This is a genomic window from Rhizobium sp. 0TCS1.26 (assembly GCF_050455525.1).
Classification (GTDB): Bacteria; Pseudomonadota; Alphaproteobacteria; order Rhizobiales; family Rhizobiaceae; genus Neorhizobium.
Genome location: NZ_JBCIYV010000003.1, coordinates 113,690 through 171,360, shown reverse-complemented (window position 1 = coordinate 171,360; position 57,671 = coordinate 113,690). Strand labels below are relative to the sequence as shown.

General features: G+C 63.8%; 51 protein-coding genes (2 of these 51 running past the window's edge). 35 read left to right on the top strand and 16 right to left on the bottom strand.

Annotation, left to right across the window (positions count from 1 at the left end; genetic code table 11):
• The 6 genes from AAIH46_RS14955 to AAIH46_RS14930 all read right to left on the bottom strand — a co-directional run.
• On the bottom strand, positions 1-114 hold the start of the coding sequence (locus tag AAIH46_RS14955; RefSeq protein WP_430306759.1) for an NAD(P)/FAD-dependent oxidoreductase. It extends 1,131 nt beyond the left edge of the window; the window shows 114 of its 1,245 coding nt (coding positions 1-114); it begins with the start codon at positions 112-114; the stop codon falls past the left edge of the window.
• An 89-nt stretch (positions 115-203) separates the two neighbouring features.
• The gene (locus AAIH46_RS14950) at positions 204-1,166 is read right to left on the bottom strand and encodes a dihydrodipicolinate synthase family protein (protein ID WP_430306758.1); all 963 of its coding nucleotides are present in this window, start codon (positions 1,164-1,166) and stop codon (positions 204-206) included.
• Positions 1,167-1,270: 104 nt separating this feature from the next.
• Complete coding sequence (locus AAIH46_RS14945; RefSeq protein WP_430306757.1) at positions 1,271-1,975, bottom strand: GntR family transcriptional regulator; 705 nt, start codon at positions 1,973-1,975, stop codon at positions 1,271-1,273.
• Positions 1,976-2,067: 92 nt separating this feature from the next.
• A complete protein-coding gene (locus tag AAIH46_RS14940) occupies positions 2,068-2,895 on the bottom strand; it encodes a DMT family transporter (protein ID WP_430307328.1) in 828 nt (275 codons plus the stop codon).
• A 77-nt stretch (positions 2,896-2,972) separates the two neighbouring features.
• Positions 2,973-5,375, bottom strand: a complete 2,403-nt coding sequence (locus AAIH46_RS14935) for a PIG-L family deacetylase (RefSeq protein ID WP_430306756.1) — start codon at positions 5,373-5,375, stop codon at positions 2,973-2,975.
• Between the two features lie 19 nt (positions 5,376-5,394).
• On the bottom strand, positions 5,395-6,621 hold the full coding sequence (locus AAIH46_RS14930) for an ROK family protein (RefSeq protein ID WP_430306755.1): 1,227 nt from the start codon (positions 6,619-6,621) through the stop codon (positions 5,395-5,397).
• Positions 6,622-6,862: 241 nt separating this feature from the next.
• On the opposite strand from AAIH46_RS14930, the gene AAIH46_RS14925 reads away from it, so the two are divergent.
• The 6 genes from AAIH46_RS14925 to AAIH46_RS14900 are packed head-to-tail and all read left to right on the top strand — an operon-like array spanning position 6,863 to position 13,387.
• Complete coding sequence (locus AAIH46_RS14925; protein WP_430306754.1) at positions 6,863-8,116, top strand: extracellular solute-binding protein; 1,254 nt, start codon at positions 6,863-6,865, stop codon at positions 8,114-8,116.
• Positions 8,117-8,132: 16 nt separating this feature from the next.
• Positions 8,133-9,098, top strand: a complete 966-nt coding sequence (locus AAIH46_RS14920; protein WP_430306751.1) for a carbohydrate ABC transporter permease — start codon at positions 8,133-8,135, stop codon at positions 9,096-9,098.
• Positions 9,095-9,937: a carbohydrate ABC transporter permease gene (locus tag AAIH46_RS14915; protein WP_430306749.1), complete on the top strand. Its 843-nt coding sequence runs from the start codon at positions 9,095-9,097 to the stop codon at positions 9,935-9,937. The genes AAIH46_RS14920 and AAIH46_RS14915 overlap by 4 nt, the downstream gene beginning before the upstream one ends.
• 5 nt (positions 9,938-9,942) lie before the next feature.
• The gene (gene argH / locus AAIH46_RS14910; RefSeq protein WP_430306747.1) at positions 9,943-11,457 is read left to right on the top strand and encodes an argininosuccinate lyase; all 1,515 of its coding nucleotides are present in this window, start codon (positions 9,943-9,945) and stop codon (positions 11,455-11,457) included.
• Complete coding sequence (locus tag AAIH46_RS14905; RefSeq protein WP_430306745.1) at positions 11,457-12,494, top strand: ABC transporter ATP-binding protein; 1,038 nt, start codon at positions 11,457-11,459, stop codon at positions 12,492-12,494. Before argH ends, AAIH46_RS14905 begins: the two co-directional genes overlap by 1 nt.
• Positions 12,491-13,387, top strand: coding sequence for a carbohydrate kinase family protein (locus tag AAIH46_RS14900; protein ID WP_430306743.1), 897 nt, complete (start codon positions 12,491-12,493; stop codon positions 13,385-13,387). Before AAIH46_RS14905 ends, AAIH46_RS14900 begins: the two co-directional genes overlap by 4 nt.
• A gap of 37 nt (positions 13,388-13,424) precedes the next feature.
• On the opposite strand, the gene AAIH46_RS14895 is transcribed toward AAIH46_RS14900, so the two are convergent.
• The 3 genes from AAIH46_RS14895 to AAIH46_RS14885 are packed head-to-tail and all read right to left on the bottom strand — an operon-like array spanning position 13,425 to position 17,574.
• The gene (locus AAIH46_RS14895; RefSeq protein WP_430306742.1) at positions 13,425-15,695 is read right to left on the bottom strand and encodes a molybdopterin cofactor-binding domain-containing protein; all 2,271 of its coding nucleotides are present in this window, start codon (positions 15,693-15,695) and stop codon (positions 13,425-13,427) included.
• Complete coding sequence (locus AAIH46_RS14890; protein WP_430306740.1) at positions 15,695-16,186, bottom strand: (2Fe-2S)-binding protein; 492 nt, start codon at positions 16,184-16,186, stop codon at positions 15,695-15,697. The genes AAIH46_RS14895 and AAIH46_RS14890 overlap by 1 nt, the downstream gene beginning before the upstream one ends.
• Positions 16,180-17,574 carry a c-type cytochrome gene (locus AAIH46_RS14885; protein ID WP_430307326.1) on the bottom strand — a complete coding sequence of 465 codons (1,395 nt, stop codon included), beginning with the start codon at positions 17,572-17,574 and terminating at the stop codon, positions 16,180-16,182. Before AAIH46_RS14885 ends, AAIH46_RS14890 begins: the two co-directional genes overlap by 7 nt.
• A gap of 228 nt (positions 17,575-17,802) precedes the next feature.
• On the opposite strand from AAIH46_RS14885, the gene AAIH46_RS14880 reads away from it, so the two are divergent.
• The 8 genes from AAIH46_RS14880 (at position 17,803) to AAIH46_RS14845 (ending at position 26,990) form a co-directional block, all read left to right on the top strand.
• Complete coding sequence (locus AAIH46_RS14880) at positions 17,803-17,973, top strand: hypothetical protein (RefSeq protein ID WP_430306738.1); 171 nt, start codon at positions 17,803-17,805, stop codon at positions 17,971-17,973.
• Between the two features lie 220 nt (positions 17,974-18,193).
• Positions 18,194-19,741 carry a UbiA family prenyltransferase gene (locus AAIH46_RS14875; protein WP_430306736.1) on the top strand — a complete coding sequence of 516 codons (1,548 nt, stop codon included), beginning with the start codon at positions 18,194-18,196 and terminating at the stop codon, positions 19,739-19,741.
• Between the two features lie 55 nt (positions 19,742-19,796).
• The gene (locus tag AAIH46_RS14870) at positions 19,797-20,195 is read left to right on the top strand and encodes a GtrA family protein (RefSeq protein WP_430306734.1); all 399 of its coding nucleotides are present in this window, start codon (positions 19,797-19,799) and stop codon (positions 20,193-20,195) included.
• A gap of 7 nt (positions 20,196-20,202) precedes the next feature.
• The gene (locus AAIH46_RS14865) at positions 20,203-21,528 is read left to right on the top strand and encodes an FAD-binding protein (RefSeq protein ID WP_430307325.1); all 1,326 of its coding nucleotides are present in this window, start codon (positions 20,203-20,205) and stop codon (positions 21,526-21,528) included.
• The gene (locus AAIH46_RS14860; protein ID WP_430306732.1) at positions 21,525-22,274 is read left to right on the top strand and encodes an SDR family oxidoreductase; all 750 of its coding nucleotides are present in this window, start codon (positions 21,525-21,527) and stop codon (positions 22,272-22,274) included. The genes AAIH46_RS14865 and AAIH46_RS14860 overlap by 4 nt, the downstream gene beginning before the upstream one ends.
• Positions 22,271-23,890, top strand: a complete 1,620-nt coding sequence (locus tag AAIH46_RS14855; RefSeq protein ID WP_430306730.1) for a hypothetical protein — start codon at positions 22,271-22,273, stop codon at positions 23,888-23,890. The genes AAIH46_RS14860 and AAIH46_RS14855 overlap by 4 nt, the downstream gene beginning before the upstream one ends.
• Positions 23,887-25,431 carry a hypothetical protein gene (locus AAIH46_RS14850; protein ID WP_430306728.1) on the top strand — a complete coding sequence of 515 codons (1,545 nt, stop codon included), beginning with the start codon at positions 23,887-23,889 and terminating at the stop codon, positions 25,429-25,431. The genes AAIH46_RS14855 and AAIH46_RS14850 overlap by 4 nt, the downstream gene beginning before the upstream one ends.
• 23 nt (positions 25,432-25,454) lie before the next feature.
• A complete protein-coding gene (locus AAIH46_RS14845; protein WP_430306726.1) occupies positions 25,455-26,990 on the top strand; it encodes a hypothetical protein in 1,536 nt (511 codons plus the stop codon).
• On the opposite strand, the gene AAIH46_RS14840 is transcribed toward AAIH46_RS14845, so the two are convergent.
• Entirely contained in the window at positions 26,972-28,132 is a 1,161-nt protein-coding gene (locus AAIH46_RS14840; protein ID WP_430306724.1) for a glycosyltransferase family 87 protein, read from the bottom strand. The two genes, AAIH46_RS14845 and AAIH46_RS14840, sit on opposite strands and share 19 nt — an antisense overlap.
• Positions 28,133-28,581: 449 nt before the next feature.
• Entirely contained in the window at positions 28,582-29,376 is a 795-nt protein-coding gene (locus AAIH46_RS14835) for an alpha/beta fold hydrolase (RefSeq protein WP_430306722.1), read from the bottom strand.
• Positions 29,377-29,518: 142 nt separating this feature from the next.
• Between AAIH46_RS14835 and AAIH46_RS14830 the strand changes: the two genes are divergently transcribed.
• On the top strand, positions 29,519-29,989 hold the full coding sequence (locus AAIH46_RS14830; protein ID WP_430306720.1) for a MarR family winged helix-turn-helix transcriptional regulator: 471 nt from the start codon (positions 29,519-29,521) through the stop codon (positions 29,987-29,989).
• A 36-nt stretch (positions 29,990-30,025) separates the two neighbouring features.
• On the opposite strand, the gene AAIH46_RS14825 is transcribed toward AAIH46_RS14830, so the two are convergent.
• Positions 30,026-31,087 carry a LacI family DNA-binding transcriptional regulator gene (locus AAIH46_RS14825; RefSeq protein WP_430306718.1) on the bottom strand — a complete coding sequence of 354 codons (1,062 nt, stop codon included), beginning with the start codon at positions 31,085-31,087 and terminating at the stop codon, positions 30,026-30,028.
• A 100-nt stretch (positions 31,088-31,187) separates the two neighbouring features.
• Between AAIH46_RS14825 and AAIH46_RS14820 the strand changes: the two genes are divergently transcribed.
• The gene (locus AAIH46_RS14820; RefSeq protein ID WP_430306716.1) at positions 31,188-32,024 is read left to right on the top strand and encodes a phytanoyl-CoA dioxygenase family protein; all 837 of its coding nucleotides are present in this window, start codon (positions 31,188-31,190) and stop codon (positions 32,022-32,024) included.
• A gap of 59 nt (positions 32,025-32,083) precedes the next feature.
• Here AAIH46_RS14820 and AAIH46_RS14815 read toward each other — a convergent pair whose 3' ends face one another.
• On the bottom strand, positions 32,084-33,103 hold the full coding sequence (locus AAIH46_RS14815) for a LacI family DNA-binding transcriptional regulator (protein ID WP_430306714.1): 1,020 nt from the start codon (positions 33,101-33,103) through the stop codon (positions 32,084-32,086).
• Between the two features lie 213 nt (positions 33,104-33,316).
• Between AAIH46_RS14815 and AAIH46_RS14810 the strand changes: the two genes are divergently transcribed.
• The 4 genes from AAIH46_RS14810 (at position 33,317) to AAIH46_RS14795 (ending at position 37,855) form a co-directional block, all read left to right on the top strand.
• Positions 33,317-34,300 carry an ABC transporter substrate-binding protein gene (locus tag AAIH46_RS14810; RefSeq protein ID WP_430306712.1) on the top strand — a complete coding sequence of 328 codons (984 nt, stop codon included), beginning with the start codon at positions 33,317-33,319 and terminating at the stop codon, positions 34,298-34,300.
• A gap of 70 nt (positions 34,301-34,370) precedes the next feature.
• Positions 34,371-35,864, top strand: coding sequence for a sugar ABC transporter ATP-binding protein (locus tag AAIH46_RS14805; RefSeq protein WP_430306710.1), 1,494 nt, complete (start codon positions 34,371-34,373; stop codon positions 35,862-35,864).
• Between the two features lie 7 nt (positions 35,865-35,871).
• Positions 35,872-36,867 carry an ABC transporter permease gene (locus AAIH46_RS14800; RefSeq protein ID WP_430306708.1) on the top strand — a complete coding sequence of 332 codons (996 nt, stop codon included), beginning with the start codon at positions 35,872-35,874 and terminating at the stop codon, positions 36,865-36,867.
• Between the two features lie 10 nt (positions 36,868-36,877).
• Positions 36,878-37,855, top strand: a complete 978-nt coding sequence (locus tag AAIH46_RS14795; protein ID WP_430306706.1) for an ABC transporter permease — start codon at positions 36,878-36,880, stop codon at positions 37,853-37,855.
• Between the two features lie 31 nt (positions 37,856-37,886).
• On the opposite strand, the gene AAIH46_RS14790 is transcribed toward AAIH46_RS14795, so the two are convergent.
• Complete coding sequence (locus tag AAIH46_RS14790; protein WP_430306704.1) at positions 37,887-38,702, bottom strand: alpha/beta fold hydrolase; 816 nt, start codon at positions 38,700-38,702, stop codon at positions 37,887-37,889.
• A 313-nt stretch (positions 38,703-39,015) separates the two neighbouring features.
• Between AAIH46_RS14790 and AAIH46_RS14785 the strand changes: the two genes are divergently transcribed.
• From AAIH46_RS14785 to AAIH46_RS14725, 13 genes are all read left to right on the top strand, one after another.
• A complete protein-coding gene (locus tag AAIH46_RS14785; protein WP_430306703.1) occupies positions 39,016-39,942 on the top strand; it encodes a DMT family transporter in 927 nt (308 codons plus the stop codon).
• Positions 39,943-40,002: 60 nt separating this feature from the next.
• Complete coding sequence (otnK, locus tag AAIH46_RS14780) at positions 40,003-41,310, top strand: 3-oxo-tetronate kinase (protein ID WP_430306701.1); 1,308 nt, start codon at positions 40,003-40,005, stop codon at positions 41,308-41,310.
• Positions 41,307-41,954, top strand: a complete 648-nt coding sequence (locus tag AAIH46_RS14775; protein ID WP_430306699.1) for a class II aldolase/adducin family protein — start codon at positions 41,307-41,309, stop codon at positions 41,952-41,954. The genes otnK and AAIH46_RS14775 overlap by 4 nt, the downstream gene beginning before the upstream one ends.
• A 19-nt stretch (positions 41,955-41,973) precedes the next feature.
• Entirely contained in the window at positions 41,974-42,762 is a 789-nt protein-coding gene (locus tag AAIH46_RS14770) for a shikimate dehydrogenase family protein (RefSeq protein ID WP_430306698.1), read from the top strand.
• A 129-nt stretch (positions 42,763-42,891) separates the two neighbouring features.
• Complete coding sequence (locus tag AAIH46_RS14765; protein ID WP_430306697.1) at positions 42,892-43,995, top strand: ABC transporter ATP-binding protein; 1,104 nt, start codon at positions 42,892-42,894, stop codon at positions 43,993-43,995.
• A gap of 44 nt (positions 43,996-44,039) precedes the next feature.
• Positions 44,040-44,870: an ABC transporter permease gene (locus AAIH46_RS14760; RefSeq protein WP_430307323.1), complete on the top strand. Its 831-nt coding sequence runs from the start codon at positions 44,040-44,042 to the stop codon at positions 44,868-44,870.
• The gene (locus AAIH46_RS14755) at positions 44,867-45,658 is read left to right on the top strand and encodes an ABC transporter permease (protein WP_430306695.1); all 792 of its coding nucleotides are present in this window, start codon (positions 44,867-44,869) and stop codon (positions 45,656-45,658) included. Before AAIH46_RS14760 ends, AAIH46_RS14755 begins: the two co-directional genes overlap by 4 nt.
• A 44-nt stretch (positions 45,659-45,702) precedes the next feature.
• Positions 45,703-46,770 (top strand): extracellular solute-binding protein, encoded by a 1,068-nt coding sequence (locus AAIH46_RS14750; protein ID WP_430306693.1) that lies wholly within the window; start codon positions 45,703-45,705, stop codon positions 46,768-46,770.
• 116 nt (positions 46,771-46,886) lie between these two features.
• Positions 46,887-47,237 carry a hypothetical protein gene (locus AAIH46_RS14745; protein ID WP_430306691.1) on the top strand — a complete coding sequence of 117 codons (351 nt, stop codon included), beginning with the start codon at positions 46,887-46,889 and terminating at the stop codon, positions 47,235-47,237.
• Positions 47,227-49,473, top strand: coding sequence for a N,N-dimethylformamidase beta subunit family domain-containing protein (locus tag AAIH46_RS14740; protein ID WP_430306690.1), 2,247 nt, complete (start codon positions 47,227-47,229; stop codon positions 49,471-49,473). The genes AAIH46_RS14745 and AAIH46_RS14740 overlap by 11 nt, the downstream gene beginning before the upstream one ends.
• A 77-nt stretch (positions 49,474-49,550) precedes the next feature.
• On the top strand, positions 49,551-51,218 hold the full coding sequence (locus AAIH46_RS14735; RefSeq protein ID WP_430306688.1) for a N,N-dimethylformamidase beta subunit family domain-containing protein: 1,668 nt from the start codon (positions 49,551-49,553) through the stop codon (positions 51,216-51,218).
• Between the two features lie 63 nt (positions 51,219-51,281).
• Positions 51,282-52,148 (top strand): transketolase, encoded by an 867-nt coding sequence (locus AAIH46_RS14730; protein WP_430306687.1) that lies wholly within the window; start codon positions 51,282-51,284, stop codon positions 52,146-52,148.
• Positions 52,145-53,143 (top strand): transketolase family protein, encoded by a 999-nt coding sequence (locus tag AAIH46_RS14725; protein WP_430306685.1) that lies wholly within the window; start codon positions 52,145-52,147, stop codon positions 53,141-53,143. Before AAIH46_RS14730 ends, AAIH46_RS14725 begins: the two co-directional genes overlap by 4 nt.
• Before the next feature lie 23 nt (positions 53,144-53,166).
• Here AAIH46_RS14725 and AAIH46_RS14720 read toward each other — a convergent pair whose 3' ends face one another.
• Positions 53,167-53,889, bottom strand: coding sequence for a GntR family transcriptional regulator (locus AAIH46_RS14720; protein WP_430306683.1), 723 nt, complete (start codon positions 53,887-53,889; stop codon positions 53,167-53,169).
• A 335-nt stretch (positions 53,890-54,224) separates the two neighbouring features.
• On the opposite strand from AAIH46_RS14720, the gene AAIH46_RS14715 reads away from it, so the two are divergent.
• Positions 54,225-55,457, top strand: a complete 1,233-nt coding sequence (locus AAIH46_RS14715) for an aminotransferase class III-fold pyridoxal phosphate-dependent enzyme (protein WP_430306681.1) — start codon at positions 54,225-54,227, stop codon at positions 55,455-55,457.
• 94 nt (positions 55,458-55,551) lie between these two features.
• On the opposite strand, the gene AAIH46_RS14710 is transcribed toward AAIH46_RS14715, so the two are convergent.
• Positions 55,552-56,757, bottom strand: coding sequence for an MFS transporter (locus tag AAIH46_RS14710; RefSeq protein WP_430306679.1), 1,206 nt, complete (start codon positions 56,755-56,757; stop codon positions 55,552-55,554).
• A 101-nt stretch (positions 56,758-56,858) separates the two neighbouring features.
• Between AAIH46_RS14710 and AAIH46_RS14705 the strand changes: the two genes are divergently transcribed.
• On the top strand, positions 56,859-57,671 hold the 5' portion of the coding sequence (locus AAIH46_RS14705; RefSeq protein WP_430306677.1) for a LysR family transcriptional regulator. 87 nt of this gene lie beyond the right edge of the window; the window shows 813 of its 900 coding nt (coding positions 1-813); the start codon lies at positions 56,859-56,861; the stop codon falls past the right edge of the window.

Genomic DNA, 57,671 nt, shown 5'->3' with positions numbered 1-57,671 from the left:
CGCCGGACCTTCACGATCAACTACGGTAACGCTGAACCCGCGCATTTGCGCCGCGATGGCCGCCGAAAGGCCAACCACCCCTGCCCCGATGACGACGACATCCGACCGTGCCATTTTCTCAGTGCCTTCCTATCTCGTCACACACGCGCAGCGTCGTTCTGATGCGGCAAAGCCCTCCGTCGGAGGGCTCTGCTTGTGGGATATCAGGCTTTGCAATCCTGCACGGCACCCGGCAGTTGGCTCCACTCGGCGTACCAGCTGTTGAACAGCTTGAACTGCGCCTCGACATAACCGCGCTGGCTTTCGCTGAGCTCGTCGGTCTCGTAGAAATTCAGCGCGTATTCCCGGTCGCCCTTCAGCACCATCATGTGCTTGAAATAGAGGACCAGATCCGGGCCTTCGTCGAAGGAAGACAGCACGCCGAGCGCTTCTTCCAGTTCCTTTGCACGCATGCGGGCATCGGCATTGCCGGTGGCGGCCGCCTGCGCAAGATTGCAGAGGTGCAGGACTTCCTTCGGCAGGACGTTTCCGATGCCGGTGATCGCGCCGGTGGCGCCGCAGTTGACGAAACCGTGGAAGACGGCGGTATCGACGCCGATCATCAGCGAAACGTCGTCATCGCGGCTGGTGATGGTTTCCGCCGCGTAGCGCATGTCTGCCGGACCGCCGAATTCCTTGAAGCCGACAAGGTTCGGATGCTCGGCGCGCAGCGCAAAGAACAGGTCGGCGCGCGTGGCGAAACCGTAATAGGGGCTGTTGTAGATGACCGCCGGCAGGTCGGGCGCTGCCGACAGGATCGCCTTGAAGTGGGCCTTCTGGGCGGCGATGACCGAGCCGCGCGACAACACGCGCGGGATGACCATCAGCCCCTGCGCACCAACCTTCTGGGCATGCGCGGCAAGGGCCACGGCCGAGGCCGAATTAATGGCGCCGGTGCCGACGATGAGCGGCACGCCGGCTTCGACAAGCCGCTCGACGCCTTCCATCCGCTGCGCGTCGGTGAGCAGCGGCCAGTCCCCCATCGAGCCGCAATAGACAACGGCCGACATGCCGTTTGCGATCAACTGCCGGGCCTTCAACACCAGTGCATCGAAATCCGGTGTGCGATCCGGCTTGCACGGGGTCATCAGGGCCGGCACGACGCCGGAAAAGATCGCTGCTTTCATGTCGAGATCCTCGGGTACGGAATGGCGGGCGGCGGTCGCCTCGGCCTCTTGACCGGAAGACTACTCGATCTTCCGGTTTTGTCGACAAGAAAAATACAACGACTTCAGAGATCGATGTCGCTTGGGTCATTGCGTGTCAGCAGACGGCCGATCTGCTCGACGATCTGTTCGCCATGCGCCTTGCCGAGACGGTCGGCAAGGGTGACATCGCGCGCCTCGACAGCCGCGATGATCTCCTCGTGCTCCTCGACAAAACGCGGCGGAAGACGGTCCTCATAAGATTGGTAATAGAGGCGCAGCATGCGGCGCCCCTCGCCCAGCAATCGCTCGAAGAAGCCGGCATAGTAAGCGTTGCGGCCGGCAGCGGCGATGGCGGAATGGAATTCGACATTGGTGGCGATCATCGCCAGCGCGTCCTGCGCCTCTACGGCGGCGGTAAACGCCGCCTGACGCGAGCGGATGACCTGCAGATCCTGCGCGATGTGATGCTGGGCCGCCAGCCTTGTGGTGACGCGGTACATGAGCACTAGCGCATCAAAATAGGCCGGCATTCCGAGAAAATCGATGTTCGACACCATCGTCGAGCGATTGGGCAGCGTCTCGATCAGCCCCTCGCCCGCCAGACGCACAAGGGCCTCGCGGATCGGCGTCCGCGACATGCCGAACCGCGCCGCGAGCTGCACCTCGTCGACGGCGCTGCCAGGAGCGAGCTTGAGGTCGAGGATTTCATCCCGCAGGAGGTCATAGACCAGCTTCACGCCGGATCCACGCTTGCGCTCCAGCATCTGGCCCGGATCACTCTGTGTCATCCCGCCACAATCCTCCTGTCGACATGATGTCTCCTGCCATAGCCGATCACGGCGGGATTGTCAGGCGCAGGATCGGTGTGGCTCCGGCAGTCTTATCTGTACCGCGCCCGACGCGCGCGACGGCGTTCGACAAGCGCCGCGCCCTGGAGGGAGGCAATGATCACCACGACGCCAAACACGACGCGCAGTTCGGGCACCTCGCCGAAGAAAACGTAGCCGACGGCGGTCACGAAGACGATCGACAGATAGCCGATCGGCGCAAGCACGCTTGCATCGGCAATGCGATAGGCGCGCAGGAAGCAGTACTGGCCGATCTGCGCCAAAAAGCCGATGCCGAGCAACGGCAACCAGTCGAATGGCATCACCGGCTGCCAGGTGAAGGCAGCCGGGACTGCGGTGATGACCGCAAGGCCCACCGTGTAGAAAACCATCATGACGGTCGTGTTCTCGTCCCTCAGCGCCCGCGTCTGGATGATCGCCAGCGACCCGAAGACGACCGAGACGAGCACGACGAGGATCTTGACGTCAAAGCTCGAGGTGCCCGGTGCCATGACGATCAGCACTCCAACGAAGGCGATGGCGGCGCCTGCCCAACGAATGCGGCTGACCTTCTCGCCCAGCATGGCGACGGCCAGTCCCATGGTCACCAGCGGTCGGGAAAAGCCGACCGCGTTGACCATGGCCAGCGGCAGGAGAGTGATCGCGAGGAAATTGCTGGTCAGCGCGATCGCATTGCAGGAAATGCGCAAGATGTTGCGCCAGGGATGGCGGACGCGGCGCATCTCGGATCGATGGTGCCAGATCAGCGGCAGGATGAACACGAGGCCGATCATCGCCCGGATGAAGACGAGCTGAAAGGCGGGATAGGTCGCCCCTTGCGCCTTCACGAGAGCGGTCATACCGCCGGAGACGAGCGTCATGTCGAGCAGCAGCCAGCCGATGGCGATCCGCGCGTCTGCGGGCCGTTGCTCTCCATCGTCGGGTGCCGCTGCCGCGCTCACGCCGGTTGCACGAGATTTGCCATCAGCCTGAAGGCACCGGGCACCAGCTTGTCCATCTGGTGATGCAGCACGAGGCTGGTGTGGGTATGGCGACCCTTGCCGACGGCAGCCGAGATCAGCGCTCCGTTGAGCGGCTGCTCATTCACGTCGTGCATGGCGAGCAATGGCTCGTAAGCCTCATCGAAGCGGGCGGCAAAGTAGAGGCCGCGCTCCTTGTCCCAGCCATGCCAGTCGTCCGGCCCGATCCGGTTGGGTCCGGCCAGCAGAACATGTTCGGGAGCAAGAACGGTCACTTCCGCCTTCGGATCCGTCACGCGCCAGCGCAGCGAAGGGCTGCCGATCTCGATGCGGCGGACCGGCGTCTCATTCGGGTCCCATCCGTCGCTTGGACGATGATAGAGCGTCACGAGGTGCCCGCCATCCTCGACGAACCGATGCAGTCGCGCCGTGGCCGCTGCGAGATCCTTGCGGATGCCGAAGGCGAAAATGCCGACGACGATCGTGGTGAAGCGAGACAGATCGCTGGCAAGCGCCGCGGCATCCATTTCGGTAACATCGAGACCCATGCGCGACAGCCATGTCCCGACCCGGTCGGCACCTCCTCCGACGTAACCGATCTTGGCACCCAGCGGTAGCTTCATGTCGAGGCTCAGGATTTTCAGCGACACCGGCTGGCGGAAGGCGGTGCGCCCGATGTGCCGGAAGGCGATCGGCGTCACCTGAAAAGCGCCATGCCCGTCGAGCTGCGGCTCCACCTCCACGAGTCCTGGCACCAGTGGTCCGGTCGCCTCAAGCGTCCAACCCTGATCGCCCGGCTTCATGGACCAACCCGGCACCCGCTTGAAGGAGAGCGGAGCCTGTGCACCGTCGATGCTGGCCTGAATTGGCCACTCTGTCCGCTCGGCATCCAGCGCCACCAGCACGGCTTCAGGCATCAGCGCGAGCGACTGGGCGGGCGACACCAAAAACGGCTCCTCCAGATCGAACGATCCGACGACGGTCCGCCCTCCGATTTCGGCCGACAGCCTGATGTGGCCATGGCCGTTGCCGCCGAGTGCCGACCACGCGGGACGAAACAGATCGGAGAGCGGCGCATCGGAAGCGGCGGCAAGCGCGAACTCAAGATCCGGACGACGTGAAAGAACCGTCGATGTCACCCGCGGCGGAAGGATCGGCTCGACCTCGACGTTCTCCGCGGGAGACCCTTCCGCGAGCTCGACTGTCAGAAGACCGCTGCCTCCTGGAGCAATCGTCTCCGAATCGGCAAAAGCCCGTTCGATGATGGCGGCGGCTTCCAGGATGGCCGCATCCAGTTCCAGCCGTTTGCGCTCGATCCGATGCCCATGCAGTGCTTGAAAAGCTGCCGGGGCATCGGCCGCGACCCGGTCGAGAGCGCCGGCCGCAGCGACCAGTTGCTCGATGATCGCGTCGCGATCCGGAAACGCTGCCAAAGCAACGGCGATCGCGGCATCGGCCGCTTTCAAACCATCCGCGACATCTGCCGGCAGTTGCGAAAAGTCGGCCAGCGCGGCAAGCGAGGCGGGCAGACCTTCGAAGACTGTCAGTTCGGCCTCAATCTCGCTCCCGGATAGCTTCAGATGCAAAGGCCAGGATCGGCGCGCCTGCTTCGGCCAGCGTCCCATCCCTTGCGACGCGTGATAGTAGCGCGACCATTCGCCGATCCGGTCGTATTCGGCACCGGTGGCCGGATCCCGGCCTTCGGCCTGGATGACCAGGGTAGCATCCGGCGGCGGAACCTCGTCGTCATAGGTGTCGCCGCCACCGGACCAGGCCGGCAGATAATACTTCGAGACGGACCAAGGCTTCAGACCTTCGGCAAAGTGCTCGGGAAATGCCGTGTCGTCGGCTGCCAGTGCGATCGCGGCTTCCGCGGCCCGCGTCATGGCCCGGTGGTGGCCGTGCTGGCCCGGCACGTCGAGGAAGGTCGGAACGACGATATCCGGCCGTTCCATCCGGTAGGCGCGCACCAACCGCTCGACGATGCGCATTTCGCCCCAGCGACCGAATGTTGCGTCGCCGTCCTTCGAGAAACCAAAATCGTGGACGGGGTCCGCGGGTCCGTGGCCCAGCCAGAACACGTCCGCATCCAGAACCCGCGCGGCTTCTTCCATCTCTCGAGATCGAACGACGCCAAGCGCTCCGAGCCGTTCGGGACCAAGTGCATTCTGCCCGCCCTCACCGCGGGTGGAGCAGGCGATGATGACGCGCATGCCAAGCCCCAGGCGCAGCCAGGCGAGAAGACCGTTCTGCTCGTCATCCGGATGGGCGCCGGTGTTCATCATCGTCACAGTCGACCGAAGCCGGCTGAGCTTCCGGTGCAGCCGCACCAGCGAGGGGTCGTTCATCTGGCGTTCGATGCGTTCGCGGGCTGTCAGCATGCGGGGCCTCCTCAGACTATCATGCAAGAGCGGCCGCCGAGGCCGGGAGCGAGATCTCCAGCTTCGGGGTCACCATGTCGAAAAGCGGAAGCGCTGCGGCACCAAGGGCGGCCGTAAGCTGCCCGGTCTTGCCGCGCATGACCCGTGGCAGATCGCGTTGCCGGCGGCTGGCGACGGATGTCGGCAGCTGGTTCATATGGCCGATGACATCGTCGATGATGGCGTCGGGCAAGGCACCGCCGAAGATCAGCGTCTGCGGGTCGAGAATGTTTTCGAGCATCGCCACCATCGGCCCGAGATAGGTAGCGGCATCCTCTACCCATTCGATGATCACCGGATGGTTTGCCGCATGCAGCCGCTCAAGATCGGCAAAGTCCGTCTCGACGATCCCAGCGCAGGCAAGCTTCTCCTTCAGCGCATAGGTCGAGACATAGCCTTCGAGACAGCCGAGCTGTCCGCACGACGGACACTGCTTGCCCTTCGGAACGACCGTCACGTGGCCGATTTCGCCGGCATTGCCGAAGGCACCGCGATAGGGCGAGCCGTCCTGGATGATGCCGAGACCGAGACCGACGCCGAAATAAACCATGCAGAAGTTGGAGATCGAAAGCCCCGCGCCAAAAAGTCTTTCGCCGACGGCCGCTGCGGTCGCGTCGTTCTCGACGATGACGGAATGGCCACAGGCTTCGCCCAGCACCTTTGCGGCATCGCGCCCGCTCCAGCCGGGAAGCGTTGTGGGGCCGACAGACGTCATGCCGTCGATCTCGAAAGGGCCGGGCATGACGACACCGATGCCGAGGAGCCTGGAGCCCGCCTCGGCAGCGATCGTCGCGACCTCGGCGGCGAATGTCGAAAGAACATGATCCGGGCCGGGATCCTTCAGCGCCAGGATACGACTTGCGCGCAACCTGCCGGCAAGATCGAGCGCCACGGTGACGATGTGGTCGGCGGCGATCTCGACACCGATCGTGAAGCCGCCTTCCGGATTGACCGCGAACTGGATGGGCGGCTGGCCGCGGCCCGTTCGCCTGCGGCCCATCTCCATCAGCAAGCCCTCGCCCACCAGTTCGTCGACAATATTGGCAACCGCCTGCGGCGTCAGCTGAGTGAGCTTCGCGATATGGGCGCGTCCGAGGGTTTCGTGCTGGCGCACGATATCGAGCACGACCCGTCGGTTGTGGTCTCGGCTACGCTCGGGGTTCTTACCGATCGCTATCGGATGGTTGCCGGTCGGATGGATCGTCATGTCGATCTCCTCGTCATGAATTCATACCGTCCAACTGCGAAGAACGGCAATAGATTAATTCAAGTAAATTATCTTATTGACTCCTGACGGATCTCGGGAGACCGTAAGAGCCAGGCGGCAGGAGAAGACCTGCCGATGCCGGGTGTGCCTGGCGACTGCAAATGCCGGAGCGTTTGAGCGCGTCGGCCAAGGGAACGATCACCCCACGACCGGAATGCCGGCTGGGAAACTGGAGGCTTACATGCGCAAGGCAACTTTGTTCGCCGGTCTCGTCGCCGGATTCAGCACGCTGGCATTCAATGCCGCTCAGGCGGTCGAGATCGAATACTGGCAGTACGTCTTCGACACGCGTGTCAAGGCGATGGACCAGTTGATCGCCGAATTCCAGAAGGCCAACCCCGACATCACTGTCAAGCAGGTGACCTTCCCCTACGCCGATTACCAGACCCGCGTGGTGGCCGCCAACATGTCGGGCAACGGACCGGATGTGATGCAGCTCTTCTACGGCTGGCTGGACAAGTTCGCGGTCGGCGGCATCCTTCAGCCACTCCCTAAGGACACGTTCCCGCACGACAAGATCGAAAGCGAGTTCTTCCCCATCGTTTCGGCGATGAAGCGTGGCGATGACTATTACGGCCTGCCGACGGCCGTCCGCTCGCTCGCGCTGTTCTACAACAAGAAGCTCTTCACCGAAGCCGGTCTCGATCCCAACAGCCCGCCGAAGACGCTCGACGAGTATGTCGCCGCGGCCCAGAAGATCGCCAAGCACGACGCTTCCGGCAATCTGACGGTCGCCGGTTCGACGCTCGACATGGGTGGCCAGGATCACCAGTGGTGGCGTGAAGTGCTGATCCGCCAGTTCGGCGGCGAACCGTATACCGACGGCGACAGGAAGGTTGCCTATGACAGCGAGGCAGGCCTCAAGGCGCTGCAGTTCTACACCAGCCTCCAGCTTGAGAAGAAGATCGGCCAGGCCGGGTTCATGGACGAAGGACAGGCTGCCTTCCGCGGCGGCAAGGCCGGCATGACGATCGACGGCACGTTCCGCCTCGGCTCGTTCAAGTCCATCAAGGATTTCGAGTGGGGCGTGACCGAACTGCCGGCCAATGCCGAAGGTGTGCGCTCCAACTATGCCAGCTACTTCGCCAACGGCATCAGCGCCAAGACAAGCGGCGAGGAACTCGAAGCCTCGAAGAAATTCCTCGCCTACATCTCCTCGCCCGAGGCGATGGACATCTGGCTGAAGACCGTCGGCGAACTGCCGGCGCGTCGTTCGGCGGCGATGACCGAAGCCAATCTCAAGGATCCGGTCTTCGGGCCGTTCCTCAAGGGTCTCGAATACGCGCATACGACGATGTTCATGGATGAGGCCGCCCAACGGCAGAACGCCATCGACATGGTCAACCGGGTGCTTCTGGAAAAACAGCCGGTCCAGGAATCGCTGAAGCAGGCGGCGGAAGCCGAGCAGGAAATCATCGACGCGGCGAAGCCTTAAAGCGACGGAGCCGGTCATGGCAGCGATTGAACAGCAGGGGGCGGCGCCTGGCCGTCCCACCAGTCACCTCGGGGGCAACCCGGGGGGCGGCTTCAGCGACCGCCTCTCGATGCGCACCCGACGGCTCCTCTGGGTCTGGGGCTTCCTGGCGCTGCCGATCCTGTTCTACACGGTGATCCGCTTCTACCCGACGCTGCAGGCATTCTACCTGTCGTTCACCAACTGGGACCTGCTGCGGCCGGCAAAGCTCGTCGGCTTTGCCAACTACATCAAGCTGTTCAAGGACCCTCAGTTCTGGAAGGTGTTCAAGAACACCTTCACCTACCTGATCGTCGGTACGCCGATCAGCCTCGTGCTTGCATTCGCCATCGCCTACTTCCTCGACCGCGTCCGCTTCATGCACAACTTCATCCGGGCGCTGTATTTCCTGCCGTTCCTGACAACAGCCGCGGCCATGGCCTGGGTGTGGCGCTGGTTCTACCAGCCGCCGCCGATCGGCATCATCAACGACCTGCTCGGCGTTGTCGGCATTCCGCAGCAGCCGTTCATCCGCTCGACCGACCAGGCGCTGTTTTCGATCATGGTGACGGCGATCTGGGCGGGCCTCGGGTTCCAGATCATCATCTTCATGGCGGGCCTGCGCGCCATCCCGTCGACATTCTATGAAGCTGCCCGCATCGATGGTCTCGGCGAATGGGCGATCCTGCGCAAGATCACGCTGCCGCTGCTGAAACCGACCACGGTCTTCCTCGTCGTCTTCTCGTCGATCGGTTTCCTGCGCATCTTCGACCAGGTCTACAACATGACGACCAACGATCCCGGCGGGCCGCTCGGATCAACCAAGCCGCTCGTGCTGATGATCTACCAGACGGCCTTCAACTCCTATGCCATGGGCTATGCCGCAGCCCAGACGGTGGTGCTGTTTGTCATCCTGATGATCGTCTCGCTGCTGCAGCTCTTCATCCTGAGGGAAAAGAAATGAGCGAAGCCCCGACGCTCCACCGCGCCAACATCCGCCCCGGCCGGATTATCGCCTGGACGCTGCTGTTCATCGGCGGGGTGATCATGATCTCGCCGCTGGCCTTCATGTTCTCCACCTCGCTGAAGACCGCTGACCAGGTCTACGACCTGCGCCTCATTCCGGCAGCGCCGACGCTTGCCAACTACGTGGCGGTGCTGGCAGACGGCCGCTTCATGCGCTGGTTCTTCAATTCGACGCTGGTGGCGGTGGCCGTCACCGTCTCCAACTGCTTCTTCGACAGCCTCGTCGGCTATACGCTTGCCAAGTTCCAGTTCCGTGGCCGGCAGTTCGTATTCATCGCCATCCTCTCGACGCTGATGATCCCGACTGAGATGCTGGTCATTCCCTGGTACCTGATGTCGAGCCAGCTCGGCTGGCTGGACAGCTACTGGGGCATCATGTTCCCCGGCATGATGACCGCCTTCGGGACGTTTCTCATGAAGCAGTTCTTTGAGACCGTGCCGAACGACTTCATCGAGGCAGCCCGTGTCGATGGCCTCAACGAATTCCAGATATGGTGGAAGGTGGCGATGCCGCTCGTCACCCCGGCGCTCTCGGCGCTCGCCATCTTCACCTTCCTCGGCAACTGGACGGCGTTCTTCTGGCCGCTGATCGTCACCACCAGCAAGGAACTCTACACGCTGCCCGTCGGGCTTTCGAGCTTTGCCGTCGAGCAGTCCATCCAGTGGGAGATGATCATGACCGGTGCGGCAATCGCCACCCTGCCCACGCTTCTCGTGTTCCTCGTCCTGCAGCGCTACATCGTGCGCGGCGTGATGCTCGCAGGCCTGAAAGGATAATCACTATGGCGGATATGAACCCGCGCCTTTCCGACACCAGCCGGTTCCCGGATCCGGTCTACAAGGACACCGTTCTGCGGCCGCTCTTCGATGGCGCCAAGGGCCATCATGTCGAGGCCTTCCGCCGGATCGACCGCGCGCATCTGGTGATGCTGGTGGAAACCGGCATTCTCGACCGCGACGCTGCGGCCAAGATCGCCGGCGCGCTCGTTGCCATCGACAGCGAGATCGATCCGTCGACGCTGGTCTACACCGGCGAGGTGGAAGATTTCTTCTTCCTGATCGAGAAGGAGCTGAAGGCCCGCATCGGCGTCGACAGGGCAGGCCGCCTGCACACGGCACGCTCGCGCAACGATATCGACCACACGCTGTTCAAGCTCGGCCTCAAGGAGCGGATCGACGCGCTGATGGTCAAGGCGCGGGCGCTTCTCGCCGCCATGATCGACGCCGCCGAGCGCAACAGGGCGACGCTGATCGTTGCCTATACACACGGCCAGCCGGCCCAGCCGAGCACCTTCGGCCACTATCTGTCGGCGGCGATCGAAGTGCTGATCCGCGATATCGAACGGTTTGCCGAAGCTCGCAGGATCGTCGATCTGTCGTCCATGGGTGCGGCCGCGATCACCACGTCCGGCTTCCCGATCGACCGCGCCCGCGTGGCGCACCTGCTCGGCTTCTCGGCCGCCCAGCGCAATTCCTATTCCTGCATCGCAGCGGTCGACTACACGACCTCGACTTATTCGGCCATCGAATTGATGTTCCTGCATCTCGGGCGCCTCATCCAGGATTTCCAGTTCTGGACGAGCTTTGAGGTCGGCCAGATCTACGTGCCGAACGCACTGGTGCAGATCTCCTCGATCATGCCGCAGAAGCGCAATCCCGTGCCGATCGAGCACCTGCGGCATCTGGCCAGCCAGACATTCGGACGCGCCCGCACGGTGATCGACGTGATGCACAATACGCCGTTCACCGACATGAACGACAGCGAAGGCGAGACGCAAGGGATGGGCTATGAAGCCTTCGCCTCTGCCTCACGCGTGCTCGACCTGCTGGCGGCACTGATTTCCCAGATCAGCATCGACCCGGAGCGGGTCGACCAGAACATCCGCCGCTCTTGCATCACCATCACCGAACTTGCCGATTCGCTGGTGCGCATCGAGGGCCTGTCCTTCCGCGAGGCGCATGAAATCGCCGCAGCGACCGCCAGGAGCGTGGTTGCCGCCAAGGGCGACCTGCCGAACGATGGATATCAGCCGTTTCTCGATGCCTTCCAGCATTCGACAGGCCGCAAGCCTTCCGTCGATCTCGAGAAGTTCAGGGAGATCGTCTCGCCGGAGCACTTCGTTGCGGTTCGCAGCCGCTTCGGCGGACCGGCCCCGGAGCCGATGCAGGAGGCGCTTGTCGCCTACCGCGAAAAGCTTTCGGCCTTCGAAACTGATGCGGCTGAGGCCGCAGCGAAACAGGCGGCAGCGGACGCAGAACTCCAGCAGAAATTCAACGCGCTGACGGGAGCCGCTTGATGGCGACGATAGAACTCGAGAAACTGGTCAAGCGCTACGGCAAGGTCGAGGCGGTCAAGGGCATCGACCTGTCGATCGCCGATGGCGAATTCGTTGTCTTCGTAGGGCCCTCCGGCTGTGGCAAGTCGACAACGCTGCGCATGATTGCAGGACTGGAAGAGATTTCCGCCGGGACCCTCAAGATCGGCCCTGATGTCGTCAACGAGCGCGACCCGAAGCAGCGCAACATCGCCATGGTGTTCCAGAACTATGCGATCTACCCGCACATGACTGTGCGGCAGAACATCGGCTTCGGCCTCTACACCTCCAAGCTCAGCAAGCAGGAGAAGGACAAGCGGATCGAGGAGGCCGGCAAGATCCTCGGGCTTGAAACCTTCCTTGACCGCCGGCCGGCGGCGCTTTCGGGTGGCCAGCGCCAGCGCGTCGCCATCGGCCGCGCGATGGTGCGCGATCCATCCGCCTTCCTGTTCGACGAGCCGCTGTCCAACCTCGACGCCCAGCTCCGGGCGCAGATGCGCATCGAGATCAAGCGCCTGCACCAGCGCCTGAAGACGACGACGGTCTACGTCACGCACGACCAGGTGGAAGCCATGACCATGGCCGACCGGATCGTCGTCATGAAGGACGGGCACATCCTCCAGGTCGGCACGCCATCCGAACTCTACGAGAGCCCGGTCGACGTGTTCACCGCCCGCTTCATCGGCAGCCCGTCGATGAACCTGATCGGCGGCCGGCGCATCGGCACTGGAGTTGAGGCTGCAAGCGGCGGCGAGATCCTGATCGGCATCCGACCGCATGATCTAATCGCCAACCCGCAGGCGCCCTCCGACGGGATCCAGCTCACCGGGACGGTCACGGCGGTGGAGCCGCTCGGCCCGGAGACGCTTGTTCATCTGGATGTCGACGGCACCCCGGTGATTGCGACAGCGCGCGACAAGTTCATGCCGGAAGTCGGAAGCCAGCTGACCTGCGCCGCGTCCTCCGGCAGCCTGTATCTCTTCGACGCCCACAAAGAGACCTTCCTGGGCCGATCATGAGTTCAAGCCATGCCAAGCGGTCCGCGGTGCTTTGCATCGGGCGGATCTATTGCGACCTCATCTTTACGGGTCTCGACGAGATGCCGGTGCTGGGGCGTGAGCTGTTTGCCGAGGGGATGGAGATCGCCGCCGGGGGTGGCGCCTACATTGCCGCCGCGCATGTCACACATGTCGGGCGCAAGGCGGCACTCGTGGCGCGGCTGGGAACGGATCCGCTGTCGCAGGACATCGGGGACCAGATGCGTGCCAGCGGTGTCGACCTGCAGTTCCTCGAGCATGCCGCCGACGCCGGGCCGCAGGTAACGGTTGCGACCGTCGTTGGCCAGGATCGGGCATTTCTCACCCGTCGGGCCGGACCTGCCAAGCCCGCGACGCTTGACGCGGCACTCGGCTGGGACGAGGCGCTGCACCTCCACATCGCCGAATACGCGACACTGCACGAAATGCCAGACCTCGTCACGCGCGCCAAGGCGAATGGCCTGACCGTCTCGCTGGACCCCAGCTGGGATGCGGCGCTGATCTACGACGCGGGTTTCCTTCAAGCCTGCGCCGGCGTCGACCTGTTCCTGCCGAACCTGGAGGAAGCCGAGGCAATCACCGGGCTCTCCGATCCGCAGGCGGCGCTTAGCATGCTGCAGGCGAGTTTCCCGCACGTCGCATTGAAGGGCGGCGGAAACGGTGCGTGGGCGGCTGCGGGCGGGGATGCCCTTCACGCGCCCGCGCAAGATGTCACCGTCGTCGATACCACGGGCGCGGGGGACGCCTTCAATGCCGGGTTCCTCGATGCCTGGCTGGATCAGCGGGACATGCAGACATGTCTCGCCTCCGGCATTCGCGCCGGCAGCCTCGCAGTCCAGACGGCGGGTGGAGCGACGGCGCTTTCCATCCGTTGATGGCGAGCGCCGGGCTCGCCATCAACACCTCATCTGTTCAACCAAAAGAATTGGCAGCAGCCCGGACGCGCTCGCGCGTCAGCGGCAGATCGTAGATGCGCCGCCCGACCGCGTTGGTGATCGCGTTGGCAACCGCGGCACCGCCAGGCCCCTGGCCGCACTCGCCGGCGCCGAGGAACGGCGTCCCCTGACGCGGGATGATGTCGACATCGACGGATTGCGGAAGCGCATCGAAGCGCAGGATCGGGTAGGTCGACCAGTCAACGCTGGTGATGCGCGTCTGATCGAAGGTCACGGCTTCGTAGAGCGTCCAGCTGGCCGCCTGGATGATACCACCCTGGACCTGGTTGATGACGCCATCCGGATTGACCACTTCGCCGGCGTCGACGGCGGACGATGCACGGATCAGACGCACGCGTCCGGTCTCCGGCTCGACCTTCACCTCCATGGCCACGGCACAATAGGCGGCAAGGTTCTTGTAGCGCGCGAAGGCGAAGCCGAAACCGTGGTTCTGCTCGGCCTTCTGGCCAGCCTTCCAGCCAAAGCGTTCGGCGGCACGCGTCACCACGTCTCTGGCGCGAGGATCCTGGAGATGGCGCAGTCGGTATTCCACAGGGTCGACGCCGGCCTTGGCCGCCAGATCGTCCATGAAGTTCTCGATCGAGAAGACGTTGAAGTAGGCGCCCAGACCACGCAGTGCCGACACCCGGATGGGTGCCTGCGCCAGGAAATGCCAGATCACATGGCGGCTGGGAAAAGCGTAGAGCGGGTTGGAATTGCGGTCGCCATTGCCTTCCGGGGTGATCTGCAGCTTTGCGACGTCGGCGGGAAATGCCTTGCCGATATGCTGTGCGGGAAGAAGCGCGCCGGCAGACCCGGGCCGCGAATTATGGCTGTTGCTCCAAAGCTCGTAGTTCCAGTCGACGATGTTGCCGCCCGCGTCGACACCGGCGCGCACCTTCGTCACCATGCCGGGCGAGAAGGGCTCCCACGCATGCTCCTGCTCGCGCATCCACTGGACCTTCACCGGACGGCCGGGCACCGCCTGCGCCAGCAATGCAGCGTCCGCGGCTGCGTCGTCGGCGGCATTATGCCCGTAGCATCCGGATCCTTCGACGTGGATGCAACGAACCTGTTCGGTGGGCACGGCGAGCATCTCGGCGATCGCCTTCTGATCCGGGTAGACACCCTGCGTGTGTGTCCAGACTGTCGTCACCCCGCCTTCCAGCTTGGCAAGGCCGCAGGATGGGCCAATCGAACCGTGGATCTGGTAGGGACGCGTGAACGTCGCCTCGACGGTCTCGGCAACCGATACCGGAACGCGTTGATCGACAACGACGCCGTCTTCCGCCGGCATCGCCATCAACACCTCCGGCAGCTTCGCAACGTCCGGAAGCGATGCCTGCTCCTGCCAGCGAACCGTGGCGGAAAGCGCCCGCATTGCCTTGATCGCCTGCCATTCCTTCTCGGCGATCACGCCGAGGAAGTTGCCGTCTCGCGTCACCTTGACGACGCCGGGCATCGCTTCAGCAACCCGCATATCCACCGACTGCAGCCGGGCACCCGGGCTTGGCGGGCGGACGATCCGGCCGTGAAGCATGCCGTCCGGACGCATGTCCTGGATATAGGCCTCGCCGCCCGTCACCTTGGCAGGGATGTCGATCCGGTGCCGCGGTTTGCCCATCTCGATGAAATCGGCCGGTGCCGTCAGCTTCGAATTCGGCTGCGCACGACCCTCGATCAGATGCTCCGAAACAAGTTCGCCATAGCTCAGTCTTTGTCCGCCAGGGCCGGTGATCGCGCCATCGCCGGCGCGCAACTGCTCGACCGGCAGCGACAGCCGTCTTGCCGCGTCGCCAAGCAGGATCTCACGCGCCTGGGCCGCCGCATGGCGGATGGCCGTGCCGCTATCCTGAACGGAATGGCTGCCGGCGGTGTAGCCCTCGTTCGGAGACAGGCTGGTGTCCGGCCCGATCAGCGACAGGCTCTCGAACGGGATCTTCAGCTCTTCGGCCGCAATCTGCAGCAAAGCCGTCTTGATGCCCTGACCCAGTTCGGCCTTGCCGGTAAAGATGGTCGCACGCCCGGTTGGCTCGATCCGCAGCCAGGATTCCAGGTTTGGATTGGTCTTCAGGCTGCCAGGCAGATCCGGGGCCGGCTGGGGCTGCGCCTGGAAATTCTGCGTCTCGTCGCCCGGCGCCATAATCGTCTGGGCCTGAGCCGGGCGCAGCGTGAACGCCATGACGAGAGCGCCGGTGCCGGTGAGAACCGACCGTCGGGTAAGATTCAAGCTCGGCACGCGTTCCATCAGCCTGTCCTCGTCGCTGAGCCGGCGGATGCCGTCTGCATGAGTTTTCCTGCCCGCTTGATGGCGGCCATGATCCGGATATGCGTGCCGCACCGACAGAGATTGGGCTCCATGTGGGCACGAATGTCTTCATCCGTTGCCGCCGGATTGTGCTGCAGCAGCGCCTGCGCCCGCATCATCATGCCCGGGATGCAGTAGCCACACTGGGCCGCCTGCTCTTCGATGAACGCCTGCTGCATCGGACCCGGCGCCTCGATGGTTCCCAGCCCCTCGACCGTCGTCACCGTGCGGCCTTCCATCAGCAGGATCGGCGTGACGCAGGAGAACACCGGCTCGCCGTCGACGAGCACCGTGCAGGCACCGCACTGGCCAAGCCCGCAGCCATACTTCGCGGCATTCAGCTTCAACTCGTCGCGCAGCACGTAAAGCAGCGGGGTGTCCGGCTCGACGTCGACCTGGTGAGATTGTCCATTGACGGTGAGGGCTACCATGACGTTTCTCGCTTGGTTGGATTGGCTGGCGCGCTGGATCCGCTGCCGAGCGATCGAAGCTGCGTATCGTGCTCGCCGGCACGGATCTTGGCAACCAGAGCCTCGGTATCCTTCCACTCCGGCTGGTCGCTGAAGGTCTTGCGGATATAGGCGAGCAGTTGCGCCACTTGGGTATCCGTGAGCGCCCCGGCAAAGCCGGGCATGATCGGCCCGCGTTCGCCTTCCGGTGCCGGCAGACCGTAGAGGATGACGTTGATCGGGTTCATCGGGGTCGGCCCGTAGGTCGCCGAGCTGAGCCGGAGCGGCAGGCCGCCATAGGGCACCGGGCGCCCTGCGTCGTGGCAGCTGGCACAGGCGGTCGCGTAGATGGCGGCCCCCGGATCATTCGCATCGAATTGGCCGGGCAGCGTCTGCCCACCGGCAGCCTGAACCTCGACGCCAGGCGGATGCTGGGTCGGCTGCTGCATGGCGCGTCCGCCACGGCTCGTTCGCTCAGGGCTCGGCTCGCCCATCACCGATGCGATATAGGTGGCGATGGCCCTGGCATCGCCCTCCGCCGCAGACTTCATGTTGGCGGTGACGGGCGCCATGGGGCCACGCGCCACCCCGTGATGCTCTTCATAACCGGTGGTCAGGTATGCCGTCAGCGTCTCGACAGTCCACGGAACAGGTGCCGGAGAGGCAGCATTCAGCGCATAGGCGAGCCAGCCTTCGGCCTCGCCGCCGGCATAGCGTTCGTCCTGCTTCTCCGCTCCGAGCAGATTGCGCGGCGTGTGGCAGGCTCCACAGTGACCGAGGCCCTCGGCAAGATAAGCCCCGCGGTTCCATTCGGCGGTCTGCGTCTCGTCGGGTTCATAGGCGCCGGGTTTGAAGAACAGCAGTTTCCAGCCGGCCAGCACCATGCGGACGTTGAGCGGGAACGGCAGCTCGTTGGCTGGTGCCTCCGCTTTCACCGGCTTGCGGGTCATCAGATAGGCGTAGAGGGCGCGATTGTCGTCGTCCGTCACCTTGGTGAAATGATCATAGGGAAACGCCGGGTAGAGGTGGCGGCCTTCCCGGTCCACGCCTTCCCGCATTGAACGCGCGAAGGCTTCTTCGGACCAACGGCCAATGCCAGTGTCTGGATCAGGTGTGATGTTGGTCGAGTAGATGGTGCCAAACGGCGTCGGCAGCTCCAGGCCGCCCGCAAAGACTTCCCCGCCCTGCTTCGTATGACAGACGTTGCAGTTGCCGACGGCTGCGAGCGCTGCGCCTTTCTGGACAAGTGCCGCATCGAACGAAGCCACGGCCGGCGGCTCGATCGGCGCGATCTCGCTGCGCCACGCATAGGCGAGACAACAGAGGAAGACGATCGCCAGAATGCCGACTGCGCCAGCCAGGTACCGCATCAATGTCATGAAGTTACTCCCCTTGCGCGGCATCAAACGCTGATCGCGCCGACTAGTTCCACCTCCGACAGCACCTCCCGCAGCCACAGGCGAATGCATATGTTAGCGATGACTTACTGCGAGGCGCAACTCGAAAAAATCGCAACCACCGTATTATTCATTCGAACTTTTTCGCCCGACTGGAGTTAGGCGCACGGCCTCATCGTCGAGGCAGCAGGAGGACCCCAAGTGAATCGCAATATTCTGTACGCCGTCATCGCTGTCATCGTGATCATCCTCGCGGTGATGTTCCTGATGCCCGGCAGCAACCCTGGAACCGATGCCAACGCACCTGGCACTGCCGCTCCGACGCAAGGCACCACGCCTGCGGCGCCGCCGGCTGGCGGAACGGCACCCTGAGCCGATAGAACACAGGAGGGTTTTGCCGGTCGGCTGGCTGGCAGAACCTCCACCATGGATTTGACCGATGCCGCGCCCTCATGGCGATCTGGCAGCGGCAGAGCGCTGGCCGCTCACTGAGCAACTGCAAAAAAGCGTCCGAAAATCTTGGAACTTAACGGAGGGCGTACAGTTTGGCTTGCCGCAAAGGGTGTCCCGATTGGGGATCGAAGGGTGCAGAGTGAGCGAAATACAGCAGGAATTCATCCGAGCACGAGCGCCGCTGCGCCGCCATCCGCGCATTGAAGCGCGGCGCGTGCATGTACGCGAGGACGAAGTCGCCAACGGTCGGGTTCAAGCTGTCTCTGCAAACCCTGGCGAGCGGCCTTTGGTCGTCGATCTCGACGGGACGCTTGTCCGCTCCGACCTTCTGATCGAGACCGCTTTTTCCGAGCTCAGCCGGCGCCCGCAGTCCCTGTTCGACATGTTCCGTGCCTTGTCCAAAAGCAAGGCAAGCCTCAAGCACCGCCTTTCGGAGCCGGCAGATTTCGATCCGTCGATCCTTCCGTACGATCCCGAGGTTCTGAACGTGATCAGGCGCGCGGTCGCGGAGGGTCGGCCGGTCTATCTGGCGTCGGCAAGCCATGAGCGGCTGGTCTCGGCTGTGGCCGATCATCTCGGGTTGTTCGACGGCTGGTTCGCCACCGATGAGATGACCAATTGCGCCGGCGAGATCAAGGCCGGCAGGCTCGTCGACGCGTTCGGCGAGCGGGGTTTCGACTATATCGGCAACGATGCTGCCGACCTTCCTGTCTGGAAACGGGCTGCCAAGGCCTATGCGATCCGTACACCCTCTGGCGTCGCTCGACAGTTGAACCAGCAGTGTCAGGACGTCGAGTATCTGTCGCACGAGAAGCCGACCTGGGGGACCTGGGCTCGGATGCTGCGCGTTCACCAGTACGCCAAGAATGGCCTGGTTTTCGTTCCGTTGCTGACCGGCCATCTCTTCGACTGGCCAAGCGTGATCCAAACGCTGCTCGCAGCGATCGCCTTTTCACTGTGCGCCTCCAGCGTCTACCTTCTGAACGACCTGGTCGACCTGCAGGACGATCGCGCCCACCGTACCAAGTGCCGGCGCCCGCTGGCGCGGGGCGATATTCCGCTCTCCTGGGCGCTGATGGCGATGCCTGTGCTGTTCCTGCTGTCACTGGCGCTTGCCGCATCGATCTCGCTCGGCTTCCTGGCGGCACTGGCCGGTTACTTTGCACTCACCACGGCCTACTCGTTCTACCTGAAGCGGATGATGATCCTCGACGTGGTGGCGCTCGCCGGTCTCTATACCATGCGCGTCGTTGGCGGTGCGGTGGCGCTGTCGGTCTGGGTGTCGCCATGGCTGCTGGCCTTCATGATGAGCTGGTTCCTGTCACTGGCGCTGGTCAAGCGCTACGTCGAGCTGAAGGGGCGCCGCGATGCCAACCTGCCGGATTCCAAGAGCCGCGACTATCGCAATGCGGATTTCGCCATGGTCGGCGCACTCGCCGCTGCAGCGGGTCTCAACGCGCTGACGCTGTTCGGTCTCTATGTCGCGAGCGAAAGTGTTCAGGAACTCTACAGCCGTCCCGGCATCCTGTGGCTGATCGGGCCGATCCTCGCCTACTGGATCGCGCGGGTGCTGATGCTGGCCCATCGCGGCCAGATGCACGACGATCCGGTCGTCTTTGCACTGAAAGACAGGACGAGCCTTGCAACGCTTGGCGTGGTCGGTGCATTCGTCATCGGCGCGATGTAGACTGCGTCCGCATGCACCTCTGTCTGCTTTCCTTTGCAAAGGGCCCGACGACCGGATGAGCCTGTTTTTTCGCTACGTTATCTTTGCCGTGATCTCCACGCTGGTGAACTTCGCGGTGCAGGAGGTCGTCGTCAGGACGGCGCCGATCGCACCGCTGATCCTGTCGATCCTTGGCGGGACGATTGCCGGATTTGCGGTGAAGTATGTGCTGGACAAGAAGTGGATCTTCTATGACGGCTATACCTCGCATGCTGGCGAGGCCCGCAAGGTGGCGCTCTACGGCATGTTCAGCGTCCTGACGACGATCATCTTCTGGAGTTTCGAGATCGCCTTCTGGACGATCTGGGAAACAGATTTCGCCAAATATGCCGGCGGTGCGCTTGGCCTGGCGATCGGCTACGTGTCAAAATACACGCTCGACCGCCGGTTCGTCTTCCGATCGGAAGGGGCGTGAGATGATGCTGGAGGGCTGGGGACGCTATCCGCGCTACTACAGCGAGGTGCTGGAGGGCGGTGGGCCGGAAAGTTTGCCGCAGATGGTGACCTCGGCGGAGGGACTGATCGCGCGCGGCAACGGCCGATCCTATGGCGACGCCTCGCTTGGCGAACAGGCGACGCTGATGTGCCGGGGCCTCAGCCGGATGAGGGCCTTCGACGCTTCGACCCGTCTTCTGACGGTGGAAGGCGGAACCTTGCTCGCAGATATTCTGCACGCCTTCATTCCGCGCGGCTATTTCCCGCCGGTCGTTCCGGGCACCAAGTTCGTCACCGTCGGCGGAATGATCGCGTCAGACGTGCACGGCAAGAACCACCACCGGGATGGCGGCTTCGGCGCCTGCGTCACCGAATTGAAGCTGGTAACGGCGCGCGGCAAGACCCTGACCTGCAGCCGGAGCGAAAACGCCGCGCTGTTCGAGGCCACCATCGGCGGCATGGGACTGACGGGTGTCATCGTCGAGGCAACCTTCGCCCTGAAGCCCATCGAGAGCGGCTGGATCCGGCAGAACACCATCGTCGCCAATACGCTCGCCGAGGCGCTGACAGCCTTGACCGCCAGTGACGCGACGACCTATTCGGTCGCCTGGATCGACTGCCTGGCACGCGGCGCAACGCTCGGCCGCTCGCTCATTTTCACCGGCGAGCACGCGACGCGCCAGGAGGTGGAGGCCGAGAAGGCAGCCGATACACTCTACCCGCCCCTCAAGCCGGCGAAACTCGCGCTGCCGATCGATTTCCCCGCCTTCGCTCTCAACCGAATGAGTGTTTCGGCTTTCAATCAGGCCTATTTCACAGCGGGCGCCCGCAAGGCCGGCAAGCCTGCGCTCGTTCACTGGAACCCGTACTTCTTCCCGCTCGATGGCATCGGCGACTGGAACCGCCTGTACGGAAGCCGCGGCTTCCTGCAGCACCAGTGCGTCGTGCCGGATGCCAATGCGCTCGCGGTGCTTGGCGAGATCATCGAGCGTTTCGCCAGCTCCGGCCGCGGCTCTTTCCTCGCGGTCCTGAAGAAGCTCGGCTCCGGCTCCGGCCTGATGTCCTTTCCCTTCCCCGGCTACACGCTCGCCCTCGATCTTCCGGCAACGCCGGACGTCTTCCCTTTGCTGGGCGAGATCGACAAGATGGTTGTCGAAGCCGGGGGACGGCTCTATCTCGCGAAGGACGCGCGACAATCGCGCCGCACGTTCGAGGCCGGCTATCCGCATCTCGCGGCATTCCGGGAACTGCGGCAATCGATCGGGGCTGACATACGTTTCAACTCGCGGCTCTCCACAAGGCTTGGCATATGATGAAAACCGGCAAGACCCTGCTTCTGATCGGCGCGACCTCCGATATCGGGCGGGCAACCGCGCTCGCCTACGCAATGGCCGGCTGGAACGTACAACTGACCGGGCGCCGGCCTGACGCCATCGAGAGAGAGGCCGCCGATATCCGCACGCGCAGCGGCAGCGAGGTCACCGTCCATCAGCTCGACATTCTCGACAGCACCCGCATCGAGACCTTCGTCGACGGCCTGCCGTCCCTGCCGGATACGGTCGTCTGCGTCGTTGGCGAGCTCGGCGACCAGACGCGGGCGGAACGCGAACTCGACCACGCAACGATCGTCATGCGGACCAATTTCGAGGGGCCGGCTCTGCTGCTCGGTGTGCTGGCGGAACGCTTCGCCGCCCGTGGGACGGGCACGATCGTCGGGATCAGTTCGGTCGCCGGTGACCGGGGACGCGGGTCCAACTACATCTATGGCGCGGCGAAGGCCGGCTTTTCCGCCTTCCTGTCCGGCCTGCGCAACCGTCTTGCGTCCACCGGCGTGCGGGTTGTCACGGTAAAGCCGGGCTTTGTGCGAACCCGGATGACGGCGGGCATGAAGCTGCCGCCGCTGCTGACCGCCGAGCCGGCGGAGGTGGGCAAGGCCATTCTTACGGCTGCCGAAGACAGGAAGGGCCGCGACGTGATCTATGTGCGGCGCATCTGGTGGCCGGTGATGATGATCATCCGTGCGATCCCCGAACCGATCTTCAAGAGGCTCAAGCTGTGACATCGACGACGGCCGGCAGCGGAACCTCTGGCCGCACGAAACGGCTGTCGTTGTCGCCTGCTGCTTCCGTGCTGCTGATCGGCGGGTTCTGTGCGGCGCTTCTTGCGCTGCCAGGCGTAACGGTCGCGACCAAATCGCTCGACGAACTGTTCCTCATCTTCGACCAGATCCACCGCATCGCAGCCGGCCAGCAACCGGGCGTCGATTTTCCCGCAATGCTCGGGCCGTTGACTGCCTTCGTCCCCGCGCTCGTCTACCGGTGGACCGGAAGCTTCGGCCTGGCAATGCCGCTGTCGATGGCCGGCTTCGTCCTCCTGACGGCTGCGATCGCATCGCACGTCCTGGCCACGCGCCTTCGTCCGTTCCTCGCGGTCAGCTTCGCCGGCTTCCTGCTGCTGATCCTTGCCGCGCCAATGAGCCTCGGCGACGGCGTCACCGCACTGTCTTTTGCGAAATTCGACATTCGCATCGGATGGGTCGCCTTGGCGGTGCTGGTCGTGCTGTATCTGCGACCGACAGCTGACCGTCCGCGCGCAGAGGCGCTGGATATAGCGTCCGCCGTGCTACTCACCCTTGCACTCCTCTATACGCGTGCGCCCTATGGCATCGTTTCCGTGGCTTTTCTGGTGCTGCTGCTGACGGATCGGCGCCAGTGGCGAGTGGCCGCGCCAGCATTGATGGTGATCATCGCCGTCGTCGTTGCTCTTCACTTGGGATCCGGGGTCGCCTCCGCCTATCATCGCGAAAGCTGGCGTCTGCTGACGGAGAACGGCCTGCTCGCCGGGAGCCTCTGGTCCTTCTTCCAGCGCGGCATGACGCATCTTGCCGATTTTCTCCTCCTCGGCATTCTGGCGAGCCTGACGCTGTGGATGCGGCGGAGCCCGCGCGACCTGCTGTGCTTCCTGCTGTGCGCCATTGGCGGCCTGATCATCCTCAGCCACAACAGCAATCAGCCCTGGGGGATCATCAGCATGCATGCGGCGGCCGTCGTGGCGGCCGAACTTCTGCTGCGGCGGATGGACGAGCAGCCGGCGATCAACCAGAGGCAGATGGTCAACGCCAGCGGCGTGAAACTGTTCTTCCTGGCGTTCGTGCTGCCGACGAGCCTGCACTGCGCAATGGCCCTGATGCTGCATGCGGCGGCGGCCACGATCCGGGCGGGCGATGCCGTCTCGCTACCGCGCATTGATCGCGTTCGTCTGGCAGATCTCTGGACGACCGACAGCTTTCGCGGGCAGACGTGGTATGTTGGCCTTCAGACGCAAGCGGTGGAACTGCTGCGGCAATCGAAGCAGCCTCTGGGCGTCCACATGGTGCTTGGGGAGCCCGACATCGCCTCGGCAGCACTTGATCTTGCACCATCGCGGGGCTCGATCGACCTGCGCTGGAGCACGGTGATGGCCGAGATGCCGCCCGTCGAGCCCGCCGACCGCTTTGCCGGCATCGATACGGTGCTGTTGCGCAAAACGGGCGAGAGCGGCGAAGGCCTGCAGCAGCGGACACTGTCCTTCCTTCGCGACAACTTCTCGGCGGTCGGCGAAGCGAAAGACTGGATTCTCTTCCAACGCAGACCGTCCGCCGATGCTCCGCCGGCTCCGGGGCTCGCCCCCGGATGAGCCGGCGCCTCCTCCTCAACCCGACGTCGGCCATCCTCCTGGTGACCGTCGTCTGCGCCGCTATGCTGGGTCTCAGCGGTCGCACCGTGACGGCGGCCTTCATCAACGACGTGCTGATCTTCCTCGACGGCGCGCATCGGGTTTCGTTCGGGCAGGTGCCGAACCGCGATTTCCATACGGCGCTCGGACCGCTGGTATTCTACGTTCCGGCTCTCGGCTACTGGCTGACAGGCAATTTTGGAGCCGCGATGCCTCTCGGCATGGCTCTGCTGGTGCTTGCCTTCGCTCCGGCGATGATCCGCATCCTCACCTCCAGGCTCAACCCGCTGCTGGCCGTGACGCTTGGCGCGTTCCTGATCCTCATCCTCGCGGCACCGATCAATCTTGGCAGCCCGATCGGCCTTCTGTCGTTTGCGATGTTCTACAACCGCATCGGCTGGGTGGCACTGGCTCTCCTGCTGGTGATGGTGCTCCCTCCGCATGAGAAGACCCGTGACGGTGCCGGTCACTCCCCGCTGGTCGACGGCCTCGCGGCAAGCTTCCTTCTGCTCATCCAGATCTACACGAAGGTCACCTACGGTCTGGTCGGCGCCGGGTTCCTGGTCTTCATGCTGTTCGACCGCCGGCAGGCGCGCTGGGTGTGGATCGCGTTTGCCGTGACCGCTGCCGCATGTCTGCTGATCGAGGCAGTCTGGCATGGCTCGCTCGCACATCTGCAGGACCTGGCAGCTGCAGCGAAGGTCAGTGGCGGCAAGGACTTTCCGAGCCTCGTTCGCAGCCTACTCAATAACCTGGCTGACGTGACCGTGTTTCTGATCATCACCGGTGTCGCGCTCGCGAGAACCCGCAGCCTGACGGATCTGCTGTTCTACGGCTTTTGCCTCGCAGCCGGCCTGATGATCCTCAACCAGAACGCCCATGGCTGGGGAATCATCACGCTCTACGCGGGAGCGGCGGTCGCCATCGAGCGAATTAGCCGGCTCCGATCGGATGCGGTCGCCGCCGCCACACCTGCCCTTCATAGAGGCCTACCGCTCATCCTGGCGTTCTTCTTCGTTCCACCGATCGCCCATCACGCCGGAGCGCTGCTGCTGCACACGGGCTATGCTCTCGGCAATTCAGGAAAGCCCCTGGGCCTGCCCCGCTTTGCGGATGTGCGCAACATCGATCCTGACGGTGGCCAGCCTGATTTCATGCAGCGCTATATCGACGATATCGAAAGCGGCGGCGATCTGCTGTCGCATCTGCCGCGTGCTCCAGAGCGGGTCCTGGCGCTCGATTTCGTCAATCCGTTCTCGTCCGGCCTCGGCATCGCGCCGCCGTCGGGCGATAGCGCCTGGCTGCACTGGGGACGCAATGTCAGCGAGACCAGCCACCTGCCGCCCGAGGCGCTGTTCGCCGACGTGGAAATCGTCATGATCCCGCAAAGCGGTATCAATGGCGCGCCGCTCCGGAAACTTTATGGCCCCCATATTCTTCAGAGATTCGAACTGCTGCAGGAAACCAGCGCGTGGACAGTCTATCAACGCCGCCAGCCGTGAGCGCGGCCGGACATGGAGATACCGTGACGGGCAGCCGTGCACGCTTGGGTCAGCGCGCGGTAATCGTCTGCATCGGTCTCTGTCTTGCGGCGCTGCTTGCCCTTCCGGGAGCAACCGTCACCACCAAATACGTCAATGACCTCTTCATCTTCCTCGACGGTGCACACCGCATCTGGTCCGGCCAGGTGCCGAACGTCGACTTCCTGACCTCGCTCGGTCCGCTCGCCTTCTACATTCCCGCCGCCGGATACGGGCTGACCGGCAGCATGGGAGCGGCGATGCCGGTCGGCATGGCGCTCGTCGTCCTGCTGCTCGCCGTCGTCGCCGGCGAGGTGATCGCCAGCCGGATGGGCTGGATCGTCGGGCTGCCGCTGGCGCTGTTCCTGCTGCTGATTGCGGCGGTGCCGGCCAATCCCGGCGAATGGATCGGCGAGCTGTCTTTTGCGATGTTCTATAACCGCATGGGCTGGGCCGCGCTCGGGCTGATGCTGGTCTTCTATCTGCCGCGTCGCTCCGACCCGTCCCGCGGCAAGGACATACGGGATGCCGCCTGCGCGACGATCCTGGTGCTGCTGATGCTCTACACCAAGATCACCTATGCGCTGGTGGAGATAGCTTTCCTGGTCTTTCTTCTGTCCGACCACCATCAGCGACGTTGGGTGGCACTGGCATTGGCGACGATCGCCATCTGCGCGCTGTGCGTCGAGTTCTTCTGGCGCGGCAGCCTTTCGCATCTGGCCGACCTGCGGCTTGCGGGTGAGGTGAGCGGCGGGCTTCCATCTGTCGAGGTGCTGGCCAATGTCGCCTTGAAGAACCTCGCCGACATCGCCGTCTTCGGGCTCTTCTCGGTCCTCTTCATCACCGCGACACGACGGATCCGCGACCTGTTGTTCGCCGGGTTCTGCGCGGCGACAGGCCTGCTGATCATCGAGCAGAACTTCCAGATCGTCGGCATCCTGACGCTTGGAGCCGGTGCTGCGGTCATCACAGAGACATTGCTGCGTCAACGGCACTCATCCGCGGTCCAGCCTCTGGGACTGCCTTTGCTGCTGATCCCGTTGTTGTTGCCGCCCTCCGCCAGCCATGCCACGACGTTGAGCATGCATGCTTTTCTTGCGGTATCCGGCAAGGGCGAAGCCGTGCCGCTGCCGCAATTTTCCGCGATCCGGCTGGTTCCGATGTGGAGCGAGGGGCAGTTTGGGTATTTCCGCCGCTACAACGAGACGCTTGCCGACGGGAAGGCAGCGCTCGCGGCACTCGGACCGGATGTCGGTCATGTGGCCGTGCTGGATTTCGTCAACCCGTTCTCGGCGGGCCTGAACCTTGCCCCGCCACGCGGTGACAGTCCGTGGTACCATTGGGGCCGAACACTGAACCCGGAGCACCATCCGGACGCGGAGGTCATCTTTGCCGCCGTCGAGCTCATCCTCGATCCGAAGGTGCCGATAGAGCCGTGGACGACCGGCGGCATGCGGGAAATCTACCAAGGCTACATCGACAGTCACTATCGGCTGGAAACCGAGACGGCGGACTGGCGGATCTACCGACGGCTGCCGTAAGCCTGTTCGCCCGATCCGGTCCAGCGCTGGACAATCAGGCCCACCAGCATCAGGACCAGGGCCCATCCGTAAACCGAGCCGGTGGTCAGTTGCGCCACGGTGGACGCACCGAACTGGGACAGCACGAAAGGCACCGGTATGGTGAGCAGCAGGGCGGCAACGAAAGCCCAGGGCTGGCTTCGGTAATGCAGCAGGATCGGCAGCAGGAACAGGGTGTACTGGATCCAGCCCAGCGGCGACGCAAGGAGCGCCGCCAGGAGACCGAAGCTTCCAACCTCGATGATTGTCGGCCGCCGCCGGAATGCCCAGATTGCAAGGCCGAGCAGCAAGAGCCCGCCAGCCACCGATCCGAGGACCGGCAGGCCAGCGCGGGCAGCAAGGCCGGAAAATGAGGCGTTGGTGAGAAACACGGCGCGGTCGCCGTCGGAGGCGACCAGCCGCAGCCAGTCGAGGTAGATCTGCGGACCGAAGACGGCAAGCGGTATCAAGGCGATGACGGCCGCGGTTGCCACGGTGACGAGGCTCGGCAGACGGTAACCCGAGAGAAACAGCAGGACCGGCCAGACCAGGAAATTCGGCTTCATCGACACCAGCAGACCGATCATGATCCCCGCCAGGACCGCGTTGCCGCGTTCAAGCTGCAGCCAGGCAATCACCGCGAAAAGCACCAGCGGCGTATAGATCTGACCGAGATAGAGCGTATCCCAGAAGCCGGCGAGGCCAGCCGCCCAGATCCCCAGCAGCACCGCCTGCAGCCCGCGTGCATAACGGTGAAGCAGAAGCAAGACGGCGGCGGCGTAGCAGCCGATCGAGATCCACCGCCAGATGCGGAAGGAAACCGCCGGATCGGCCGCATCGAAAGCCTGGAACAGCAGCGCCGAGATGGGTGGGTTGAGATTGGGGTTCCACGATTGAAATCCCGGGAACACCACATGCGGCGTGAGCGGCGGGTAGATACCGTAGGGGTCGAGCCCGGATGCAGCGGCCCGGCCGGACGCGACGAAGGCGCCGAAATCCCACAGCCCGTGATCCGGAATGACCCTTGGCAGTTCTACCTTGATAGCCCAGACAGAGAACAGGGCGAGCAGGAGCGCTGCAACGAGTTGCAGGGAGCGGGCGTGTCGTCTGAGAGCAGCGTCCAATGAGGCCTCCGGGCTGGCATGTCATGCGGCCGCAGACTTGCAACATGACCTGCCCGCGGCTTCGGTGAACGCATGAGCTATATCTCAACCTGTCCCCGCCAACCGTGCACCTCAAGCCCCGACCAGCCTGGCAAACTGCCGAGAGCCGGTAAGGTTCCCGGTCGGTGGCAATATAGACAGACCTCTTGTCGCGGGATCCACGCGCTAGTGGATCAAACCGGCCTCGACGGCCGCGCTGACGAACGCGTCGCGGGCACGATCCCATGCTGATCTCGCCCTGATGATCAGCAAACCCTCGTCACACAGGTAGCGTTCCTGCCTGGTATGCTACCGCACCCATTATCGGACCCCCGCAACCGTCGGCGGTGCCAGCCGATGGCCTCGCATAGAGTCAGGTAGGCAGCCGATCCGCGAACCGACTGCCTGCCCATCCCGATGACCTGGTCGCCTCAACGCTTGGCTTCACCTGCGCTGCGCGCCGCGTTGTCGATAACGTCGGCGATCACCTTCGGCTGGGTCATGAACAGCGCGTGGCTGGCCTTGACCTCGGTGATCTTGGCGCCCATCCGATCCGCCATCTTGTGCAGCATGCGGCCGTCGAAAGCCTTGTCTTCCGTGGCGATCACGGCCCAGCTCGGCTTCGACCTCCAGGCTGCGTTCTCAAGCTTCGTGGCGAAGGACGACATGTTGACCGGCACCTGCGAGTCGCGAAGGAAGGCCGCGTCCGCATCGCTCGTATCGGCAGCAAAGCCGGCCTTGAACTTCTGCAGGTCGAGGAAGCCGAAGCCGTCCGCCGAGGTTTCGATGACGAATTCGGGCGAACCGGTGAAGCCCTTGTACTGGTCGGCGGTGGTTTCGCCGGCATCCGGCGCCAGTGCCGAGACGTAGACAAGGCCCGCCACGTCCGGATGAACGCCGGCTTCGGTGATGATCGTGCCGCCCCAGGAGTGGCCGACGAGGATGGTCTGGCCGGTCTGACGATCCAGCACGCGCTTGGTGGCGGCGACATCGTCGGCGAGCGACGTGAGGGGGTTCTGGACGATGCTGACACGGTAGCCGCGCGCCGTCAGCAGGTCGTAGACGCCGCGCCATCCCGAGCCGTCGGCAAAGGCACCGTGAACAAGAACGACGTTCTTGACAGCCTGCTGCTGAGGCAGCGTATCGGCGGAATGGGCGGGATTGACAACAGTGATCGCTGCGGCAAAAGCGGCGGCAACGATGGTGGCAGTGCTGATCGTGGTCATGATGCTTTCTCCTATGTAGCGATAACTGTTATCGCGATATCTTTTATCTAGCAGTGCCGGTGATCGCTTGTCAACATGTTTCTTATCGCGATATTTATTTCGGCAGCAGGTTGTCTTATATGGATGTGAAAGGAGTATCGCAGTGACCACCAAGCCACCTGGAAACCCACCACCGCTGGACGACCAACTCTGTTACGCCATCTACTCGGCGGGAATTGCGATCCAGCGCGTCTACAAGCCGCTGCTCGATGGGCTGGGACTGACCTACCCGCAATATCTTGTTCTCAATGTCCTGTGGCGCGAGGACGAGCAGACGGTCGGAGGGATTGCCGAGAAGCTGGCGCTGGAATCGAGCACGCTGACGCCGCTTCTGAAACGGCTGGAGGCTGCCGGCCTCGTGCGTCGGACCCGCAATCCGGAAAACGAGCGTCAGGTGATCGTCGCCTTGAGCGACAAAGGTCGCGCGATGCAATCCGAAGCAGGCTGTCTTGGCGAGGCGCTGCTCGCCGCCTCGACCCAAACCCCTCAGGATCTTGCCAAGCTCAACCGGCACACGCGCAACTTGCGGGACGCGATCTACGCGCAGATCGGCGGCTGGACGTCGATTTCCTGAACCGCGTGAAGTCGAGGCCGGCGCATGCCCTGATGCTCAGGAGATGGACAGAGCGGCAGCCGACGCTCTCTCGATCAGGGTGCACGACACCGTGTGTACGGCGGGAGGCTTCGTTCCGCCGGTCGACTGTTTTTCCAGCTGGCGGATGGCCCAGGCGCCCATTGCCCGATGCGGCAGATCAACCGTCGTCAACTGCGGCCGCAGGTGGCGGCCAAGCTCGTCATCATCATAGCCGATGACGGAAATGTCCTGCGGAACCTGCAGCCCTGCGTCGCGGATGGCGTTGAAGCAGCCCATTGCCATCTTGTCGTTCTGGCAGAAGATTGCCGTGGGACGGCCTTGCAGCGCCAGCAGTTTCTGCGTCGCCTCGTATCCGGATGTCGGCGTCCAGCTGCCTTCGGCGATCAACTGGTCGTCGTAAGGCAACCCCGCTTCCTTAAGCGCCCGGCGATAGCCGATCAGCCGGTCCTGGGCCGCTTCCATGAAGCTTTCACCGGTCACCATTCCGATCCGCCGGTGGCCGTGTTCGATCATCGCTCGGGTCGCCATGCGCCCGCCATTGATCTCGTCCGGCACGACGGATGGAAAGCGGTGGTCGCTGGTGTAGCAATTGAGCAGCACCATCGGCACCGGCAGGTTGTTGAAAGCTGGGCCGGGCGCCACCCGTCGGGTGAAGATCGACATATAGACGATGCCCTGCGCGCCGGCACGCAGCAGCCGCTCCAGCGCCCTCTCCTCATGCTCGGCCCGTCCCTGGGTCTGGGCCACGAGAATGGTAACCTCGTCTTCCCAGGATTCCTGGCGCGCACCTTCGATTGCGTTGACGGCCTCCGGGGTCGTCGAGATCTGGTCGACGATGAAACCGACGCAACCGCCTCGCAATTCCGGCATCGCCGCCCGCCGGACGATACCACCCATGCCGTAGCCCAGCGACCGGGCAGCCTCGACCACGCGCGCCCGCAATTCGGCGGAAATCTTGATGTCCTTCGTATTGTTGAGCACGACAGACACCGTTGCCTGCGAACAGCCGGCAGCCTTGGCGACATCCATCATCGTAACCCGCTTCGATGCCCTGCGGCTCTTTGCACTTGCGTCCATCCGGACCTCCTGCGCCATCATTAGCGGAACTAAATAAATTATGCCATTGACTAATAATTATTAGTCGCGATATCCTCGCTCATGTCGAGGAGGACATCCGATGAACGCAAACCCAAAATTCGATTACGACCTGGCCCAGCACATGAAGACCCTCGCCGATGACGGGATCATCGGACTGAAAGGTGCCTTCACGCCTGAATGGGCCGACGAAATGCGCGAAGACATGATGACCGCCTTCTGGTCGGCCATCCAGAGACCCGGCGGCGCCGTCGGCCGCGGACCGCGTCGCTGGTACGTGGAAATTCATCCGCAGAACTTCCGCGGCTTCGTCGACCTCATCACCCACCCGTGGCTGGTCGACATCTGCACCAACGCGCTTGGACCGGATTACGAGATCGTCGAGATTGGCCTGGACGTGCCCTTCCAGGGCGCGAAGTACCAGCCCTGGCACCGCGACTTCCCATCGCCGGTCGATACCTATCGCGATCGCAAGATCACCTCGCTTGCCTTCAACCTGACCGGCGTCGACGTGACCGAGGACATGGGACCCTTCGAGGTCGCGCCGGGCACGCAGTATGACGACGGCCGCGAATGGAAGCACGAGATGTTCCCGGACAAGTCGCTGTGGGGACGCTTCAACGAGCGAGCCACGCGCAAATTCCCCAAGCGCGGCGACATCTCCTGCCGCTCTGCCCTCACCGTCCATCGCGGCACCGAACATCTTTCGCCGATCGCCCGTCCGGTCATGGTCCTGGGCGTCGACGCTCCCGGTGCCGGCCATGCCGAACTGCACGACATGATGGTGACAAAGGACTGGTACGACGCGCTGCCGGATATCGCCAAGAAGCACCTCGTGTGCCGCGTCGTCGACGAACTGGTGCCGATCACCCAGAAGCACGACATCGAAGGCCTTGTCATGGGTGCCGACCCGACCTGAGGCACCGACACCTAAAATCAGCCGCAGCCTGGGTGACGCCCGGGCTGCGGCTTTGTCGTTCAAACAGCTGCCGGGGCGCCCGTCGTGCTGCGGATGACGACGGGGCCGTCGATCTTCAGGGTCATCGGCCGCACCGGCTTGCCATGCAGCACCATGTCGATCAGCATTTCCGCCGCCTTCTGGCCCATCTCGTAGTTCGGCAGCACGATGGTCGTCAGCGGCGGATGCGTGTAGCGCGCCAGTTCCTGATCGTCGTAGCCCATGATCGAGATGTCCTCTGGCACCCGCAGGCCCCGCTCCGACGCCGCCTCGAGCGCGCCGATAGCCATAAGGTCGTTGCCGCAGAGGATCGCCGTCGGCCGCTCCGGCAGGGACATCAGGTCGAGCGCCGCCTCATAGCCAAGCGAAGGCAACCAGTCGCCGTTGCGCACCAGCGTCTCGTCGAAGGCGATGTCGGCCGTCGCCAGCGCCTGCTTGTAGCCTTTCAGCCGATCGATCGCGGCATCCATCCATGGCTCACCGTTGATGAAGGCGATCCGCCGGTGGCCGAGGCCGGTCAGATGCGCCGTCGCCGCAAATCCGCCCGACACCTCGCCCGGCACGATCGCCATGTGCTGCCGCCCGTCGGTCGTACAGTTGAGCAGAACGGTCGGGATGCCCTTCAGCAGTTCGGGCAGCTTGACGCCGCGGGTGAAGATTGTCGCGTAGATCACCCCGACGACCGCCGGATCCGCTGCCACGGAGCGCAGGATCGCATCCTCGAGATCCTTGTTCGAACGGGTGGCATGCGCGGAGACCAGGATCCCCTGCTCGAATGCATGGTCGCGGGCGCCGTCGAGACTGACCACCGGATGCGGGCTCGTCGAGATCTCGTCGACGATGAAGGCGATCTTCGTCTTTTCCGTTACCGGATCGCGGAGCGGTTCGTGACGTTCGCCCGGCAGGCGGTAGCCGATGCTCTGGGCCGCCTCGCGCACCTTCTGCTGCGTCTCGGCCGAAATGCGGGCGCCGGTCATCTGGTTCAGCACCAGCGAAACGCTCGACTGCGACACGCCCGCCACGCGGGCGACATCGGTCATCGTCGGTCGGCTCTGCCCATCCCGGCGACCCCGAACCCGCTTTCCGCCGTTCCCGCTATCCACTGCCCGAATCCCCCTTGCGCCAACCGTCATCACGCACATGCTAATAATTTTGAGCTTGACTGTTAATATCATTAGCAACAAATTGCCAGCGTCAACGTTTGAGTTGGCACCGATCTGAGGAGGTCGGGATAACCGGGAGGAGACACTGAGATGCCCGCATTCTCACGCCGCACACTGATGCTTGCCGCAAGCGCGCTTGGGGCGCTGACGCTGACCGCCGGCATCGCCGCGGCACAGGTTCCGCCACTGGAGCAGAAGACCACCTACAAGGTCGGCTTCGCACAGACCGAATCCAACAATCCCTGGCGCATCGCCCAGACCGAGAGCATGAAGGCGGAAGCCGCCAAGCTCGGCTACCAGCTCGTCTACACCGACGCGGCCGGCTCTGCCGCCAAGCAGGTTGCCGACGTCAACTCGATGATCGCCCAGGGCGTCGACGTCATCTTCCTTGCGCCGCGCGAAGAAAAGCCGCTGATCCCGGCCGTCATGGCCGCCAAGAAGAACGGCATCCCGGTCATCCTGCTCGACCGCAGCGTCGATCCGAAGCTCGCCAAGGCCGGCAAGGATTACCTGACCTTCATCGGCTCCGACTTCATCAAGGAAGGCGAGCGAGCCGCCGAATGGCTCGTCAAGAACGCCAACGGCAAGACCAAGATCATCGAGCTTGAGGGAACCACCGGTTCGTCGCCGGCCAACGATCGCAAGAAGGGTTTTGACGAGGCCATCAAGAAAGCCGAAGGCTTCTCCATCGTCGCCTCGCAGTCCGGCGATTTCGCTCGCGACAAGGGACGTCAGGTTGCCGAAGCCCTGCTGCAGTCCCATCCGGACGCGAACGTCATCTACGCGCACAACGACGAGATGGCGATCGGCGCGATCTCGGCCGTCGAGGCCGCCGGCAAGGTGCCGGGCAAGGATATCCTCATCCTGTCTATCGACGGTGGCAAGGAAGCAGTCGGTCTGGTTGCCGAAGGCAAGATCGCAGCCGTGGTGGAGTGCAACCCGCGCTTCGGACCCAAAGCCTTCGAGACCATGGCACGCTATGCCAAGGGCGAGAAGATCGAGCCGTGGGTGATCAACGAAGACAAGTTCTACGACGCTTCGAACGCCAAGGCCGAACTCGCCAACGCCTACTGACCTCACGCAGAACAACGACGTCCCCGGCCGCCCAGACGGCCGGGGCGCTTCATGCAATGCGAGGATCCCCATGCTGCTATCCATGCAGTCCATCTCCAAGTCCTTCGGCGGCGTGGCAGCCTTGCGCGGCGTATCGCTTGATGTTGCCGAAGGCGAGATCATGGCCCTTGTGGGTCAGAACGGCGCGGGCAAGTCGACGCTCATCAAGATCCTGACCGGCGCCTACCGCCTCGACGAAGGCACGATCCAGTTTGCCGGCCGCGATGTCTCGTTTTCGACACCCGCCGAAAGCCAGGCCGCAGGGATCGCCACGATCTACCAGGAGATCAACCTGGCGCCGCAGCGCTCCGTTGCCGAGAACATCTACCTTGCACGTGAGCCGCGCCGCTTCGGTTTCCTCGATCACGGCGCCATGCGCGACGGCGCCCGGCGGGTCCTGAAAACCTTCAACCTGGACATCGACGTCGAACGTCCCGTGGCGCACTTCAATGCCGCCACCCGGCAGATGGTCGCCATCGCCCGGGCGGTGACGCAGAACGCCAGGCTGCTGATCATGGACGAACCGACCTCGTCGCTCGACGAACGGGAGGTGGGGATCCTGTTCGAGACCATCCGCACCCTGAAAAAGAACGGTGTTGCGGTCATCTTCATCGGCCATCGCCTCGACGAGCTTTACGCCATCTGCGACCGGGTGACGATCATGCGCGATGGCCAGACTGTCGCCGTCAGCCCGATGCGCGACATGGCCAAGATGGACCTGGTCAGGAACATGCTCGGCCGCGAACTGGCCGCTTTTGAAGCGGTCGCAAGCAGCGCCGATCACGCCGTGGAGCGGCCGGTGCGGCTGGAACTGAAGCAGGCGGGCTCCGGCGTGCGGGTCCGCGGCGTCGACCTCACCGTGCGCGAGGGCGAAATCTCCGGTCTTGCGGGTCTCCTCGGTTCGGGTCGCACGGAAACGGCACGCATCATCTTCGGCGTCGACCGGCTGGAGCACGGCAGCATGCAGTTTGCGGGGCGCGAGCGCAGCTATGGCGAACCGGTGGAGGCGATCGCCGACGGAATCGGCCTGGTGTCGGAAGACCGGAAGGTGGACGGCATCATTCCCGACATGAGCATCCGCGAGAACATGACGCTGGCGCTGCTGCCGAAACTGCGAAAGGCCGGCATCGTCGACCGAACCCGACAGAACGAGATCGTCCTGCGGTTCATCGATCAGTTGCGGATCAAGTGCGCATCGCCCGACCAGCCGATCAAGGAGCTTTCCGGCGGCAATCAGCAGAAGGTTCTTCTGGCCCGCTGGCTCTGCACCGATCCGAAGGTCCTGATCGTCGACGAACCGACGCGCGGCATCGACGTCGGTGCCAAGTCCGAGATCCTCAAGCTGCTGCGGTCCCTTGCCGACGATGGTCTCAGCATCCTGATGATCTCGTCAGAACTCGAGGAACTGCTGGCTGCCGCCGACAGGATCACCGTCCTCAGCGACGGCCAGTCGGTCGCCGTCCTTCCCCGCCAGGAGCTGTCCGAAAAGGCGCTGCTGGCCGCCATGGCTCATCAGGTGGACTGACGTGACAATGACCGACACCACATCCTCCAAACCGGTAGCCTCCAGGCCTTCGCTGCTGCACTTGGCGAGCCGCTACGGGACACTGTTTGCGCTGCTGGCGCTGATCGTCTTCAACGTCGTCATGACGCCGAATTTCGTTTCCTGGCAGACGCTCAACGTCAACCTCACCCAAGTGGCGGCGATCGTCATCGTTGCGACGGGCATGACGCTGGTGATCGCCACTGGCGGCATCGATCTCTCGGTCGGCTCACTGATGGCGATTTCCGGCGCCATCGCCCCAATGATCTTCCTCGGCATGCTGCTGCCGATCGACAGTCCCGGCCTGCTGGTGGCGCTCGCCTTTGTCGTCCCGATCATGGTCACCATGGCATTCGGGGCCTTCAACGGGCTGCTGGTGACGCGCTATGCCGTTCAGCCGATCGTGGCGACCCTGGTTCTTTTCATCGCCGGGCGCGGCATTGCCCAGGTGCTCACCAACGGCAATCTTCAGGCCTTCAAGAACCCGACCTTCCAGTTCATCGCCATGGGCAAGGTGGCCGGCATCCCGACCCAGGTTGCGCTGATGATCCTGGTTGCGGTGCTTGCCTATGCCTTGATCCGCTTCACGGTATTCGGCCGGCAGGTGCTTGCGGTCGGCGGCAACGAGCAGGCCGCACGGCTTGCCGGCATTACGGTGAAACGGATCAAGATCCTCGTCTATGTGATATCCGGCGCTTTGGCCGGTCTTGCGGGATTGGTGGTCGTCGCCCGCAATTCGGCGAGTGACGCCAACCTCGTCGGGCTGGGCATGGAACTTGATGCGATCGCCGCGGTCGCGGTCGGCGGCACGCTGCTGTCCGGCGGCCGTGCCAATATCGTCGGAACCGTTCTCGGCGCCCTGGTGATCCAGTTGGTCCGCTACACGCTGCTTGCCAATGGCGTGCCGGACGCAGCGGCGCTCGTCGTCAAGGCCGGCCTGATCGTGATTGCGGTCTATATCCAACAGCGGGCCGACCGCAGCTAGGACTTAACCGATGCTTTCCCTGTTCCGACCAAAATCCTCCGGCGACCTCGCCCGCCTCGGCGTCATCGTCGCGCTGCTGGCACTGATCCTGTTCGGCGCGCTGCGCTATGAAAACTTCCTGTCGCCGTTCAACATCCTCAGCTTCCTGCGCTACAATTCGATGTTCGCGCTGATCGGGCTCGGCATGGCCTTCGTCATCATGACCGGCGGGATCGACCTGTCGGTCGGCGGCGTCGCAGCGCTGGCAAGCGTCGTTTCCGCTTTCGCCTCGCCCTATGGCTGGGCGGCCGGCATGAGCGCGGGGCTGGCTGCCGGACTGGTGTTCGGCCTGCTCAACGGCTTCATGATCACTCAGATGCGCATCCAGCCGTTCATCGCGACGCTCGCGGCGATGCTTGCTTCCTACGGCATGGCACTCTTGCTTGCCGACAACCAGTCGGTCGACGTGTCCTACGAAACGGGCTTCACGATGATCGGCCAGGACGATTTCCTCGGCTTCCCGATCCCGGCCTGGATTGCGCTTGCGGCCTTCGTTATCGGCTGGATCTTCCTGGAGCGCTTGCCGGCCGGCCGGCATGTGCTTGCTGTCGGCGACGGCGAATACACAGCCTCGCTGATGGGCCTCAAGGTGAAGCGGACCATCTTCTCCGTCTACGCGGTCTCCGGATTGCTCGCCGGGCTTGCCGGCACCATCCTTGCCGCGCAGTTCGGTGCCGGCCAGCCGACGGAGGGCGTCGGCTGGGAGCTTTTCGCCATCGCCTCTGTCGTCGTCGGCGGCACGCTGTTGACCGGCGGCGCCGGTTCGGTCGGCGCGACGCTTGCCGGTGTCCTGCTGCTGGGGATGGTCTTCAACATCCTCAACTTTGAAAACGGCCTCGGCTGGATCTCGCTCTCCGCCTACTGGCAGTCGGTCATCCGCGGGCTGTTCCTGCTGGTGGTCATCGTGCTGCAGGCAAAGATCAGCGGCCGGAGCGCGCAGGCCCAGTAATGGCCCGGCGCGACCGAGGCCGAACAAAGCATCAGCGTGGCGCGATGTCGGCGAGGAACAGCGACAGGATCGCGTTGAACCTGTCCGGCGCTTGCCAGAACGGTGCGTGCCCGGCATTGGCAACCCGGAAGCACCGGCCTTGCCAGAGGCTGGAAAACCGCACGTCGTCGATGTAGTCGAGATTGATGATCTGGTCGTCAGCGCCATTGATCATCGCAAGCGGCACCGATGTCGCCGTGACCACGTCTCTCTGATTGACGCCTGTTCCCCTGGCAGCGCCCGCAAACAGCATCGAGCGAAAATCACGGTCCGTCCGCGCCACGGCTTGGCGCAGGAACGGTTCGGCCGTGTCACCGATGACACCCGCGACAAACCGGTCGACCTCCTCCGGTGTCAGTTCGCCCTTTCCGCCGAGACCGCCCAGCGGCCTGCCGCAGAAGCCTTCCGCCATGACGACGCCGGTCGGCGGAGCGCCGATCAGGCAGACACCGGTGATGATCTTCGACCGGGACAGCATCTCTATTGCCACGTGTCCGCCGAGCGACCAGCCGACCACGACTGCCTCCCTCACCTTCATCCTATCGAGAAGCTCCAGAACCGCATCGGCCAGTCCCGGGCGGCTGTAGGTCCGAAGCTTGTCCGGCGCATCGCTCGATTGGCCGTGCCCGGGCAGATCGCAGCGGATCAGCCGGTAGTCGGCGAACAGTGGCGAGGCGACCTGTTTGTTGAACACCTCTCGGCAGGAGGAGTTACCGTGGATGAAGACGACGTCAGGTCCCCCGCCTTCGCTGATTTCGACGGCAATCGTGCCGTGCGACGTGTCGATGTATTGGCAGTTGCTTGGCATGTCTGATCCCGCTTCTGAGGCACTGAGTGCATCCGGCTCGCAGACGAATGAGGGAACAGGTTCGCGGCAAGCCAGTGCGGTCGTGACAATGGAGGCGCGGTACGAGCGGACAGTTTCAGAGACGCCCAATCATGTTGCAACGGCAACGGAAGCGAGGGTCACGTGGCCAACGGTGCTGGTGCGCGGGCACCGACCCTCGGAGCCGGACGCAGGCTGTCGTGTCGAAAGGAAGCAGCCCCTAATTCTCCTCTTCCAATCTTGAAATATGATATAACGACAACGTGTATTTTTGAATCCAGAAGGTCGTAACGTCTTGACCAATGTCTACATCCTCGCCGTGCTGGCCTACGCTGCGTTTTCCGTCACCGACGCCAGCGTCAAGGCGGCCGGCGGACATCTGTCGATCTTCGAGACCGCCTTCATCGTCAACGTCTTCGCCGGCCTGGCGCTGCTGGCGACCCGCCATCCCGACCAGCGATGGCGCGATTTTTGGCGGACCGACTATCCGTTGGCGGTGCATGGCCGCGCCATCTGCGGAGTGGTCGCCAGCCTCTGCGGCGTCTATGCCTTCACAACGATCCCGCTGGCGCAGGCCTATGCGCTGGTATTCCTGGCCCCCTTGTTCGTCACCATCATGTCGGCGCTGGTGCTGAAGGAATATGTCGGCATCTGGCGCTGGTCGGCCGTCGTCGTCGGCTTCCTCGGCGTTCTTCTTGTCGTGAAGCCCGGCCATCAGCCCTTCGAAGCGGGTCATCTCGCGGCGATCTTCACCGGTCTCGGGACCGGAACTGCCGTGATCATCCTGCGACGGGTCGGCGGCAAGGTGAAAACCACCAGCGTTCTCGGCACACTTATCCTCTACCTCCTCGGCCTCAACGCTGTCGCCATGCTGGTGCGCGGCGTCAGCGTGCCATCCTGGAGAGAATGCGCGCTGCTGGCGCTCGCCGGAATCTGTTACGGGCTTGGGCAGTGGGCCTTCGTGCTGGCGACGCGATATGGAAATGCCAACCAGATCGCGCCCATGCACTACTCGCAGCTTGCATGGGCTGTCGTGTTCGGTGCCCTGATCTTCAACGAATTTCCCGATGCCATTGCGCTTGTCGGCATCTTCATCATAGCATCCGCAGGCCTGCTGACGGTCGTGCGGGAACGGTTGCGCGGCAAGCGCAGCGCAGCGGCGCACGCGGCCACTGTCGACCTCACCGACGCCACCGCAGTTGGCGATCAGGCGGAAAAATAGATCCCAGCCTTTCCTTCCAGAATATTTGATATATCATGTATGGAGTAGTCAGACTCAACAGTGACAGACGCACTCAACATGATGATGAAGCCGATATTCGGGGTCGTTGCCGACGATCTGACAGGTGGGATGGAGACAGCGGCGATGCTGGTCGCCCAGGGCGTCAATTGCGCCTTCGTCACGGATCCCGACGCTGTTGCGAGCCTCGGCGATGTCGATGCGATAGTCGTCGCCCAGAAGACCCGCGTCGTTCCGGCAGCCCTGGCCGTCGACAAGACCGAGCGGGCGGCGCGCGCATTGCTGGCTCGCGGCACCCGCCAGATCTTCTTCAAATATTGCGCCACCTTCGACTCGACGGATGAAGGCAATATCGGCCCCGTAGCCGACATGCTGTTGGCGGTGACCGATGCTCCCTACACCGCCTTCTGCCCGTCCTCTCCGGCGCTGAAGCGCACCGTCTACAACGGACACCTGTTCCTCGGCAGCCAGCTCATTTCGGAATCGCCGAAGCGTCACGATCCGCTGACACCGATGACCGATCCGGACCTCGTTCGCGTGTTGCAGCGGCAGACGAAGATGCCCGTCGGCTTGCTGGCCCACCCCGCGGTCAGCGCGGGCGGAGCATCGCTGGAGCAGGCCGTTGCCGAACAGGCCGCGCAGGGCATTCGCCATTTCATCACCGACGCGATCTACGACCGCGACCTCGATGCCATTGCCGAGCTGACCTGCGATTGGGCGGTGATGACCGGCAATGCGACCATCGTCCAGCATTATCCGGCGCTGTGGCGGGCCAAAGGCCTCCTGCAGGGCGAGCCGCATACGCGCAGCCTGCGGCCGGTGTCCGGCAAGGGCGTCGTGCTATCCGGCAGCTGCGCCGAACGGACGCTCGAACAACTTGCCGACTTCGAGCGATCACACCCTGTCCTGCGCATCAACCTGACGGGAATCGACAGCGCCGAGGCGGCAGTCGCAGCAGCCCTTCAGTGGGCGCTGCCCAAACTTGAGGCCGGCCCTGTCGGCCTGTCTACCTCCGCGGCGCCGGAAGCCGTGGCTCAAGCCCAGGCGAGCTACGGCCGGGAAGGTGCTTCGGCGCTGGCGGAACAGATCGTCGGCGACCTTGCCGTCGCTTTCCATCAGGCCGGCGTGCGGCGGTTCGTGGTTGCCGGCGGCGAGACGTCCGGCTCGGTCGTCGAGCGGCTTGGCATCCGCGGCCTAAATGTCGGACCCTATGGCGGCCCGGGCATCGGCACTGCGACGACGGACCACGAGGATCCCGTCGCGCTCTGCCTCAAGTCTGGAAAGCTTGGACCAGTCGACCTGTTCACCCGGGCGCTGGCCTCGATGCAGAACCCGGAGATGCATGGATGAACGAGACGGACCTGCGTCAAACGATGCTCGATGTGGTGGCAAAGCTCGAAGAAAAGGGCTTCAACCACGGCTCGAGCGGTAATGTCAGCTGCCGGATCGGAGACGACATGCTGGTCACCCCGACCGGCGGCAACAGCGGCAATATGACCGTGGAGCGACTGGTTCGCCTGGATCGCAACGGCGATACGATCGGCAACGGCATTCCTTCCAGCGAATGGCATATGCATCAGGCGATCCTCCACGCCTACTCGCATGTGCAGGCGGTCATCCACACGCATGCCGATAGCTGCGTGGCGCTCTCCTGCCTCGCCAAGCCCATCCCTGCATTCCACTACATGATTGCCAGCTTCGGCGGCAACGATGTGCCATGCGCGCCCTATGCCACTTTCGGAACGAAGGCGCTGGCAGACGGCGCCGTCGCCGCCCTCAGGTCCCGCAAGGCCTGCCTGCTCGCCAATCACGGCATGATCGTTGCGGCCCCCTCCCTGCAGCAGGCGTTCGACCTGACGGTGAAGCTTGAAACGCTCGCCCGCCAGTACATCCTCGCCCGCCAGGCGGGTGAACCGGCAATCCTTCCGGACGACGAGATCGAGCGGGTTCTCGAACGCTACAAGGGCTACGGCCGCAGCCGGCTGCCCGGCTGACCAGAGAGGAAAATGCTCCATGGAGATCACCGGCAAGTCGAAGATCATGTTCGTGCTGGCCGATCCCGTGGACCATGTTCGCGCCAGCGCGGTGCTGAACGCCTATTTTACCGAGATCAGCGAGGATGTCGCGACCTCGCCCCTCGCCGTCCGCCCGCAGGACCTTAGCCACGTCGTCGGCGCGATACGCCTGATGGGCAATGTCGTCGGCTTCGGAGTTACCATTCCCCACAAGGTGGCGATCATCCCGCTTCTCGACGAGATCACCGACCGGGCGCGGATGATCGGTGCCGTTAACTTTGTCCGGCGCAGCGACGATGGCAGGCTGGTCGGCGACAACATGGATGCCCCCGGCTTCATCGCCGGTCTTAGCGCCCACGGATATTCAGTCGCCGGCAAGCGCGTGCTGCAAATCGGAGCCGGTGGCGCCGGTCGTGCCACGGCGCTCGCCATTGCTGAGGCCGGTGCCGCCGAATTGTGGATCTCCAATCGCGACGCAGCGCGCGGCAAGGCTCTCGCCGATGCCGTCCAGGCAGCTTTTCCGCAAACGCACGTAGTCTCGGGATCCGCCGCTGCGGACACCTTCGATCTGATCGTCAACACCACGGCTCTCGGCATGAAGCCCGGCGACGCCGTTCCTGTCGACCTCAGCCAGCTTCCCAGTTCCACAGTGGTCTATGACATCATCGTCAATCCGCCCGTAACCCGGCTGATGGAGATCGCCCATGCGAGAGGCGCTGTCACAATCGGCGGAAAAGCCATGCTCGACGCACAAATGGCTCTTGTAGGCGCGTTCATTCGGCGCTAGCATTCGGATATATCAAATATGATATTGGAGATTTTCGAATAGGGACGGGATCGACTGCAATCTGAAGGGTCCTCGCCCTGAGCCAAGCCAAACAATAAAAGTGGGAACAAGGCTTCAGTGACTATGGCAATGAACAGAGAACAGACGGCAGGCGCCTCCATTCGCATCAGCCGTTTGGAAAAGCGCTTTGGTAGCGTCTTCGCTGTCGACGGCGTCGATATCGATATCGCCGCCGGCGAATTTCTTGCGCTGCTCGGTCCGAGCGGCTCCGGCAAGACCACCATCCTCATGAGCGTCGCCGGCTTCGAATTTCCGACAAGCGGAAACATCGTCGTCGATTCGGAAGATCTCACCTATGTGCCTGCCAACCAGCGCAATCTTGGCATGGTGTTCCAGAACTATACGCTGTTTCCGCACATGTCCATTTTGGACAATGTGGCCTTCCCCCTGAAGATGCGCGGTATGGCGAAAGCCGAGCGGCACGCCAAGGCTGAAGAAGCGCTGGCGACGGTGCGTCTCGCCGGTTACGGCGGGCGTTTCCCCAGCCAGTTGTCGGGCGGCCAGCAGCAGCGCATCGCGCTGGCGCGGGCTATCGTCTACCGTCCTCGCGTGCTGCTGATGGACGAACCTCTGAGCGCGCTCGACAAGAACCTGCGCGAAGATATGCAGCTCGAGATCAAGCGCCTGCATGCCGAGCTTGGCATCACCGTCATCTTCGTCACCCACGACCAGAGCGAAGCCCTGACGATGGCCGACCGGGTCGCGGTGCTGAAGGACGGCAAGATTCAGCAGATCGGCCCGTCGCGCGAACTCTACGAGCGTCCCGCCAATCTGTTTACCGCCGGCTTCATCGGCGAGATGAATTTCATCGACGTCACGGTCGAAAGCACCGGCGACACGACGGCCGTTCTGCTGCCATCCGGCGAACGTTGGAACGTCCCGGCAACGGCGGCGGTCGACACCATGCAGGTTGGCCAAAAAGCAGTCCTCGGTTTCCGCCCCGAGCGACTGGGGCTCAGCGCCGCAGGGTCCGACTACACCTTGCAGGTGACGCTGTCGGACGTCGTCTATGCAGGCTCCGCGCTGCTGCTCATCGGAAAGCTGCCGGACGGCACCGAAATCCGCGCGCGGCTTCCGGGCGCCTCCGATCTCACGGCACTGACGCGTGGTGCGACAGCGACCTTCAGCGTGCCGAAGGAAGCCATCCTGCTCTACGCCGGAGGCGCCAAGTGACCAGCCGCACCCGATCCCAGTTCTGGCATTCCGACGGCCGTCGACTGAGCGGATTGGCGACCCTGCTGCTGCTGTCGCCGTTCTTCCTCATCATCGCCTTCGTGTTCATCTATCCGATCGGCCAGCTTCTCTACATCAGCTTCATGGAGCCGACCCCGACGCTCGACAACTATGCGCGCGTCGTTACCAACCCCGTCTATGCGCGGGTGCTGATGCGGACGATCTGGACGGCCGTGCTGGTGACGGGGCTTGCCGTCCTTCTCGGCTTCCCGGTCGCCTATTTCATGAGCCGTGCCCGCGGCACGACGGCTGCCCTGGTCGGCGCCTGCGTGATCCTCCCCCTGTGGTCGAGCGTGCTTGTGCGCACCGCCGCGTGGTCGTTCCTTTTCCAGCGCGAGGGCCTGGTGAATTCCGGCCTGATCGCCGTCGGCATCACCTCCGAGCCGCTGAAGCTTCTCTATGCGCAAGGTGCGGTCGTCGTCGCGATGACCCATGTGCTGCTGCCGTTCATGATCCTGCCGATCTTCGGCTCGCTGCGCGCCATTCCCAACGACTATCTGCGTGCCGCAGCGGTGCTCGGAGCTTCCCGCTTTGCGACCTTCCGCGAAGTGATCCTGCCGCTCAGCCTGCCGGGCATCGCCAGTGGCTCGCTGCTGGTGTTCCTGACCGCACTCGGCTTCTTCATCACGCCGGCGCTTCTCGGCTCGCCGCAGGAACTGATGATCGCGACGCTCGTCTCGCAACAGATCCGCGAAGTCCTCGACTGGCCGTTCGCCTCGGCACTGGTCGGCGTGCTCACGCTGTTCGTCACCCTGCTGGCGATCATCTTCAGCAAGACGTTGCGGTTCGACCGCCTGATGGGAGCGCAAGCATGAAGCCGCCCGTCGACAAAGGCTCGCTGGCACTCGGCGTATATGTCTATGCCGTCCTTGCCTTCATCATCATTCCGCTGGTCATCGTTATTCCCATGTCCTTCGGCACGAGCGATTACCTCGAATTTCCGCCGCGCGGCTTCACGTTGAAATGGTACGAGGAGTATTTCGCCAGCCGCCAGTGGCGCAATGCCACGTGGCTGAGCGTCCAGGTCGCCTTCCTCACCGCCATCTCGGCGTCGGTCATCGGCACGGCGGCGACCTATGCCATGGTCCGCGGCCGCAGCAGCCTGGCGACGCTTTTCCAGATCCTGCTGATCGGGCCGATCATCGTGCCGCATATCGCGCTGGCGGTCGGCCTCTACCTGTTCTTCCAGTCGATCGGCCTGTCGGGGACGGTGCCGGGCTTCGTGCTGGCCCACACCATCCTGGCGCTGCCCTTCGTGGTGTTCACCACCGCGTCGGCGCTCGGCAAGGTGGATGCCAACCTGGAGGCGGCGGCGATGAGCTGCGGCGCAAGCCGATTCAACGCCTTCCGGCTGATCACACTCCCTCTCATCCTGCCGAACGTGATCAGCGGCGCGCTGTTCGCCTTCATCATCTCCTTCGACGAGCCCGTCGTGTCGTTCTTCCTGTCCGGCGTCCGCTACAAGACGCTGCCGCGCCGGATGTTCGAGGATATCGAGCAGAACCTGACCCCCATCATTCCGGCGATCGCCACGCTGCTGATCGTCCTTTCAATCGCGATCCTCGCCATTGCCTTCATCATGAGGTCGCGGGCCAAGACCTGACTGGGAACTACAATCAAGACTTAAAAAACAAGAGGAGAACCACCATGCCGATACAGAACTGGAAATGGACCACTGCCGCGATCGCCATCGCAGCAGGCATTGCCGGCACGACGCCCGTCGTCGCGCAGGAACTGGAAGACCAGATGGTCATCGCCACGACGGGCGGCCTGATGGGCAACTCGCTCGCCAAGTACTTTTATGAGCCCTTCGCCAAGGCCAAGGACGTCGAAGTGGTGCCGGTCGCCATCGAGGTTCCCGACCAGTGGGCACGTGCTGAAGCGATGACGCGCACCGGCAATGTCGAGTTCGACATCGTCACGGCCACCGGCCCGGATCTCGTTGCGCGCACCAACATGCTCGAGAAGATCGACTGCAGCCAGCTGCCCAGCGTGCAGAAGTTCGGCGTCGCCGATGCCTGCACGCCCTATGGCGTCGCCCGCACCACCGGCGGCATGCTGATCAACTACAATACCGAGGTATTCAAGGACAAGGCGCCGAAGACCTGGGCCGATTTCTGGAACGTCAAGGACTTCCCCGGCCCGCGTGGCCTGCCTGACACCGGCGACCGCGACTGGTGGGTTCCCGTCGCAGCGCTCCTGGCGGACGGCGTGAAGCAGACCGAACTCTTCCCGCTCGATCTCGACCGCGCCTACAAGAAGCTCGACGAAATCCGTCCGCACGTCGCGGTCTGGTGGAAGACCGGCGACCAGGTGCAGCAGATCATGCGCAACAAGGAAGTCGTCATGACCATGAGCTACTCCGGCCGCGCGCTGGCAGTGGTCAAGGAAGGCGCACCGGTCGCCATGTCCTGGGACGGCGCCATCCGCGATACCGGCTACATGGCGATCCTCAAGGGCGCACCGGACAAGAACGCCGCCCTTGCCTATCTCGACTTCTTCTACGCCAACGCCGAAGCCCACGTCCCGTTCATGCGCGACGTGAACTACGCGACCGGCAGCAAGACCGTCTACGAGCAGTTGAAGCCGGAAGAAGCCAAGCTGTTCGCCACGTCGCCGGAAAACTACGAAAAGCTGGTGAAGCCTGATTTCGAGTGGATCGGCGCCCATCGCGACGAACTGCGCCAGCGCTGGACGGCGTGGCTGACACGCTAATCGCCTGAGAGGGACACGCAGAAATGCGCATCATCGCCTTCTCCCCTCTCTTGGGGGAGGAGGCACCATAGGGCGGATGAGCATCACCCGACGAATGCAACGACAGGACGATTTCCATGGATCACACCAGTGACCCGAACGCGCTGCGCTATGTCATCGACCCGCAGCGGCTCGACCTCGTGGAGGAATTCCGCAAGAGCCCGCTGGGCGTGCATGGCGCCGAGCTTCGCAAGATGCTGGCCAGGATGCGCTGGGGGAAGGCCGAGGGGCGCCTTGTGCTGATCGTGCTGGAGGCCGGCAAGGCGTGGCGCCTGTCGCGCATTCCCGAGCGGCGCGGCGATCCGATGCCTTTCGTCGACGAGCGCATCTTCACCTCGCTGGCCGAGGCGGAATGGCATGTCTTCAAGATCCGCTGGCAGGCCATGACCGGTGGGACGCTACCTCCGGAGTATCAAGGTGATCTATAAGACCAACGAATATCTCGGCTATCCCGACCGCATCAGCGTTCCGGCCGGCGAGACCGTCAAGTTCCAGCTGTCGAGCAAGCGGGAAGCCGTCAGGGTCGAAGTCATGCGCCTGCGTTGCGGGGACGTCGACGTCAACGGACCGGGGTTCAAGTACGACCTGATGGACAGCGCCATCGACGGCGTCCACACCTGTCTCGACCAGGAGATCCGGCCCGGCTCCTGCGCGGTTATCGATCATGGCGGCGCGCTTGTTCCGAGCGGCGACGCGTGGTCCTTCGGCTGCTACATCTATCCGACGCGCATCGCCGACAATGCACGCGGCATCATGGGCAACTGGTGCGAAAATTCGGCCGAGGGCTATGCTCTCGAACTCGACGCCGAGGGCCACCCCGTGCTGCGCCTCGGCAGCACCCGCCTGACCCTCGACATCAAGGCACGCCAGCGCGTCTGGTCGTTCATTTCCGCAACGCTCGACTTCGTCGCGAAGACCGCGACGCTGTCTCTGATCGTTCCGGCCGACGGCACCCGTCCCGCCGTTGCCCACGCGCAGACGTTCGAGCTCGGCGATCTTCCAACGCTCGACAGCGGCCTGGATTTCCTGGTCGCGGCGCATCACCTGGACGCAGACCGACGTTACACCGGTCATTTCGACGGCAAGATCGAAGCGCCGCGCGTCGTTTCGCGGGCGCTCGAAGCCGAAGCGCTGCGGGTCCATGACAACCAGCCGCGCACGGGCGTTGCCGCCCCTGGCCTCGTCGCTTCCTGGGATTTCGGCGACGGCATCACCACGCTCGATCTCAAGGATCTCTCCGCCAACTGTATGCATGGCCGGCTGCACCAGTTGCCGCGCCGCGGCGTCACGGGCTTCTTCTGGTCCGGGGCGGTTCACGATTTTCGATTGGCCCCGCGCGAATATGCGGCCATCCATTTTCACAGCGACGACATCTACGACTGCCAGTGGCAGACGACCTTCTCGCTCGATGTGCCGGCGGAATGGCGCACCGGCGTCTACGCGCTGCGGCTGACGCCGGCAGGCGACGAACCTGAGCCCGATTGCGAGAGCTACGTGACGTTTTTCGTCACGCCCGGCAAGAAGACCAAGCGGGCCGACCTCGTGGTCGTGCTGTCGGTCGCCACCTATCTGGCCTATGCCAACAGCGCGCTGCGTCTCTACCAGGTGCATTTCGAGACGCTCATGGAGCACGTCCTCTGGCTGCCGCTGGACGACGTCTACATGCAGGAGCATCCGCAGATCGGCCAGTCCACCTATGACAGCCACGTCGATGGATCCGGCCGCGCCTATTCGTCCTGGCTCCGGCCGGTGCTCAGCATGCGGCCGCGCGGCTACTGGTTCAACCTGATCAACGACACCCATATCCTCGACTGGCTGGAGGAGAAGGGCATTTCCTACGACATCATCACCGATGTCGAGCTGGACCGGGAAGGCGCTCGTGCGTTGAAGCCCTACCGGGCGATGATGACGCCGACGCACGCGGAATACTACTCGTTCAACATGATGAACGGCATCATGGAGTACCAGAACGCCGGCGGCCGCCACGTCTCCATGGGGGGCAATGCCTTCTACTGGCGGTGCGGCTTCCACCCGGCGGCTCCGGCGGCGCTCGAAGTGCGTCGCGGTATGGCCGGCACCCGCACCTGGGAATCGGAGCCGGGAGAAGTGCATCTGGCCGGTACCGGCGAACCCGGCGCGCTGTGGAGACACAGTGGCTTTGCGCCACAGAAGCTGGTCGGCACCGGCTTCTCGGCGATGATCAACGACACCTGCACCTATTATGTCCGCATGCCCGATAGCGAAGACGGACGCGCCGCCTTCATCTTCGAGGATGTCGGACGGGACGAGAAGCTCGGTGATTTCGGTTTCCGCTACGGCGGCGCCGTGGGCAGCGAGATCGACCGCCTCGACTACGAGCTCGGCAGCCCGCGTCACACCCTGCTGCTTGCCACATCCGAAGGTCTCGGCGCCGGCGCTCTTCCGACGCCGGAGGAATTCCGCACCATGGTCGACGGCCTCGACGGCACGCAGAACGCGCTTGTGCGCGCCGACATGGTGTTCTTCGAAACGGCCAATGGCGGAGCGGTCTTTGCCTCCGGCTCGATCACCTATGGCATGTCGCTGGGCTACAATAACTACGACAACAATATCAGCACCATCACGCTGAACGTCGTGAAGCGGTTCCTCGACCCGGAACCGTTCGTCCTGCCAAGTCAGGCATAGGTGGAAAAGCCCGGCCGCACTTCCCGGTGCGGCTTTCGAACCGGCGGCATCGGCCGCGAAGATTGCAAGAGACCAGCATGGCAGACAGACCGGAATTCCAATCGCCCGAACTCGGCACCATGAATGTGGCGCCGCGCAAGGTGCGGCCGATGTATGCCGATGATCACTGGAACAGCCAGCCGTGGTACGAGGCGCCGCGAGAAGACCCCGACGTGCCGGAGGTCTACACCTACACCGACGCGATTTCGTACGATCCCGGTGACGAGGTCACCTTCCATTCGACCTCGACCGCCAGGACCTGGCGCATGCAGATCTATCGCGACGGATTGCATCAAGAGACGGTGCATGAGGTGGCGGCGATCGACGGCGTCTTCACCGCCACGCCTAAGGACGCGTATCGCAACGGCTGCAAATGGCCGGTCAGCCATCGCTGGACATTGCCTGACGACCTGAAGTCGGGCTTCTACCGCGTCGTCTCGACCTGCGAGAGGCCGAACGGCATCAAGTTCGTGCAGCACCATTTCTTCGTCGTGCGCCCGACGGAAAAGACCCGTCGCGCGAAGATCCTGATGGTCCTGCCGACCGGCACCTGGACGTCCTACAACGACTTCGGCGGCGCCAACCACTATTTCGGCGTCGAGGGCGACTACCGGGACCAACCTTCGCCGGTCCTGTCGCTGGAGCGCCCATGGACGCGCGGCATCGTCTGGCTGCCGGCCGGCGCACCGCGCATCTGCGCCGATCCCGCGCCCGAGATGGGCGACGCGCCGCGTTATGCGATGAAAGAGTGGGCCTACGCCAACGGGTTCGGCCAGTACTATGCGGCCGCCGGCTGGGCGCAGTTCGACCGTCACTTCGTCCTATGGGCGGAGAAGGAAGGGTTCGAGCTGGACATGATTACCCAGACCGACCTGCATTATCGGCCCGAACTTCTCGACGCCTATCCTTGCGTCACCATCATCGGCCATGACGAATACTGGACCTGGGAGATGCGCGAGGCGATCGAGCGCTATGTCGAGCGCGGCGGCCACCTCGCCCGCTTTGGCGCCAACTTCCTCTGGCAGATCCGCCTGGAAGACGACGGCAAGCGCCAGATCTGCCACAAGTTCAAGGCGAGCCAGAAGGATCCGGTTGCCGGCACCGACAAGGCGCATCTGCTGACCAGCGCCTGGGAAGACCACAACATCAAGTGGCCGGGTGCCTCGACGGTCGGTGTCAACGGTGCACACGGCATGTATGCGTCCTGGGGCGGTTTTGCGCCGAACGGCCAGAAGGGCATGACGGTTTACCGCCCGACCCATTGGGCGTTCCAGGGCACCGGCTTGCACTATGCCGACATCTTCGGCGACAAGCAGCACATCTTCGCCTACGAGGTGGACGGGCTGGACTACACGTTCCGCCATGGCCTCCCCTACCCGGTAGAGGTCGAGGGCCAGCCAGACAAGATCGAGATCCTTGCCATGTCTCCCGCGGTTCTGGCCGAGGACGAGCCCGAAGGCGAAGGCTTCCGCTACTATGTGCGCGGCAGCGATCACGAGGGCCTGGTCGAATGCGTGACCGGCGAAGTGACGCCGGAGGGGCTTGCCAAATACAAATACGGGTCCGGCATGATGGTGCACATGACCCGTGGCAAGGGCGAGGTGCTGACTGCCGCCACCTGCGAATGGGTCATGGGCCTGAAACGCGGCGATCCCTTCACGCAGCGCATCACCCGCAACATCCTCGATCGGTTCACGGCCGGCTGAGCCGGTCCAGGAAGGTCCGCAGCAAATGTCAGAGTTGAACGACGGCTTGGGAGGGCCGCGCCGATGAACAGTGCCATCAGCCGGGAACGGCAGCCTGCCGCGCGGGTCCGCGACCCGTTGGAACTCGCGCGCATCGCCCGATCGCTGAGACGCGACGTCATCGACCTGGTGGCGCCGACGGGCCAGGGCTATGTCCAGCAGGGGCTGGGCGCCGCCGACCTTTTCGCCGTTCTCTATTTCGCCGAAATGCGGCTCGATCCGTCGGACCCACAATGGGCGGATCGCGACCGCTTCCTGCTCTCGACAGCCCACAACACGGCTATTTTCTACGCAACACTCGCGGCACGCGGCATCGTTGACCGGGACCTGGTCGATGCCTACTGCAAGGATGGCTCGGTTTTCGAGGTCAATGCCTCGGAGCGGGTCGGCACGGCGGTCGAAGCGACACTCGGCTCGCTCGGGCAGGGCCTGTCCGTCGGCATCGGAATGGCGCTGGCGGCACGGCGGCGAGGCTCGCAGAGCCGCGTCTCTGTGGTGCTTGGTGATGGCGAGTTGCAGGAAGGCCAGCTGTGGGAAGCAGCCCTCTATGCCGGCAGCGCCGGTCTTTCCAACCTCTGCCTGATCATCGATTACAACAGCATGCAGGTCGAGGGTCACATCGACAAGGTGGTGTCGGTGGCGCCGGTCGCCGAGAAGTTCTCGGCCTTTGGCTGGGCCGCGGAGGACATCGACGGGCACGACATTCCGGCTTTGCTGACGGCACTCGACCGGGCACGGGACCGGGACAGACCGACCTGCCTCGTCGCGTCGACGATTGCCGGCAAAGGCGTGCCGTCGCTTGAAGGGATCCTCGCCCACAATCTGAAACTGCCGGCGGAGATCGCCACGGAAGCGCTCGCCGCCCTGGGCGACGCGGAGGAGCGGACATGAGCCAGCCCGACGATCGCACCTCGCTGGAGGTGCTGGATTTCAATGCCCGCGGCGCCTCTGCGGCGAACGCCAGGAAACACTATGGCGAAGCGCTGCTAGACGCGGCCCGCAGTGACGATCGCATCGTCTGCCTGACGGCGGATCTGACGCTGTCGACCGAGACGGACCTGTTTCGCAACCAGTTGCCGGAGCGTTTTCATCAGGTGGGCATCGCCGAAGCCAACATGGTTGGCATTGCCGGCGGCCTTGCCCGCTCCGGCGAGATACCCTTTGTTCACAGCTTCTGCGTCTTCGTCACCCGGCGCTGCTACGACCAGTTGGCGATGCAGGTTGCCTACCCGCGCGCCAACGTGAAGATCGTCGGCGTCATCCCGGGGCTGACGACCCTCCTCGGCGTTTCGCATCAGGCGATTGACGATATCGCCTTGATGCGCGCGCTGCCGAACATGACGGTGATCGAGCCGAGCAGTCCGGATCAGGTGCGCGCGGCTGTCGCGGCCATCGCCCGGTACGACGGTCCGGTCTATCTGCGGCTGAAGCGGGCCGACGGGATCGAGAACACGGATGACAGCGCATCCGATTTCACCATTGGCAAGATGCGGGTGCTGCGCGACGGCCGCCAGGGAATGATTGTCGCCTGCGGCATGATGGTCGAGATCGCACTGTCGGCGGCTGAGGCGCTGAGCCTTGAAGGCGTCGAGCTGACGGTCGTCGACATGGCGACCATCAAGCCGCTGGATCCTGCCCTCGTCGACCTCGCCCGGCAGATGCCCCTCGTCGTCACGGCGGAAAATCACTCGATCATCGGCGGGCTCGGCAGCGCTGTCGCTGAGATGCTCATGGAAAACGACGTCCAGGCGAAATTCCGCCGCGTCGGCGTCCGCGACACGTTCGCGGAAGGCGGTAGCACAGCCTATCTCTTCGAGAAATATGGGTTGTCCGCAGAGGCGATGGCAGCGACGGTGCGCGAGGCGCTGGCAAAGCCGGCGTCATGACGAGCCTGTTGGCATCCGTGGCTTCAGACGGTCGGCGGCGTCATGTAACGGGTGCCGCCGGACGTTTCCAGCAGGCGAACAAGGTTCTGCCCGCCCTCCATCATGTCCGCCTGGATCGCCTCGCGCACCTTGTCGGCACGGCGCTGCCGCAGGTATTTGAGGACAGACAGGTGCTGATGCTCGTTCGGGTAGGTCGGCGGCGCGCTGGGATAATGGAAGTTCAGAAGCGGCCCATTACGCATCCAGATATCGTCGAGGATCGCCAGCACCTCCGGCAGTTCGGACCCTTCATACAGGCCGCGATGGAACTGCCAGTTGGCGCGCACCGCATCCGACCAGCGCTGCTGCTGCTCGGCAGCGATCAGGTCGGCATGGATGGCTTCCATGCGGTCGATGTCGGCCTCCGAGACCCGAGTCGTCGCGTGCTCGGCTGCAAGCCCTTCGAGGAACAGCCGGACCGTGCGCAGTTCAATGTACTGCTTGGCAGTCATGTGGGAGACGGCAATCGACCGGCCGGCCTGCATTTCCAGCGCTCTGGCGCGCACAAGCTGCATCAGCGCCTCACGGATCGGCGTTTCGGAGACATTCATCGTCGCCGCCAGATCGCGGATCTTGAAGCGATGTCCCGGCCAGAAGCGACCTTCCATCAGTGCCTGGCGGAGATTGTTGTAGACGAGCCCTGTCAGGCTGTCCCGGGCGATCGGCCCTACGCTGCGTTCGCCAGAGGTCTGATCAATCTCGTTCATCGCTGGTCCTCGACACATCCTGACGGCCGCGGAAGCACACGCACGTCCAGAACTTCTCTTATATATGATATACCTGAGCTCAAGGTCTTAAGGCATTCGCGCAGCCGCGGAAAGATCCATGCACGTCATATACCCGCAACCTGCGGTGATCGTCCACGGTTAGCTTCGCTATCCCATGCGCAAAGCTCGTTCCGATCTACAGCCCTGTCTCCGCCTATTTCCCCTCCACCCGTCGAGCAAAATTTGCGCAGCAGTGAAGCCGGGCAGTTCCGTAGCGGGCTTGGCACCGCCCATTAATATATGATATATCATTGGCAGGAATCTGGAGAAACTTCATGTCGAATCTGGTCAGGGTACAGGATGCTGCTTTGCGGGCGCGGGCCGAAAAGGTCGTGCCGAGCGGAATGTGGGGGCACCTTCATGCCGCAAAACTCCCGGATGCCTATCCGCAGTTCTTCAGCCGTGGCGAAGGCGGCATCCTCTTTGACGTCGACGGCAACCGCTATGTCGACTTCATGTGCAGCTGGGGCCCGAACCTGCTCGGCCACCAGCACCCGGAGGTCGAAGAGGCCGCCGAGCGCCAGCGACGGATGGGCGACTGCCTGAACGGGCCTGCCGAAGTCATGGTCGAACTCGCAGAACTGGTGGTCGACACCATCGCCCACGCCGACTGGACGATGTTCCAGAAGAACGGTACCGACGCGACCACGACCTGCGTCACCGTCGCCCGTGCGGCCACCGGCAGGCGCAAGATCCTCATCGCCAAGGGCGCCTATCATGGTGCGGTTCCGTGGTGCTCTCCGTCGCTGGTCGGCGTGACGGCGGAAGATCGCGCCCATCTCGTCTACTACACGTTCAACGACATCGAGTCGCTTGAAGACGCGATCAAGGCTGGCGGCGACGACATTGCTGCGATCATTGTCTCGGCCTACCGCCACGACATGAGCTTCGACCAGGAACTGCCGACCCAGGATTTCGCAAGGACAGCCCGCCGGCTCGCCGATGCCAAGGGTGCCGCCCTCATCCTCGACGAGGTCCGCACCGGTTTTCGCCTCAATACCGCGGGCAGCTGGGAGCCGCTTGGCGTTCGCCCTGATCTCTCCGCCTGGAGCAAGGCGATTGCCAACGGCTACACCCTCTCGGCCGTCACCGGCAGCGAATGGCTGCGCAAGGCCGCTTCGCAGGTGTTCGTCACCGGCTCGTTCTGGGCCGGTGCCGTGTCGATGGCCGCAGCGCTGGCGACACTCAAGGTGGTCCGCCGCGACAACGTTCCGGAAAAAGTGGCGCGGCTTGGCCAGATGCTGCGCGACGGACTTGAAACCCGCTCGCGTCAGTTCGGCCTGTCGATCCGCCAGTCGGGCCCGGCGCAGATGCCGACCGTGCTGTTCGACGACGACGCCGATTTCGCCAAGGGATACGCTTTCTGCAATGCCGCCCTGTCGAAGGGCGTGTATTTCCACCCGCGACACAACATGTTCCTCTGCGCCGCCCATACGCAGGCCGACATCGCCGTTGCTCTGGAAGCAGCCGAGCACGGCTTCGCCACCGTCGCCGGACAGGCTGCCTGATCGAGCACAACACGAAGAGCGCCCACCCGAGGGCGCTCTTCCTTCCAAGCTCACTGCTTGACTAGCCGTGAGCCGGCTTGACCAGAGCCTTCTGTCAGTGCGAGCGGTGCGCTGCGGGTCGAGCCAGGTGATCGGCGGCACGAATGCCAAGAGCGACGACCCCGAGAGCTGCGCCAAGCGCACTGACTGCGGTCCATGCTCCGTAGCTCCAGGCGAGGCTGCCGAGTGCCGAACCGGCGGCACCGCCGAGAAACATCCCGGTCATGAAGATCGTATTCAGGCGGCTGCGGGCCTCCGGATCAAGCGCATAGATGATGTGCTGGTTGGAGACGAGCGCGCTCTGGATGCCGAAGTCGAGCACGATGACGCCGACGACCAGCGCCACCAGCGAAGCCGACGTGCCGAAGATGATCCAGGCGGCAACGGTGAGCGCGGCGCCCATCCAGACGACAAGATGTGGCCCCTTCCTGTCGGCGATCCGGCCGGCAACGGGTGCCGCGAAGACGCCGACCGCACCGACGATCCCGAAGAGCCCTGCGACATCGGCACCAAGGTTGAACTGCGGCCCTTGCAGATACAGCGCGAGGATCGTCCAGAAAACGGTGAAGGAAGCAAACAGGGCCGCCTGGACCGCTGTCGCCACACGCAGCGCGGGCTCACGCTTCCACAGATGCCGCAGGGAAATCATGGCCGAGTGGTAGCGCATGCGCGACACCGGACGATGGTTCGGCAGAGCCCAGATCATCATGGCAGCGGCAAGCAGCGCCAGCGGAACGCCGAGCCAGAACATCTCGCGCCAGCCGGCGTGTTCGCCGACGAAGCCGGACAGCGTGCGGCTGAACAGGATGCCGGAGAGGACGCCGGCCATCACCGTGCCGATTGTCGATCCGCGCTTGTCGGGCGTTGCCAGCGATGCAGCGAACGGAACAATCTGCTGGGCAACCGTGGCACTTGCGCCGACGAACAGCGAGCAGATGATCAGCATCACCGCCGAGGAGGCGGTTGCCGCCACAGCGACCGCGATCGCCAGCACCAGGAACTGGCCGATGATCAGGCGGCGGCGATTGACGAGGTCGCCGAGCGGCAACAGGAGAAACAGGCCGAGCGCATAGCCGAGCTGGGTTGCCGTCGGCACCATGGCGGCTGCGGGCTGTCCGGGGAAATCCTGTTCGATCAGGCCGAGCATCGGCTGGTTGTAATAGATATTCGCCACCGCGATGCCGCTCGCCGCCGCCATCGCCAGCAGCGCTGCCCTGCTTGTGCCCGGAACCGGCCGCGCCTGCGTATCTGCCGTCTTCATCGTCTCTGCCTTTCAGGTTGAACGTAAGACCAATCTAGTTTCTGGTCCGGATCTGCAGTAGCTACCGATGCTGATCATGCTGACTAACCGAAAGTGTTATAATGAACACCGAGGATGCCGCCGTCTTCGTCACCGCCGTCACCGCCGGCAGCCTCTCGGAGGCGGCCCGACGGCTGGGGATCTCGCCGATGATGGCGACGCGGCGGCTGACCTCGCTCGAGGCGACGCTCGGCGTCCGGCTTCTGCATCGCACCACGCGGTCGCTGGCCCTTACGCCGGAAGGCGAAGCATTTCTTCCCTTCGCCGAGGCCTTGGTCGAGAACGCTCAGCAGGGACGCGCCCGCGTGCGCTCCGAAGGGCGCGGTGCTGCCGGTCTGCTGCGCGTCTCGGTGCCGATTGCCTTCGGGCTGAAACTCGTGGCGCCGATGGTGCCCGACCTGCTTGCCGCAAACCCCGAGCTTCGGCTGTCGCTCGACATGAGCGACCATATGCCGGATCTGATCAGTACCGGTACCGACCTCGCCATCCGCATCTCCCGGCTGCGCGACAGCAGCCTTATCGCTCAGAAACTCAAGGACAACCCGCGCTCGCTGGTCGCAGCCCCGGCCTACGCGCGGGCGCGGGGTCTGCCGCGCAGCACCGCGGAACTTTCGAACCACGACTGCCTGCCGATGAGCGGCGTGTCGCACTGGACCTTCATGCGTGGCGACGAAGAGGCCTCGGTACGCGTCTCGGGCCGGTTTTCCGCCAGCAGCATTGCCGGTTGCCATGCCGCCTGCCTCGCCGGTGGCGGCATTGCGCTTCTTTCGGACTGGAACGTCGCAGAGGACGTGAAGGCAGGCCGGCTGCTGCGGGTCGTACTCGAAGATGCCGTACCGGAAGTCATCGGCATCTGGGCGGTCTACCCGACGACG

Coding starts and splice junctions, on each gene's coding strand:
- AAIH46_RS14950 (WP_430306758.1), bottom strand. CDS start 1,166: ATGAAAGCAGCGATCTTTTCCGGCGTCGTGCCGGCCCTGATGACCCCG.
- AAIH46_RS14945 (WP_430306757.1), bottom strand. CDS start 1,975: ATGACACAGAGTGATCCGGGCCAGATGCTGGAGCGCAAGCGTGGATCC.
- AAIH46_RS14940 (WP_430307328.1), bottom strand. CDS start 2,895: ATGACGCTCGTCTCCGGCGGTATGACCGCTCTCGTGAAGGCGCAAGGG.
- AAIH46_RS14935 (WP_430306756.1), bottom strand. CDS start 5,375: ATGCTGACAGCCCGCGAACGCATCGAACGCCAGATGAACGACCCCTCG.
- AAIH46_RS14930 (WP_430306755.1), bottom strand. CDS start 6,621: ATGACGATCCATCCGACCGGCAACCATCCGATAGCGATCGGTAAGAAC.
- AAIH46_RS14925 (WP_430306754.1), top strand. CDS start 6,863: ATGCGCAAGGCAACTTTGTTCGCCGGTCTCGTCGCCGGATTCAGCACG.
- AAIH46_RS14920 (WP_430306751.1), top strand. CDS start 8,133: ATGGCAGCGATTGAACAGCAGGGGGCGGCGCCTGGCCGTCCCACCAGT.
- AAIH46_RS14915 (WP_430306749.1), top strand. CDS start 9,095: ATGAGCGAAGCCCCGACGCTCCACCGCGCCAACATCCGCCCCGGCCGG.
- argH (WP_430306747.1), top strand. CDS start 9,943: ATGGCGGATATGAACCCGCGCCTTTCCGACACCAGCCGGTTCCCGGAT.
- AAIH46_RS14905 (WP_430306745.1), top strand. CDS start 11,457: ATGGCGACGATAGAACTCGAGAAACTGGTCAAGCGCTACGGCAAGGTC.
- AAIH46_RS14900 (WP_430306743.1), top strand. CDS start 12,491: ATGAGTTCAAGCCATGCCAAGCGGTCCGCGGTGCTTTGCATCGGGCGG.
- AAIH46_RS14895 (WP_430306742.1), bottom strand. CDS start 15,695: ATGGAACGCGTGCCGAGCTTGAATCTTACCCGACGGTCGGTTCTCACC.
- AAIH46_RS14890 (WP_430306740.1), bottom strand. CDS start 16,186: ATGGTAGCCCTCACCGTCAATGGACAATCTCACCAGGTCGACGTCGAG.
- AAIH46_RS14885 (WP_430307326.1), bottom strand. CDS start 17,574: ATGCGGTACCTGGCTGGCGCAGTCGGCATTCTGGCGATCGTCTTCCTC.
- AAIH46_RS14870 (WP_430306734.1), top strand. CDS start 19,797: ATGAGCCTGTTTTTTCGCTACGTTATCTTTGCCGTGATCTCCACGCTG.
- AAIH46_RS14860 (WP_430306732.1), top strand. CDS start 21,525: ATGATGAAAACCGGCAAGACCCTGCTTCTGATCGGCGCGACCTCCGAT.
- AAIH46_RS14850 (WP_430306728.1), top strand. CDS start 23,887: ATGAGCCGGCGCCTCCTCCTCAACCCGACGTCGGCCATCCTCCTGGTG.
- AAIH46_RS14835 (WP_430306722.1), bottom strand. CDS start 29,376: ATGACCACGATCAGCACTGCCACCATCGTTGCCGCCGCTTTTGCCGCA.
- AAIH46_RS14825 (WP_430306718.1), bottom strand. CDS start 31,087: ATGGACGCAAGTGCAAAGAGCCGCAGGGCATCGAAGCGGGTTACGATG.
- AAIH46_RS14820 (WP_430306716.1), top strand. CDS start 31,188: ATGAACGCAAACCCAAAATTCGATTACGACCTGGCCCAGCACATGAAG.
- AAIH46_RS14815 (WP_430306714.1), bottom strand. CDS start 33,103: ATGACCGATGTCGCCCGCGTGGCGGGCGTGTCGCAGTCGAGCGTTTCG.
- AAIH46_RS14810 (WP_430306712.1), top strand. CDS start 33,317: ATGCCCGCATTCTCACGCCGCACACTGATGCTTGCCGCAAGCGCGCTT.
- AAIH46_RS14805 (WP_430306710.1), top strand. CDS start 34,371: ATGCTGCTATCCATGCAGTCCATCTCCAAGTCCTTCGGCGGCGTGGCA.
- AAIH46_RS14800 (WP_430306708.1), top strand. CDS start 35,872: ATGACCGACACCACATCCTCCAAACCGGTAGCCTCCAGGCCTTCGCTG.
- AAIH46_RS14795 (WP_430306706.1), top strand. CDS start 36,878: ATGCTTTCCCTGTTCCGACCAAAATCCTCCGGCGACCTCGCCCGCCTC.
- AAIH46_RS14790 (WP_430306704.1), bottom strand. CDS start 38,702: ATGCCAAGCAACTGCCAATACATCGACACGTCGCACGGCACGATTGCC.
- AAIH46_RS14775 (WP_430306699.1), top strand. CDS start 41,307: ATGAACGAGACGGACCTGCGTCAAACGATGCTCGATGTGGTGGCAAAG.
- AAIH46_RS14770 (WP_430306698.1), top strand. CDS start 41,974: ATGGAGATCACCGGCAAGTCGAAGATCATGTTCGTGCTGGCCGATCCC.
- AAIH46_RS14765 (WP_430306697.1), top strand. CDS start 42,892: ATGAACAGAGAACAGACGGCAGGCGCCTCCATTCGCATCAGCCGTTTG.
- AAIH46_RS14755 (WP_430306695.1), top strand. CDS start 44,867: ATGAAGCCGCCCGTCGACAAAGGCTCGCTGGCACTCGGCGTATATGTC.
- AAIH46_RS14750 (WP_430306693.1), top strand. CDS start 45,703: ATGCCGATACAGAACTGGAAATGGACCACTGCCGCGATCGCCATCGCA.
- AAIH46_RS14745 (WP_430306691.1), top strand. CDS start 46,887: ATGGATCACACCAGTGACCCGAACGCGCTGCGCTATGTCATCGACCCG.
- AAIH46_RS14735 (WP_430306688.1), top strand. CDS start 49,551: ATGGCAGACAGACCGGAATTCCAATCGCCCGAACTCGGCACCATGAAT.
- AAIH46_RS14730 (WP_430306687.1), top strand. CDS start 51,282: ATGAACAGTGCCATCAGCCGGGAACGGCAGCCTGCCGCGCGGGTCCGC.
- AAIH46_RS14725 (WP_430306685.1), top strand. CDS start 52,145: ATGAGCCAGCCCGACGATCGCACCTCGCTGGAGGTGCTGGATTTCAAT.
- AAIH46_RS14720 (WP_430306683.1), bottom strand. CDS start 53,889: ATGAACGAGATTGATCAGACCTCTGGCGAACGCAGCGTAGGGCCGATC.
- AAIH46_RS14715 (WP_430306681.1), top strand. CDS start 54,225: ATGTCGAATCTGGTCAGGGTACAGGATGCTGCTTTGCGGGCGCGGGCC.
- AAIH46_RS14710 (WP_430306679.1), bottom strand. CDS start 56,757: ATGAAGACGGCAGATACGCAGGCGCGGCCGGTTCCGGGCACAAGCAGG.